The 57,671-nt window shown below is 44.5% G+C and carries 47 protein-coding genes (2 of these 47 running past the window's edge); 34 read left to right on the top strand and 13 right to left on the bottom strand.

The features are described 5' to 3' along the window. On the bottom strand, positions 1–135 hold the 5' end (the start) of the coding sequence (locus OCV36_RS23200; protein ID WP_017073660.1) for a glycogen/starch/alpha-glucan phosphorylase. 2,319 nt of this gene lie to the left of the window's left edge; 135 of the gene's 2,454 nt are visible here — the first part of the coding sequence; it begins with the start codon at positions 133–135; its stop codon lies beyond the left edge, outside the window. 568 nt (positions 136–703) lie between these two features. Here OCV36_RS23200 and malT point away from each other — a divergent pair. The 7 genes from malT (at position 704) to sstT (ending at position 9,889) form a co-directional block, all read left to right on the top strand. Then, on the top strand, positions 704–3,412 hold the full coding sequence (gene malT, locus OCV36_RS23205) for an HTH-type transcriptional regulator MalT (RefSeq protein ID WP_029224864.1): 2,709 nt from the start codon (positions 704–706) through the stop codon (positions 3,410–3,412). A gap of 568 nt (positions 3,413–3,980) precedes the next feature. Then, entirely contained in the window at positions 3,981–4,901 is a 921-nt protein-coding gene (locus OCV36_RS23210) for a DUF368 domain-containing protein (RefSeq protein ID WP_032497677.1), read from the top strand. 204 nt (positions 4,902–5,105) lie between these two features. Beyond that, on the top strand, positions 5,106–5,546 hold the full coding sequence (locus OCV36_RS23215) for a hypothetical protein (RefSeq protein WP_135454381.1): 441 nt from the start codon (positions 5,106–5,108) through the stop codon (positions 5,544–5,546). Further along, positions 5,543–6,139, top strand: coding sequence for an SCO family protein (locus OCV36_RS23220; protein WP_054545862.1), 597 nt, complete (start codon positions 5,543–5,545; stop codon positions 6,137–6,139). The genes OCV36_RS23215 and OCV36_RS23220 overlap by 4 nt, the downstream gene beginning before the upstream one ends. Before the next feature lie 115 nt (positions 6,140–6,254). Continuing rightward, positions 6,255–6,713, top strand: a complete 459-nt coding sequence (locus tag OCV36_RS23225; protein WP_017073655.1) for a copper chaperone PCu(A)C — start codon at positions 6,255–6,257, stop codon at positions 6,711–6,713. A 504-nt stretch (positions 6,714–7,217) separates the two neighbouring features. Further along, positions 7,218–8,282 carry a ribosome small subunit-dependent GTPase A gene (gene rsgA / locus OCV36_RS23230; protein ID WP_135454379.1) on the top strand — a complete coding sequence of 355 codons (1,065 nt, stop codon included), beginning with the start codon at positions 7,218–7,220 and terminating at the stop codon, positions 8,280–8,282. Between the two features lie 392 nt (positions 8,283–8,674). Continuing rightward, entirely contained in the window at positions 8,675–9,889 is a 1,215-nt protein-coding gene (gene sstT, locus OCV36_RS23235) for a serine/threonine transporter SstT (protein ID WP_102554221.1), read from the top strand. A gap of 206 nt (positions 9,890–10,095) precedes the next feature. Here the strand turns inward: sstT and OCV36_RS23240 are convergent, their stop codons facing one another. The 3 genes from OCV36_RS23240 to OCV36_RS23250 form a co-directional block, all read right to left on the bottom strand. Continuing rightward, entirely contained in the window at positions 10,096–11,370 is a 1,275-nt protein-coding gene (locus tag OCV36_RS23240) for a tetratricopeptide repeat protein (RefSeq protein ID WP_135454469.1), read from the bottom strand. 321 nt (positions 11,371–11,691) lie between these two features. Further along, positions 11,692–12,294 carry a response regulator transcription factor gene (locus tag OCV36_RS23245; protein WP_135454378.1) on the bottom strand — a complete coding sequence of 201 codons (603 nt, stop codon included), beginning with the start codon at positions 12,292–12,294 and terminating at the stop codon, positions 11,692–11,694. An 11-nt stretch (positions 12,295–12,305) separates the two neighbouring features. Continuing rightward, the gene (locus tag OCV36_RS23250; RefSeq protein WP_135454376.1) at positions 12,306–14,189 is read right to left on the bottom strand and encodes a sensor histidine kinase; all 1,884 of its coding nucleotides are present in this window, start codon (positions 14,187–14,189) and stop codon (positions 12,306–12,308) included. Positions 14,190–14,443: 254 nt separating this feature from the next. Between OCV36_RS23250 and dsrO the strand changes: the two genes are divergently transcribed. From dsrO to OCV36_RS23275, 5 genes are all read left to right on the top strand, one after another. Then, a complete protein-coding gene (gene dsrO / locus OCV36_RS23255) occupies positions 14,444–15,280 on the top strand; it encodes a sulfate reduction electron transfer complex DsrMKJOP subunit DsrO (RefSeq protein WP_135454374.1) in 837 nt (278 codons plus the stop codon). Beyond that, positions 15,277–16,434 carry an NrfD/PsrC family molybdoenzyme membrane anchor subunit gene (gene nrfD / locus OCV36_RS23260; protein ID WP_135454372.1) on the top strand — a complete coding sequence of 386 codons (1,158 nt, stop codon included), beginning with the start codon at positions 15,277–15,279 and terminating at the stop codon, positions 16,432–16,434. The genes dsrO and nrfD overlap by 4 nt, the downstream gene beginning before the upstream one ends. Positions 16,435–16,448: 14 nt before the next feature. Next, positions 16,449–19,541 (top strand): tetrathionate reductase subunit A, encoded by a 3,093-nt coding sequence (locus OCV36_RS23265; RefSeq protein WP_135454370.1) that lies wholly within the window; start codon positions 16,449–16,451, stop codon positions 19,539–19,541. A 526-nt stretch (positions 19,542–20,067) separates the two neighbouring features. Then, positions 20,068–20,709, top strand: coding sequence for a c-type cytochrome (locus tag OCV36_RS23270; RefSeq protein WP_135454368.1), 642 nt, complete (start codon positions 20,068–20,070; stop codon positions 20,707–20,709). Between the two features lie 9 nt (positions 20,710–20,718). Continuing rightward, complete coding sequence (locus OCV36_RS23275) at positions 20,719–21,780, top strand: c-type cytochrome (RefSeq protein WP_135454367.1); 1,062 nt, start codon at positions 20,719–20,721, stop codon at positions 21,778–21,780. A 184-nt stretch (positions 21,781–21,964) separates the two neighbouring features. On the opposite strand, the gene OCV36_RS23280 is transcribed toward OCV36_RS23275, so the two are convergent. After that, positions 21,965–22,894, bottom strand: a complete 930-nt coding sequence (locus OCV36_RS23280) for a LysR family transcriptional regulator (protein ID WP_135454365.1) — start codon at positions 22,892–22,894, stop codon at positions 21,965–21,967. Between the two features lie 26 nt (positions 22,895–22,920). Beyond that, positions 22,921–23,361 (bottom strand): Lrp/AsnC family transcriptional regulator, encoded by a 441-nt coding sequence (locus tag OCV36_RS23285; protein ID WP_010431662.1) that lies wholly within the window; start codon positions 23,359–23,361, stop codon positions 22,921–22,923. 141 nt (positions 23,362–23,502) lie between these two features. Here OCV36_RS23285 and OCV36_RS23290 point away from each other — a divergent pair, with 141 nt between their 5' ends. Beyond that, positions 23,503–24,087: a LysE family translocator gene (locus OCV36_RS23290; protein ID WP_135454363.1), complete on the top strand. Its 585-nt coding sequence runs from the start codon at positions 23,503–23,505 to the stop codon at positions 24,085–24,087. A gap of 57 nt (positions 24,088–24,144) precedes the next feature. On the opposite strand, the gene OCV36_RS23295 is transcribed toward OCV36_RS23290, so the two are convergent. After that, on the bottom strand, positions 24,145–24,534 hold the full coding sequence (locus OCV36_RS23295) for a DUF1294 domain-containing protein (RefSeq protein ID WP_017073643.1): 390 nt from the start codon (positions 24,532–24,534) through the stop codon (positions 24,145–24,147). Between the two features lie 180 nt (positions 24,535–24,714). On the opposite strand from OCV36_RS23295, the gene OCV36_RS23300 reads away from it, so the two are divergent. Both OCV36_RS23300 and pulA read left to right on the top strand, forming a co-directional pair. Continuing rightward, positions 24,715–26,484 carry an alpha-amylase family protein gene (locus OCV36_RS23300; RefSeq protein WP_135454362.1) on the top strand — a complete coding sequence of 590 codons (1,770 nt, stop codon included), beginning with the start codon at positions 24,715–24,717 and terminating at the stop codon, positions 26,482–26,484. Positions 26,485–26,888: 404 nt separating this feature from the next. Then, positions 26,889–30,536 (top strand): pullulanase-type alpha-1,6-glucosidase, encoded by a 3,648-nt coding sequence (gene pulA, locus OCV36_RS23305; RefSeq protein ID WP_245300895.1) that lies wholly within the window; start codon positions 26,889–26,891, stop codon positions 30,534–30,536. A 578-nt stretch (positions 30,537–31,114) separates the two neighbouring features. On the opposite strand, the gene OCV36_RS23310 is transcribed toward pulA, so the two are convergent. Both OCV36_RS23310 and lamB read right to left on the bottom strand, forming a co-directional pair. After that, positions 31,115–31,945, bottom strand: a complete 831-nt coding sequence (locus OCV36_RS23310; protein ID WP_135454358.1) for a MalM family protein — start codon at positions 31,943–31,945, stop codon at positions 31,115–31,117. A gap of 162 nt (positions 31,946–32,107) precedes the next feature. Next, positions 32,108–33,331: a maltoporin LamB gene (gene lamB / locus OCV36_RS23315; RefSeq protein ID WP_017072575.1), complete on the bottom strand. Its 1,224-nt coding sequence runs from the start codon at positions 33,329–33,331 to the stop codon at positions 32,108–32,110. 434 nt (positions 33,332–33,765) lie between these two features. Here lamB and glgX point away from each other — a divergent pair, with 434 nt between their 5' ends. The 3 genes from glgX (at position 33,766) to OCV36_RS23330 (ending at position 38,577) form a co-directional block, all read left to right on the top strand. After that, the gene (gene glgX, locus OCV36_RS23320; RefSeq protein ID WP_135454355.1) at positions 33,766–35,739 is read left to right on the top strand and encodes a glycogen debranching protein GlgX; all 1,974 of its coding nucleotides are present in this window, start codon (positions 33,766–33,768) and stop codon (positions 35,737–35,739) included. A gap of 230 nt (positions 35,740–35,969) precedes the next feature. Then, positions 35,970–37,712, top strand: a complete 1,743-nt coding sequence (locus OCV36_RS23325) for a sensor domain-containing diguanylate cyclase (protein WP_135454353.1) — start codon at positions 35,970–35,972, stop codon at positions 37,710–37,712. Positions 37,713–37,854: 142 nt separating this feature from the next. Next, entirely contained in the window at positions 37,855–38,577 is a 723-nt protein-coding gene (locus tag OCV36_RS23330; RefSeq protein ID WP_135454351.1) for a tRNA (adenine(22)-N(1))-methyltransferase, read from the top strand. A 153-nt stretch (positions 38,578–38,730) separates the two neighbouring features. On the opposite strand, the gene OCV36_RS23335 is transcribed toward OCV36_RS23330, so the two are convergent. Beyond that, positions 38,731–39,675 (bottom strand): acyltransferase, encoded by a 945-nt coding sequence (locus OCV36_RS23335; protein WP_135454349.1) that lies wholly within the window; start codon positions 39,673–39,675, stop codon positions 38,731–38,733. 355 nt (positions 39,676–40,030) lie between these two features. Here OCV36_RS23335 and OCV36_RS23340 point away from each other — a divergent pair, with 355 nt between their 5' ends. The 3 genes from OCV36_RS23340 (at position 40,031) to OCV36_RS23350 (ending at position 42,469) form a co-directional block, all read left to right on the top strand. After that, positions 40,031–40,840 (top strand): ferredoxin--NADP reductase, encoded by an 810-nt coding sequence (locus OCV36_RS23340; protein ID WP_135454347.1) that lies wholly within the window; start codon positions 40,031–40,033, stop codon positions 40,838–40,840. A gap of 79 nt (positions 40,841–40,919) precedes the next feature. After that, entirely contained in the window at positions 40,920–41,252 is a 333-nt protein-coding gene (locus tag OCV36_RS23345; RefSeq protein WP_135454345.1) for a DUF1971 domain-containing protein, read from the top strand. Between the two features lie 221 nt (positions 41,253–41,473). After that, positions 41,474–42,469, top strand: a complete 996-nt coding sequence (locus tag OCV36_RS23350) for a 2-hydroxyacid dehydrogenase (protein ID WP_135454343.1) — start codon at positions 41,474–41,476, stop codon at positions 42,467–42,469. Between the two features lie 122 nt (positions 42,470–42,591). Here OCV36_RS23350 and OCV36_RS23355 read toward each other — a convergent pair whose 3' ends face one another. The 3 genes from OCV36_RS23355 to OCV36_RS23365 all read right to left on the bottom strand — a co-directional run bounded on the left by OCV36_RS23355 (position 42,592) and on the right by OCV36_RS23365 (position 46,648). Beyond that, entirely contained in the window at positions 42,592–43,464 is an 873-nt protein-coding gene (locus OCV36_RS23355) for a patatin-like phospholipase family protein (RefSeq protein WP_135454341.1), read from the bottom strand. Between the two features lie 242 nt (positions 43,465–43,706). Beyond that, a complete protein-coding gene (locus tag OCV36_RS23360; RefSeq protein ID WP_102339972.1) occupies positions 43,707–45,158 on the bottom strand; it encodes a catalase in 1,452 nt (483 codons plus the stop codon). Positions 45,159–45,445: 287 nt separating this feature from the next. Further along, on the bottom strand, positions 45,446–46,648 hold the full coding sequence (locus OCV36_RS23365) for a glycerate kinase (RefSeq protein ID WP_135454340.1): 1,203 nt from the start codon (positions 46,646–46,648) through the stop codon (positions 45,446–45,448). 421 nt (positions 46,649–47,069) lie between these two features. On the opposite strand from OCV36_RS23365, the gene yiaK reads away from it, so the two are divergent. From yiaK to OCV36_RS23430, 13 genes are all read left to right on the top strand, one after another. Next, positions 47,070–48,071, top strand: a complete 1,002-nt coding sequence (gene yiaK, locus OCV36_RS23370) for a 3-dehydro-L-gulonate 2-dehydrogenase (protein ID WP_017072586.1) — start codon at positions 47,070–47,072, stop codon at positions 48,069–48,071. Positions 48,072–48,095: 24 nt separating this feature from the next. Further along, a complete protein-coding gene (locus OCV36_RS23375; protein ID WP_135454338.1) occupies positions 48,096–48,584 on the top strand; it encodes a TRAP transporter small permease in 489 nt (162 codons plus the stop codon). Continuing rightward, positions 48,584–49,864 carry a TRAP transporter large permease subunit gene (locus tag OCV36_RS23380; RefSeq protein ID WP_017072587.1) on the top strand — a complete coding sequence of 427 codons (1,281 nt, stop codon included), beginning with the start codon at positions 48,584–48,586 and terminating at the stop codon, positions 49,862–49,864. Before OCV36_RS23375 ends, OCV36_RS23380 begins: the two co-directional genes overlap by 1 nt. 21 nt (positions 49,865–49,885) lie before the next feature. Continuing rightward, positions 49,886–50,860, top strand: a complete 975-nt coding sequence (locus OCV36_RS23385; protein ID WP_017072588.1) for a DctP family TRAP transporter solute-binding subunit — start codon at positions 49,886–49,888, stop codon at positions 50,858–50,860. Between the two features lie 96 nt (positions 50,861–50,956). Continuing rightward, positions 50,957–51,667, top strand: a complete 711-nt coding sequence (locus OCV36_RS23390; RefSeq protein WP_135454336.1) for an L-ribulose-5-phosphate 4-epimerase — start codon at positions 50,957–50,959, stop codon at positions 51,665–51,667. Between the two features lie 10 nt (positions 51,668–51,677). Continuing rightward, positions 51,678–52,511, top strand: coding sequence for a Cof-type HAD-IIB family hydrolase (locus tag OCV36_RS23395; RefSeq protein ID WP_135454334.1), 834 nt, complete (start codon positions 51,678–51,680; stop codon positions 52,509–52,511). A gap of 48 nt (positions 52,512–52,559) precedes the next feature. Further along, entirely contained in the window at positions 52,560–53,048 is a 489-nt protein-coding gene (locus OCV36_RS23400; protein WP_017072591.1) for a YhcH/YjgK/YiaL family protein, read from the top strand. Further along, positions 53,048–54,541 carry an FGGY-family carbohydrate kinase gene (locus OCV36_RS23405; protein WP_135454333.1) on the top strand — a complete coding sequence of 498 codons (1,494 nt, stop codon included), beginning with the start codon at positions 53,048–53,050 and terminating at the stop codon, positions 54,539–54,541. The genes OCV36_RS23400 and OCV36_RS23405 overlap by 1 nt, the downstream gene beginning before the upstream one ends. 76 nt (positions 54,542–54,617) lie before the next feature. Next, on the top strand, positions 54,618–55,241 hold the full coding sequence (locus tag OCV36_RS23410) for a 3-keto-L-gulonate-6-phosphate decarboxylase UlaD (protein ID WP_102551129.1): 624 nt from the start codon (positions 54,618–54,620) through the stop codon (positions 55,239–55,241). Between the two features lie 7 nt (positions 55,242–55,248). Continuing rightward, entirely contained in the window at positions 55,249–56,007 is a 759-nt protein-coding gene (locus OCV36_RS23415; RefSeq protein WP_017072594.1) for an IclR family transcriptional regulator, read from the top strand. A 9-nt stretch (positions 56,008–56,016) separates the two neighbouring features. Next, positions 56,017–56,886, top strand: a complete 870-nt coding sequence (locus OCV36_RS23420) for an L-ribulose-5-phosphate 3-epimerase (protein WP_017072595.1) — start codon at positions 56,017–56,019, stop codon at positions 56,884–56,886. A gap of 10 nt (positions 56,887–56,896) precedes the next feature. After that, entirely contained in the window at positions 56,897–57,220 is a 324-nt protein-coding gene (locus OCV36_RS23425) for a hypothetical protein (RefSeq protein ID WP_017072596.1), read from the top strand. Between the two features lie 89 nt (positions 57,221–57,309). Next, positions 57,310–57,671: the beginning of an MFS transporter gene (locus tag OCV36_RS23430; protein WP_135454331.1), read on the top strand. Its footprint extends 838 nt past the window's final position; 362 of the gene's 1,200 nt are visible here — the first part of the coding sequence; the start codon lies at positions 57,310–57,312; its stop codon lies off the right edge, out of view.

Raw genomic sequence — 57,671 nt, forward strand, 5'->3', positions numbered from 1 at the left:
CGCACGGCCCATTGCTAGGTACCATGTACGGCTATCTGCATTTTCAATTTTTGTTGCGTATGTTGCAGATAAATGTTTCTTAACGCTCTCTTGGAACGACACTTTATCGAAAGTTTTTTGCTGAGTTGGTTTCATTTCAGAAATCTCGCTTTTAATAGTTCTAATTCATCTGTGACATATCGTGCATGGTCACCATTAACTAAACATCCTCCCGGCCGTACGACTAACTAGGAGTAGATGGGAGGGCGTAGGGGGCGTACCAACAATTGGTTAGTGATCTGACTCTCATGTTCTGACTTAGAACAAAAACTTGGAGTGACTGAGATCACAAGCTCCCGTTCGATAACTTAACCCCAATTGATGTGACTTTTATTTAACCCATTTGAAGTTATTGCCAAATCTGATATTCAGATCACGAAAATATTTTTTGTATCTCACCTTTTGCATAAAATCTTGTGTATCAAAGGACAAAGTCACAGACACAAACCACCCCGCTAAGTGAGCAAAGTCACAAATAAAGGGCGTAGAACACTAAAAACATGCAGGAGTGCAAGGTTTCTGAGGAGGATCATAGTCGGTATCGTTTTGCTTCACGTAGTATGAGCGAAGACTTAAGTAATTAGGCTAATGTCATTGGACCGTACTCAACGATAGATTGAGATAATCCAGAGCATAAGCCACGGAATAGGTGAAAAACTTCGACATGTGGATCCCTTCGAAACTGACTCGTCCCGGCCGCTTACATAATGCAATCCTGCGACCGAGAGTGCTCGATCTGCTCCAGAACGCAGATTGCTATAAGCTAGTATTGTTCCGTTCTCCAGCGGGATATGGCAAGACCACCATGGCTGCACAATGGCTGGTAGATAAACCCAATGTAGGTTGGTACAGCATCGATGATAGTGACAACGATGCATTCCGTTTCATCAACTACCTACTGCAAGCACTTAACAAAGCAACTCAAAATGCGTGTCCTAATGCCCAAAAGTTGGCAGAAAAACGACAATTTTCATCACTGCATTCTTTATTAAGTGAAGTGTTTGCTGAAATGTCCGAATTCCATCACGAATGTTTTCTTGTGTTGGATGACTACCATTTGGTCAACAATGATGACATTCATGAAGCGATGCGCTTTTTCCTCAAACACATGCCCGACAATCTAACTCTCGTCGTGACAAGCCGTGGTACACCACCTCTTGGTACCGCTAACCTTCGCGTGCGCGACTTAATGATAGAGATAGGTAACGACTCTCTGGCTTTCGATACAGAAGAGACCACTCGCTTTTTTAATCAACGCGTCGCCGATGGCGTTGATGACACCACTGCAGGTAGTATCTGTACTTATGTAGAAGGCTGGCCTTCTGCACTTCAACTTATTGCGCTTCAAGCGCAGCATCAAAAACGCACACTTGCTCAGTCCGCCGAATCGTTCTCGCACTTTAACCATGCTCATCTATGGGACTATTTGGTTGAAGAAGTGTTTGATCTGTTAGATAAAGAGACACGACAGTTCCTGATGCAATGTTCCGTACTTGATCACTTCAATGACGAATTGGTCTGCGCGCTGACACAACGTGAAGACGCACTGGGAATGATCGAATCACTCAACCGATTCGGTTTGTTCATCTACCCTCTTGAGGGCGAAAAAAACTGGTACCGCTTCCATAACCTGTTTGGTGAGTTTCTAGCGCACGAACGCCAAGCACGAATTCCTCAGCAAGAAGCAGAGTTGCATCGAAGTGCAGCCAAAGCATGGATCAAACAGAAAACGCCTCATCAAGCACTGCGACATGCACAGCGAGCTGAAGATCCTGAGCTGATCATCCAAATACTGACAGAGCACGGCTGGCCAATGTTCAACCAAGGTGAGTTGTCTTCGCTAGAGATGGCGATCAAACAATTGACCACAGATCAGCTTTACAGTGAGCCAAAACTATCCATGTTACGTGCGTGGCTTGCACAAAGTCAGCACCGCTATGATCAAGTAGGCACATTACTTGAAGAAGCCGAGACTCAGTATCAAGCGCGAAACATCGAACTGGATACTCAGCAGCAAGGGCAATACAACGCCCTGCGCGCGCAAGTCGCCATCAATAGTAATGAACCCGAAAGAGCACTGGAATTGGCAGAGCTTTCACTAAGCCAGTTAAACACCACGGTTTATCGTAGCCGCATTGTGGCAACGTCTGTTGTCGGCGAAGTAAACCACGTAATGGGTAACCTCAGTCGTGCGCTGCCTATGATGCAACAGACCGAGAAACTCGCACGTCAATATCAGGTTTACCACCAAGCGCTGTGGGCCATTCTGCAACAGAGCGAAATATTGATTGCTCAAGGTTATGTTCAAGCTGCATTCGAGCTCCAAGACAGTGCGTTCAAATTGATTGAAGAGCATCAGTTGCAATACGTGCCACTGCACGAGTTCTTGCTTCGTGTACGTGCGCAGATATTCTGGTGTTGGAACCGATTAGATGAAGCAGAAGAGTGTTGTTACAAAGGCTTAGATATCCTTGGTCATCACTCACCGAGCAAACACTTGCACAGTTACTCAATGCTGGCTCGTATCTCGCTGAGTCGTGGTGAAATTGATAAAGCATCAAAGTTTATCGACCAAATTCAGCACTTATTACGTCAATCCACTTACCATGTAGATTGGACGGCGAACGCCTCTCTTTCTTTGATCCTATTCTGGCAAGTAAAAGGCGATAAAGAATCTATCCGTGACTGGCTAAATGTGGCAGTTCGACCTGAATCAGCAAGTAACCACTTCTGTCAGCTTCAGTGGAGAAACATTGTTCGTGCTCACATCATTCTTGAGCAATACGAAGACGCAGAAGAAGCATTAGCGTTCTTGAAAAGTGAAGCACAACGCTCTCACCTTGTGACTGATACCAATCGAAACTTGATTGTTGAAGCGGTGCTGCGCACCCAAATTAACGACGAAGATAGTGCACGCCTGCTTCTTGAAGAAGCCCTACATATGACCAATCAAACGGGTATGGTCGGTAACTTCTTGGTAGATGGTGGCACTATTGGTCATATCCTAGATAAGTTGAGCAATAAGCCTGGTTTAGGGGATTTAGAACGTCATCGTGCTCAACAGATCATGAAAGATATCTCAACCACCCAACGTAGCCGCTCGGTTCACTTTGACGAAGACTTTGTCGAGAACTTGGTGAACCACCCGAATATTCCTGAGCTTGTGCGTACTAGCCCACTCACCCAACGTGAATGGCAAGTGCTTGGCTTAATCTATTCTGGCTTTAGTAATGAGCAGATAGCCCAAGAGTTGGATGTTGCGGGTACCACAATCAAGACTCACATTCGAAACCTTTATCAAAAGCTCAATATTGCAAACCGTAAAGAAGCGATAAGTACTGCTGAGAACTTATTGCAGTTAATGGGGTATTAAAGCAGATTCGATATTCGATATTCGATATTCGATATTCGATAAAGTATGAGCTAGTCGCCGATGGTGGCTAGCTTTTTTTTTGTTTTGAACTTAGAAAAGAAGAAAAACGAAGATAGACAAATGACAGACAAAAAAATAGCCAACCGCAATAATCGCGATTGGCTCTATATATTTGTGAACAAATCAATAGGTTCACTAACAACGTCAGTTGGCTAGGTGACCCTCGGCTTAAGAAGGGTCAATTAATATAATGCAGTTAGCGTGCCAACTTTTATTCGACGTTTTATAAGCCCTGCATCGCATAAAAACCGACAATTTAACATGCGAATTGCAAAGTGCATTTGCATAATGCAACCAAGATGCAATATTGATAAGAGACCTGTTTCATCATTGGGCATTACTGATAGATTACTAAGTGGTTGTATTGTAAATATTAGGCAAACGTTCACTTCAACTTATTCCCTAACAATTTCAAAGGGAATAAAAGCACTTGATCAAGGGCATATTCATACTTTTTTTACACTAAAGTTTGTATACTGCACAAAATCACACTCAACTCTATGAAGCAATGAACTACTTAAGTACTTTTTTCAAAGGCATGGCAATGGGCGCAGCCGACGTTGTCCCTGGCGTGTCAGGCGGGACCATCGCATTCATTACTGGTATCTACGATACGCTGCTAGAAAGCATTCGAAGAATTAACCCTAGCGTACTTGGCTTATGGAAACGTGAAGGCTTCAAGGCCGCGTTTAGCCACATCAATGGTTTTTTCTTAATCTCATTGTTCGCGGGCGTTTTCACCAGCATCGCGACATTTGCGAAACTCATCTCTTGGCTATTGGTCACGCACCCTGTTCCTTTATGGTCGTTCTTCTTTGGCCTTATCTTGGTGTCGGTTTTCCATATTCTTAAGCAAGTAGAAAAGCGCGATATGATTCGATTCGTGTTTTTGCTGCTTGGTGTTGCCTTCGCATACAGCATCACCGTGCTTAAACCTCTGCAAATGGAACCAACCAGCATCAACATCCTAATCGCGGGTGCAATTGCGATTTGTGCGATGATTTTGCCAGGCATCTCAGGCAGCTTTATTCTGCTATTGATTGGCATGTATGGACCGGTTCTTGGCGCAGTTAAAGAGTTTCAAATCGATGTACTTGCACTATTCCTTGGTGGTTGTGTCATCGGTTTATTGACCTTCTCACATGTGCTCTCTTGGTTATTACGCTCATTCCGAGATTTCACGTTAGTGTTCTTAACCGGTTTGATGATTGGCACGCTACCAAAGATTTGGCCTTGGAAAGAAACCATCAGCTGGCGTATCAACTCGAAAGGCGAAGAAGTTCCTCTGCTCCAAGAGAACTTATCACCTTTCAACTTTGAAGCGGTGACTGCTCAACCGTCTCAACTTACATTGTCTATTGTGATGATGTTAGTGGCAATTGCGTTGGTTCTTGGACTTGAAAAGTTCGGAGAGCGTAACGCGAATTAACCAATCAGCGTCCCTTTGAGCAAACTTAAGAATCGATGAGTCTAATAAACATTAAGCTCAACACCCTTCTTATATAGATAAAAGCGAAGCCTATGGCTTCGCTTTTTTAGTTCTACAATACGCACAAAATTGCTTTTTGATACAAGCACGTATTGAGGGGTGTGATAACATCGCCGCTCTTATAAAATTAGATGAGAACACGACATGCACCCAGCATTAAAGGTGGTGGCTCTTGGCATTGCTCTCGTGGCAGGTTTTTATGGGCCGCAAGTATTTCAAAAATTTAAGTCGGTCATTGAGCACTCAACTGCCGAAGTCAACTTGGATGACTACTGCATGCTTTCAACCATATCGTGTGAGCAAGAATCCATTTCAATGTCGCTTGATCGCGAAACCGCGCAACCTCTTCTACCCACAAAGATAAAGGTCGTTTGGGAAGGTGCTGCATCTGAGACACTGATGTTATCGCTCACTGGTTTAGAAATGGAAATGGGATCAGCGCGTTTTCAATTGAAGAGCATTAGCAATAATACCTATGAAGGTGAAGTGATTTTACCTGTATGTACTTTAGATAAAATGACATGGGTCGGTGAACTCACTGATGGTGTCGATACTGTAAACCCTGCAATAAGGATGGCAAGATGAGTAGAAATTGGTCGTTAGCATTGGTTGTCGCTTTTGTACTTGGCTTTGGTGTCAAAAGCTATCTTGATGGGCAAAACGAAGTTCAAGAACAACACGCTGCAAAACAAGAGTTTTCCGCAACGACTCTTTTCGGCAAAGACAACCAGCCAACGGAAATCTTTGACCAAACCGATGACAGAATTCGTATCGTTTATTTCGGTTTCACACGTTGCCCGGATGTGTGCCCGACTTCTCTGGCTATGTTAGCCGGAGCACTTAACCAAGTCTCTGATGAAGCAAAAGCAAAGATTCGCCCGATGTTTGTTTCTCTTGACCCTGAACGTGATGCCGCTGAAGCCTCGTATGAATACGCGCAATACTTCCACCCGATGATGGAAGGATTGAGTGGTCCATTGGATGTGACAACAACGCTTGCGCATAACTACGGTGTTATTTTCAGAAAGACCAAGCTTGAAGGTTCAGAGTTGGAATACACCCTAGACCACAGCTCATATTTCTATTTTTTAAAGCCCGACGGTACTTTGATTACCAAAGTACCGCACACGTTGACACCAGCGCCAATTGTTGAGGCCATCAACACGTTAACACGCTAACGTACCCAGTCATCAACGACCAGGAACAACGTATAAAAAATAAAGAACTTAACTAATAAAGTTCGAACAAAAAGTCAGGTCCCAGACCAAAAACATAAAAATTAAGGACAACAACATGAAGTTAAAAGCACTTGCTCTAGCAGGCTTATTGCTCACCCCTTTTACTCAGGCTAGTAGTGACATAATGGTTCATGACGCGTACGCTCGTGCAACCCCGCCTTCAGCAGTGAACAGCGCGGTGTTCACGACTCTGATGAACCACAGCGATAAAGATCGCGCTATTGTTTCTGCAACAACACCTGCAGCAGGTAAAGTAGAACTTCATGATGTAATCATGGATGGCGATGTTATGAAAATGCGCCAAGTTCAAGAGATCACCATCCCTGCGAACGGTGAAGCGGTACTCAAACCAGGTAGCCTACACATCATGTTGTTCGACCTAGCAAGCAGCCTAAAAGAAGGTGAGCAAATCGAGATGACACTGACCTTCGCCAATGGTGAAACGCAGACCTTCGATGCACCAGTGAAGAAAGTGATGAGCGGCATGAAAAAGATGAATCACGATCATCATTAATCGTGTTCACAATTGATAAAATAATTTAAGCCACGATGACTTCTCGCCATCGTGGCTTTTTGTTAAACTGAGTTCGCTTTTTATTCAAAGCCTGAACACATTAATAATCCAAGGAGAATAGAAGATGATTGTAATCAAAACACTAAAACTGGCAGTAAAAGTAACGCGTTAATTTGTTTGGTTAATCAAACTTAAATACCGATCGACCAACATCTCGTCACCCGTGACTACCGCACACTTTTACCCGGTTTATTGTTGATCATAAGTGATCAATACCTGCATGCCCAATAGCGCATGACTAAATCCGGGGTCCTATCTATTTGAATTCGACCCAAGCTCAAAACATTTTTGACGTCTCGACGCTTTTTAATCTCAGCAACACTTTTTGATCTCATCAATGCTATTGATCTCATTAACAACCTGAGATCTCACAAGAAGTTAATGTTCTCATAAGACTTTAATACTCTGATAAGAAAGAAAGCTCGCACGTCTGGGTAAATAAACATGAATTCACAAACTGCATTTTCTCATCCAATGTCACTTCAACAGCTTGGATGGCAACCTGTATTTCAACAACAACTGACACTCGAAGACTATGACCACTCTGTCATTGCTCGTATTACCGCGCACCATCGCAGCGGATATACTCTTGCGTCAGAACAAGGCGAAATCGTTCTACCCGTTCATCAAAACCAACCCGCCATGACGGTTGGCGACTGGGTGATATTAAACGCTGATCGACAATTTGACCGCTTGTTAGAACGTCAATCGCTATTCAGCCGAAAAGCTGCCGGTAGTCGTGTAGCTGAACAGTATATTTCAGCCAATATCGACACCGTGTTTATTGTGGTCTCGCTAAACAATGACTTTAATCTGAGCCGCATCGAACGCTATCTAGCACTCGCCAACGAGGCACAGGTTGAAGCGGTTATCGTACTTACCAAGAAAGACTTGTGTGACGACTACCAAGACAAAGTACAACAAGTTCAAAGCTTAGATGCCATGCTCATGATCGAAGCGGTGAACAGCCTCGACCAAGACTCTACGCAGGTATTGTCGCCGTGGTGTAAAACAGGCAAGACCGTCGCTTTAATGGGGTCATCCGGCGTTGGTAAATCGACACTCGTGAACTCGTTACTTGGCGAAACTCAACAAGAAACGAGCGGCATACGTGAAGACGACAACAAAGGTCGACACACCACGACATCACGTTCACTGCACTTGCTAACGTCGGGCGGTTTATTGCTCGATACGCCTGGCATGCGAGAGTTACAACTCGCCGATTGTGCTGAAGGGGTGAGTGAAACCTTTTCTGATGTCGAAGAATTGGCGATGCACTGCCGTTTCTCTGATTGCAGCCACGAATCCGAGCCTGGGTACAAAATACGTAAAGCGATTGAAAATGGTGAGCTGTCTGAAAGAAGATTTACCAACTATCAAAAGCTATTGAGGGAGCAAGCCAGAAACGGGGCATCATTGACTGAACAACGTGCGAACGGTAAACAACTTTCTAAGATGTACAAAACCGTGCAATCAGAGAGCCGCAATCTTAAGAAAGCTTCCGACTAAACCTTTAAAGTTAAAGACTATAAGCTTTATTTGAAACGACTTAGCCCTATCCTGTTAATCAGGTGGGGCTTTTTTATTTCAATTTGGTATCTGTATGACTATTTCTGAACACAATGATTTTACCAATAGCCGTTTACATACCCAAACACCCAGAACATTGCTCCTTAAAAATATCAACGAGTAGATTTATAGCTCAACATGAATACATTTATTTAACATTTAGCTCTAAAAACACCACGCGGCGCAAACAATCACCCTAAAAGTAAACTATTCCTAGACACACTCTTAGATCCCGCTAATATGACCGCCCATTCCACTAGTGTATAGTTGGAATTGGTACAACTTTATAAAAAAATATATCACTATAATAATTTAACAATTGCAGGTATTTTATGCAAAACAACAACATGCTCGCCCGCATCGCTCGTGGGAACCTTGTCCTACAGATCCTTGCCGGTATTGTTTTCGGTGTCGTTCTCGCCATGGTTTCTCCTTCAGCAGCTCAAGACGCAGGTCTACTAGGTAGTCTGTTTGTTGGTGCTCTGAAAGCTGTTGCCCCAATTTTAGTATTCATTCTTGTTGCAGCTTCTATCGCAAACCAAAAGAAAGGTCAGCATACTCACATGCGTCCAATCATTGTGCTTTACCTGATTGGTACGTTCTCTGCTGCACTAACTGCGGTAGTTCTGAGCTTCATGTTCCCAACCACTTTGACACTGGTTGCTGGCGCTGAAGGTGCTAACCCTCCTCAAGGTATTGCTGAAGTTCTTCATACTCTTCTATTCAAGCTTGTAGACAACCCAGTAAGTGCGCTAATGAACGCGAACTACATCGGTATTCTTGCTTGGGCTATCGGTCTTGGTCTTGCACTGCATCACGCATCTGCAACAACTAAAGCCGTTTTCGAAGATCTAAGCCAAAGTGTTTCGCACATTGTTCGCTTCATTATTCGTCTTGCGCCATTCGGTATCTTCGGCCTTGTTTCGACTACGTTCGCAACAACCGGTTTTGATGCTCTGGCAAGCTACGGTCAACTGTTAGCGGTTCTACTTAGCTCAATGCTGATCATCGCACTTGTGGTTAACCCACTGCTTGTATTTATCAAGACAAAGCAGAACCCATACCCGCTTGTACTTCAATGTATCCGTGAATCAGGTGTAACGGCATTCTTCACTCGTTCAAGCGCTGCAAACATCCCAGTGAACATGAACCTTTGTAAGAAACTAAACCTAGATGAAGATACTTACTCGGTATCGATTCCTCTAGGCGCAACGATCAACATGGCGGGTGCCGCAATCACCATCACTGTGTTAACGCTTGCTGCTGTTCACACAATGGGTATTGAGATTGATATCTTCACAGCAATCCTACTAAGCCTAGTCGCTGCAATTTCAGCATGTGGCGCTTCAGGTGTTGCAGGTGGTTCACTACTATTGATTCCACTAGCATGTGGCCTATTCGGTATCTCGAACGACGTAGCGATGCAGGTTGTTGCGGTTGGTTTCATTATCGGTGTGATTCAAGATTCAGCTGAAACAGCGCTTAACAGCTCAACAGACGTAGTGTTCACTGCTGCTGTATGTAAAGCTGAGCAAAACAAAGCTTAATTGGCTATTAGTAGTCATTAGCCTTTGGCTCTAAGCTCTAAGCTCTAAAAGCAAATCGCATATAAACAAAAAGGGAAGCTTCTGCTTCCCTTTTTTGTTGTTCTTGTCTTCTAGATTACCGCTAGAGCTTCAGTGAATTAATAACTATTGTCACTCTACGGATAGCCTACTTTTGTCGATGAGCTACGTAACCAAAGTTCTAGATCTTAGTGATTATTCTTCCAGCTAGGTTCAACTGCAGACTGACTAAAATCCAAAGAACCGTTGTTAGTATTTGTTAGCTTATCTGGCGATGTTTGGTTATTCGCTGAAGGTTGAGCTGAGTTCTGACTCTGGTTTACTGTACCGTTATCTTGATTAGCAGTCACCTTCGCTTGTTGGCTGAAATCTACATTAGAACCTTGCTCACTCTGAGCTTGTGTTTTCGAGTTACTGCTCTCCGTTCCTAGCTCATCTATATCTTCATCTGATGCCTCCTTCACTTTCTTAGGAATAGGCACATTACGCTTATAGAGTTTGTTGAGCGCTTTAACAATTGAGTGCTTGGTGATCGCTTCTTGCGTTAGCTTGGTCATTATCGGCTTAGTCAGAGCCTGCAAACCCACTACTGCATCCACACCAAGGTCGCCCCCAACTTTGTCTCGTAATTGCTTGGCTTCTGAATAGCCAAAGTGAGCTGATAAAAATAGCCAGATATAAGCAATAGCACTGCCATGTTCACCATGGTCAATCCAAGCTTCACCAGCTCTAAACATGGCTTCTGAATTGTTCTTCTCAGCTGCAGTTTCAAACCAGTACACTGCCTCTCCGTGATTAGATTCCACGCCGACGCCGTTCAAGTAACATGTACCAAGCTTGATCTTGCCGTCTAAACTGTTTTTTTCTGCTGCCTTGCGATACCACTCAACTGCGCTTTCTGCTGAATAGTCTGAGTTTTCTTTGTCTAAACACCAGTCGCCGATAAACAGCATTGCTTCGGTATTTCCCGCCGCCGCCGACTCTTCAATGTAGGTGTAACCCTTAGGGATATTCTTATCCGTACCACGACCAAACACGAGCGCTTTGCCCATCTCGAATTTCGCAACCAAATCGTTATCGAGTGCGGATATCGCAAGTTGCCAAAAGTTGGCTTTTTCTCTTAAAATCAGGTCTTCTTTGCGCTTCATACTAAGACGAACAACGCCATACATACCGTTGATATTATCTAAATGAGCTGCTTTGTCGTACCAATACAAGGCTTCCTTAATATTGCCACGCTCAGCCTCTTTCGCTAAATACAGAATCGATGGCGTATGCCCTGTTTCAGCCTTAAAGTGGCGCTCTTTTTGTTCTTGTATTCGAGCTTTTTCAATCGCCTTTCGGTAAGCAACTGCTCGCGCTTTTCGCTCTTGTTCCAGTCGCTGCTTTCTTAGCGATAAAGAAATCAGCCAAACGGCCACAAGTATTAACGAAAGAGCCGTCGCACCAATTGCGATTCCCATTGTACTCATAAAATATATTAACCTAACTCGGCTGATACAAATCTCGATATCGAGGTGTCATCAACCATAGTGAATGTTTCGAATTACAGGGAAAAGTGTCGTTATTGACACGTTCCGCCCCAAAATGAACTTAGTTCAGTATCTCAGGAATACATAGCGATAAAAAGCCTGCAGAGACCTATCGTTATGCGCTCCCCAAATGGTGTGATCTTGCTTCAATACAGGGTAATTTTGAAGACCGGTTGCGTCAGAAAAAGTCTGAAAAACGATCGTAAGCTTGGTGCATTTCTTTTCGCAGCTTCACATACTGTCGTTATATCGTTAGTTCAACTGTCCATAGACGTAAGCAAGCTCGGCAACTGTCTTCGCAGAGAATTTCTTCATCAAACTCGCTCGGTGTACTTCCACCGTTCTCACTGCAATACAAAGTGCATCGGCAATTTTCTGGTTGCGCTTGCCATCAATGATCTGCTCAAGAATGTCTATTTCGCGCTCGGTTAAGGAAGCATAGGCTTGGCGATACACATTCATATGTAAATGCTTCTGAGAAGCGTCTAATCCTTTCTTGATCGCCTCAGCCAGTTCTCCGCCTTTAACCGGTTTTTGAAAGAAGTTCACCGCACCAGCTTGCAACGCTTCAACCGCCATTGGCACATCACCGTGACCCGTTAGATAGATAACCGACAGTGGGCTCTGCGCTTTCACCATCAACTCATGAACTTGCTGCCCTCTCATTTCAGGCATTCTGCTGTCTAACACCACACATCCAGCAACACTCAAGTCGACTGAATCCAGAAAGCTCGGGCCATCTTCATAAGCTGTCACCGTAAAATCATGCTCTTCCAATAAGAACACTAATGAGTCACGCATTGACTCATCGTCATCAACCACATAGACCGGCAACGTTTGATGAAGTTCAGACATAACAAGATTCCTTATGAATCATTTGAAAGAGAAAAAGGTAACGTCACTGCAACGTGACAGCCATGAGGAGTCAATGATTTGATGGCCATTTGGCCGCTGTGGTCTTCAATCACGTCTTGGCAAATCGCAAGCCCTAAACCCAAGCCATTTTCTTTGCTACTCACGAAGGCTTGAGTGACTTGTTGCTCGGTGAAATCTAAGCCCGTGCCGTTATCGATAACCGACAGCATCATTTTATCCGGTTGATACTCGGTAATCACTTTAATTGTCGATGGTTCGTTGTTTTTGTTATCAATATCAGACGTAGCGCTTTGTTCGCGATGCTGTTGAGCATTACACGCATCAGTCGCATTGTTTATCAGGTTTACAATCACTTGCTGCAATCCCACCGGGTCAACATGCAGCTGGATAGGCTTACCTACAGCGTAGCGCTCAATGGTTATCTTGTGTTTCTCTAATCGAAATTGCAGTAGCTCGATGGTATCTGTAAGAAGCACTTCTATATCAGTTTGAGATTTATCTGATGAGCGTTTTTTGATCATGTTTCTTAAGCGCTGGATGATCGCATCAGCACGGTCCACTTGAGACTGGATCTTCTCAAATACAGGCTCTATGTCAGTCAGCGGTTTGTTCTTCGAAATCCGCAGTAAACCGCCTTCGCTGTAGTTGCGAATAGCCGCCAAAGGTTGATTGATTTCGTGTGCCAAACTGCTCCCCAACTCACCGACTACCGCGATACGTTGAGAATGTTCGAGCTGCTCACTCTTACTTTTTAATTTGTGCAGTGTGGCTTCCAACTGTTTTTTGCTACGGCTGAATTTATACTCCAACCAAAAGTGATAGGCATTCAGAAACACAACTAACAAAAAGAACGCCCAAGCCCACTGTTGATTGTACTTAAGCCAGATTAGCGCTTCTTTCCACCAAGGTTGTTGCAGCGGGTGCATGTCGAGTTGCTGATAAAGCTTGTCGATTGAAAGCAGGCTTGTCGGTGACGTCCAGCCCGATGCATTCGCTGCAATGGCTGGCGCACTGCTTTTTGGCATCGCAAATAACACCTGACTCATTTGTTTCGCCAGTGCCGAAGAAGCCCGCTCTGTTTTGGCAAACGACCAGTTAGGGTACAACGGCGTAGACACCTGACATCGAAAACCTTCAGGCGCTTGGTTTTCAATCACTCGATATTGTCCCGCCACCAGCAAACCCTCACTGATCATGCTCTCAACCAAACAAGCAGGCACCACAGCCGCTTCAATGTACCCTTCTCGCAGTTGGTACAAGCTGGCATCAATAGGGAAACCTAAAAATTGGGTATTAGAGAAAAAGCGGTTGGGATTAAGCCCTTGTTGCATCACTTGATAACGCATGGTGAGATAACCACCGAATGCATTTTCCGATACCGCCGCAATCGGCTTACCGCTCAGTTGTTCAAAAGAGATATAAGGCGACATTCTTCTCACAACCAGGGCGGAACCAATGCTGCGTGTATTACTGGCGCCTTGAGCTTCAACGTTATGACTGGTCATGGTCGCCATCCAAGAAAGCGCATACTGGCGTCCTAATCGAACCGCCTGACCTGGATTAGTAATAACAAAATCGACAGTGACCCCTTTCACCGCTTCAGCCATCTCTTCCAAATTGAAAGGCTTGAGGACAAAGTGCTTACCCGCAATACGCTCAGACAACCAATCCATTGTCGGCTGCCAACGCTGTTGAGCGGAAAGCTTACCTCGAGTCGCCAACACGCCAACCTCGATAACCTGATCGGGTTCATCTGTGTTTTGGCTTGAGCTTGGGGCTACTATCGCTTGTTCAGATTGAGCTGCTAAACACGCACCCGCGGTTAGGCTCAACCAACAAAGGACAACGATTGTCATTAGGTTTCGGACTGTCACTAAAATCTCTTTCTCCAAACGGACTGTTTATTCATTTCACTTCGTCTTTACGCTGACGACATGTTTAACGCCTAACTCATGCTTTAGATCGCCTTAAACAAGTCTTTAAAACAAAGCATAACAGCTAGATTGGTAAAACCACATTTGTTCTAGATCAACTTTGATCTGGGTATGTGGAAATCCACAATACCCCGTGTACGGTCAAAAACTGACAATGAGCTCAACAGAAAAAATACCCATTTATAGGTACCACTATGGACTCATTGAAAAGACGGTTTCTCAGCCAATTCGGTAAAGTTTCCGCCGGTGCTGCGCTCATTCCCATTGCCGGAATCAACACCGCAGTCGCGAGCACAATCATTCGAAATAACAACCAACCTGACCGCAAAGGCGAAATAGGTAAACGCTACGCGATGGCGATTGATTTACGTAAATGCGTTGGCTGTCAGGCATGTACTGTTGGCTGTAGCGTTGAAAACCAAGCGCCGATTGGCCAGTTCAGAACCACTGTAAAACAGTATGAAGTCTCCCTTGATGATGGTTCGACAGCTCAACAAGACGTGAAATCTTTCATGTTGCCTCGCCTTTGTAATCACTGTGACAACGCACCATGCATAAAGGTTTGCCCTGTTCAAGCGACCTTCCAACGTGAAGATGGCATCGTGATGGTCGACAACGAACGTTGCGTTGCGTGCGCTTATTGTGTTCAAGCTTGCCCTTACGATGCACGTTTCATTAACAACGACACGCTTACCGCTGACAAATGCACTTTTTGTGCACACCGCCTTGAAGACGGCTTACTGCCCGCTTGTGTCGAAACCTGTGTTGGAGGTGCGCGTGTCATTGGTGACCTGAAAGATCCAAACAGCGAGATAAACCGCCTGCTCAGTGAAAACCAAGACGACATCAAGGTGCTTAAACCAGAGCAGAATACTAACCCACATGTTTTCTATATCGGCATGAACGAACGATTCGTTAGCCACATTGAAGGCCAACCTGCGATTTATGATCCAGCCGCCATTAATAACTCATCCTCTAGCGAACAAGAATTGGCAATCGCGACACAAGGCAAACAAGGAGAGACAGCATGAATATCACTGAAGTGTTAGTTCCCGCTCAAGAGATCGCTTGGCTACCGTGGGCGGTTCAATATTTCTTCTACATTGGTTCGGCTTACGCGGCCGCTATTCTGTTTTTGATTGCACTGATATTCAAGAACTCAACCAGCCACCAATTTCGTTCTGCTCTTGTACTTGTGATGGCCATCGGCGCAATTGTTGGGCCACTAGCACTAACAGGTGACTTACACCAACCCGGACGTGCGTGGCACTTCTACGCTCACATCACACCTTGGTCATGGATGTCATTAGGCTCTCTGTTTTTACCTCTATTCTCTGGGCTAGCTGTCGCAACCGCATGGGTTTACCTACGCGATGACATCGCACAGCTTAAAGAGAGTGAAAATCCGCTTCTAAAACGCTTGTCTTGGCTAACACTAGGCCAATGGCAAGTATCGACAAAGCTGATGATTGCACTCGCTGCTGCTACCGCTATTTCTGGCTTAAGTATCGCGCTTTACACCGGTGCCGAGATTGCAATTTTGGCGAGCCGACCACTTTGGCATCAACCGGCTTCTCCACTGCTTTGGTTCACGACCGCATTCTTTGCTGCAACGGGCTTAACGTTGTTGATTTGGGCTCTACTGCCTTCAAGCAAGCCAAGTTTAAAACCAACAGACCTCGCTCTAGTACAAAGAACCATTACGTTAACGGGCGGCCTTGCCATTATTCTTACGTCGATTTGGGCATCTAACCATGGTCACTTCAATTTGTATGAGAACGACGCTTGGGGCATTAATTTAGGCATCATGACTACTAGTATTTTACTTTGCATGACCTTGGTTCTTCCGCTGCAGCGTCTATCGCAAAGCAAACTAGGAATTATCTGTGTTGCGCTTGCTACCATCGTTTCAGCATGGGCGGTGCGTTGGGTGACCATGATGGAGGTTCAAACCATTCCACGTTTTGATGTAGGTCCATTCCCCTATGAACTGCCAATGGGTAGCGCTGGTTTACTTGGCATTGTTGGTATGTGTGGCCTTTGGTTAGCACTTGCGTTGTTCGCTTCTGAAATCGTGTCTACTCGAACTATTGGATCTACACGAACAACTGACTCTGCGCCAAAGGCAACATCAAAGCCAAACCAAAATACATCGTCACCACTTAACCGCTCACATAGCTTGTAGTCTGAGGAATCATCATGGATAACAAACGTCGTCAATTTTTGAAAACAGGCCTTGCTGCCGGTGGTGTTGGAGCTTTTGCTGCAGGTTATGCGACAACCACAAAACACATGGTTCACGGTGCTATCGATGGTACCGCTGGTAAGAAAACCAACCACATCCACCACGGTAATTCGCTAGAGACGGAATACAGTGTCGATGAGCAAGGTAAGATTTCGCCGAATCCAAACCAACGCGTTGCACCGTCAATGTGTTTCGGTTGCTGGACACTGTGTGGCCTGCGTGTGCGTATCGATAATCGCAATGACGAGATCTTGCGTATCTCGGGTAACCCGTATCACCCGCTATCAAGTGACCAGCAGATCCCGTTCAAAACGCCCGTAAAAGACGCCTACATTGGCTTGTCTGGTGAATCAGGTATCAATAACCGCTCGACAGCCTGCGCCCGCGGTAACGGCATGTTAGAAATTCAAAACAGCCCGTACCGAATCACTCAACCGCTCAAACGTGTTGGTAAGCGTGGTGAAGGTAAATGGGAGCCGATCAGTTACGAACAACTCATCTCTGAGATCACCGAAGGTGGTAACTTATTCGGAGAGGGCGAAGTCGAGGGCTTAAGATCGATTCGTGATATCGAAACACCGCTCGATCCGAACAACCCTGAATACGGTCCTAAAGCCAACCAGTTACTAGTGACTAATGCGGGTAATGAAGGTCGTGATGACATCTTGAAGCGTTTTGCGTTTAACAGCTACGGAACACGCAACTTTGGTCACCACGGCTCTTACTGTGGTTACGCATTCCGTGCAGGTTCTGGCGCGATCATGAATGATTTAGACAAGTTCTCGCACTTAAAACCAGACTTCAACAACGCAGAGTTCATTCTTTTCATCGGTATGTCTCCGGCTCAAGCGGGTAACCCGTTCAAGCGTCAAGCAAGACAACTGGCTGAAGCTCGTACTAATGGAAAACTGAGCTACACCATTGTGACTCCAAGCCTTCCAGCAGGATCATCGAGCCTTGCGGCGGGCGATCGTAACAACTGGCTACCGATCAAACCGGGCACTGATTCAGCATTAGTCCTGGGCATGATCCAATGGATCATCGAAAACCAGCGCTACAATCACGATTTCTTGTCTCGCCCAAGCGCACAAGCGATGCAAAAAGCAGGCACCACGCATTGGTGTAATGCTTCACACCTTGTGATCAGTGACGAAACACACCCACAAAATGGACGTATGCTCCGTGCATCGGATATTGGATTGCTAGAAACAGGCGAACCGATGTCTGACGATGATGGATTCATCGCACTAGATGTGACAACGTCACTGTTATCATCGCATATTCAGGTGAATGAAGCGGCTCTGTTCGTTGATCAAGACGTAGAAATCGATGGTCAGAGCGTTCGTGTTAAGTCTTCTCTACAAAGATTAAAAGAAGAAGCCTTCAAGTATGACCTTACTTACTACAGTGAGCAGTGTGAAATTCCACAAGACCAGATTATTGCGCTGGCGAAACGCTTCACCAGCTACGGAACGAAAGCCGTCGTCGATACCCACGGTGGCAACATGCACACCAACGGCTTCTACAACTCGTTCTCTATCTTAATGCTGAACGCGCTGATCGGTAACATCAACGCGAAAGGCGGTGCGATGGCGAAAGCAGGCGGCTACCCAACTTCTGTTGCAGGTCCACGTTACGACTTTACCAAATTCAAAGGCAAGACTAAGCCTCAAGGCGTGTTCTTATCTCGCAGCAAATTCCCGTATCACAAGACCAGCGAATACAAGCGTCGCGTTGCTGCAGGTGAATCACCCTACCCAACGCGTGCTCCGTGGTACCCAATCTCTGCGCCGCTTTTAACCGAGCATTTATCAGCTGCGATTGATGGCTACCCTTACCGTGCAAAAGCGTGGATCAACCACATGGCAAACCCACTTTATGGCGTTCCGGGTTTAGACAACTTACTAGGGGAGAAGCTTAAGGATCCAAAACAACTTGGCTTGATCGTCTCTATCGATGCCTTCATCAATGAGACAACAGCATTATCGGATTACCTCGTGCCTGACACGGTTACTTACGAAAGCTGGGGCATGGCAACTCCCTGGCATGGTGTCGCGACCAAAGCGATAACCGCTCGTTGGCCGATTGTTGAGCCTAAAACTTCCCGCACTCAAGACGGACGTGCCATCAACCTAGAGAACTTCTTTATTGATGTGGCAAAAACACTGGGCTTAGGTGGCTTCGGCGATAACGTAATTAAAGACAGCCAAGGTAACTGGCACGGTATTCATAGCGCTGAAGATTTCTATCTACGCTCTGCAGCTAACTTGGCATTCGTAAAAGGCGGCGTACCAAATGTAGACGCTGAAGATATCGTTTGGTCTGGTCTAGAGCGCCTAGTCCCTGTGATGAACAAAACGCTTAAACCAGAAGAGATGCTCAAAGTGGCGTATATCTTTGCGCGTGGCGGTCGTTTTGAAGACGCAACCAATGCCTACACCAATGAAACCATGAAGTACAAATGGACCAAACCATTGGCTATTTGGAATGAAAAACTCGGTACGTCTCGTAATACCATCAGTGGCGAGCAATACATGGGTTGTCCTACATGGTATCCACAAAAGTTAGCAGACGGTACGCCTTTGGTAGAGCAGTTCCCAGTAACAGAGTGGCCATTCACACTAACCAACTTTAAGTCCAACATTCACAGTGCGGTGTCTAACTTATCACCACGCTTGGAATCCATTAAAGGCGTGAACCCGGTTTACATTCACCCACAAGACGCCTCTTCTGCTGGCATCAAAACAGGCGATGTATTTGCCATTGAAACACCGAGTTCAACCACACATGCGTTGGCGATGGTGATTGATGGTATAAAACAGGGAACATTAGGCTTTGAACACGGCTTTGGACACAAAGAACTCGGTGAGCGTGCACACTGGATTGGTGACACACAACAACCAGTGAAAATGAAGTCAAACGATGGCGTTAACATCAATGATATTGGCTTGATTGATCCGACGAGAGAAGGCAAAGGCGTGATGCTTGATTGGGTTGTGGGCGCAGCGGCAAGACAAGCGCTTCCGGCTAAGATCTACAAGGTCTAGCTTAAACTCAGTAAGCTCTAACTTAAGCACTTAATCAAAACACTTCTTTATCTGATTTGCAGATGAGAACACAACAGGGCAACTTCGTCATTCGAGGTTGCTCTGCTTTTTCATCCCCTTAATCTAGAAAAGCACCCTATTTGGATAAAACGCCCAATCTACATACAGCATCGGGACTAGATAAAGCATCCGGTCTAGATAAAGTAATCAACCCAAAGCCATTAGTAATCTTCATTTCACCACAACTTTTTTAGCCCGCATCCATAAAGCAGCTATGCTTATACAATCGGTGCCATAAAAGAGCCTTAACAAGCAGTTACACCGAGGCGAACATGGCAGTTCCCTTGCATTTCGTTAACGGCAGTTGGATCAGCCTATCGAAGTTCACATCAATACCATTATGGTGACTGAGGTTATTAATGTGAGACTCACCTCAAGTCCCAAGTGAATTAATGTGGAAATCCACAATAGCGCGAACAACCAATTATGTCGAAAATGCGTGCATTACAACCAATAGCGACGCCTCATGACTAAGCTGACAATTAAAACTCAAACTTTAACGCTTTGCATCGCTGCTCTAGGAAGCCTTTCTTTATCCGCTTTTGCACAAGCAGCGCCTAACCCAATGCCAGAAGCTGCAGAAACCTGTAGCGGCTGCCACCAAGCCGACGGTAAAGGCATGCCCAACATCGCCCCTATGCTTACAGGGCTCAATGCTGATTACCTCGAACACCAACTAATCCTGTTCTCAAGTGGTGAGCGTCAAAGCGCAATCATGAAGGGAATGGCTGACGGTGTGTCTGACCCTGCCGTTCGTCGTGAAGTCGCAGAATACTTTGCATCACTGCCTTCATACGAATTCACCGATTTAGAACAGCGCGGCTCACAAGCTGATATCGATAACCCTTATCGTAAACTTGTATTCCAAGGCGATTGGGACCGAAACATCCCAGCTTGTGCAACCTGCCACGGACCAAGTGGGATGGGCGTAGACAAATTCCCACGCCTAGCCAGTCAACACGCCGACTACATTCAAACTCAGCTCAACGCTTGGAAAAACGGCACTCGGAAGGGTGATGATTTGAACATGATGGGCAACATCGCGGGCAAGCTAACCGACGATGAAATCAAAAACCTGTCGTACTACTTCGCATCTTTCCGATACTAAAGGGCTCGCATGAAAACACTACTTCTAATTACCGCAACCCTTGCCTCTGGAATCGCTTATGCCGAAGCTGAGTTGCCTGATCGCCAAACCGAATTACCAGCCGTTGAGAAGCCTCAAGATAACAAATATCTAGTGCCACGAAACTTGGTAGATATTCCTGCAGGGGAGTTTGGCGACAAAGTAAAACTGGGTTATTCGCTGTTTGTCGATTCACAACAGATGCGTGGTACGTTCGTAGGCAATGAACAAAACTGTGTCAACTGCCACATGCAAGCGGGCATGAAACCAAATGCCGCACCTCTTTGGGGAGCGTATATGGCTTACCCTGCGTATCGCTCTAAAAATGACAAAGTAAACAGCTACGCAGAACGTATCCAAGGCTGTTTCACTTACTCAATGAATGGTTTACCACCAGCAGTGGGCTCAAAAGAGATGGTCGCGCTAACCGCTTACTCGTACTGGTTGGCAATGGGCGGTATCTTGGATAAGAACGGCATGCAAGACACACCCGTTCCTGAGGTTAGCGATGCAGATTTACAAGTCGGAGGAAAAGCGGAGAGCTTCCCTCTTCCTGAAGAGCTGTTAAGCAAATACCCAATCGATGACCGCAGCAAGCTTGCAGGTCGCGGCTACCCTAAGATTGCTAACCCTGAACAAGAGCCGTCGATAGCCCGTGGCGAAAAGGTTTATCAAACCAGCTGCCAAACGTGTCATGGACAGAATGGTGAAGGTATCAAAGGGGACGACGGCCGCTCATACCTACCACCACTTTGGGGCAAAAACTCATTCAACTGGGGCGCAGGTATGCACCGCGTAAACACCGCCGCGTACTTCATCTACGAAAACATGCCGCTTGGAAAAAGCCAACAGCTTTCAATTCAGGATGCGTGGGATGTGGCCGCGTTTGTGAACAGTCATGAACGCCCACAAGACCCTCGATACAAAGGCGATGTTGCCGGCAATGCTAAGCGTTATCACAGCCACCAAGGTTACTATGGCAAAGAAGTCGACGGTCATGTACTGGGTTCAAAAGCCTACCCAAGTGGTAAAGAAGTGATTAATGATCACTAATTCGTTTTAAAGATCAGTAACCGGTTTTCGTGAGTAGTCATGCCTTTCAGTGAGACCGGATAGTTGCTCACGCCAGCTATAGCTAAGCTTTACATTGTAAATCAGCTATAGCCAGAGGAATAAAAAGGAGCTAGATCGTATGACGATTTAGCTCCTTTTTTAGTTTGTACTATTAGAAAAACAACTAACCTTGCTGCATCTTCTCCCAAATGGTCGGAGAGCCAATATAGTCTTGAACCGTAGTGATGAATTCTTTAACCAGCTTAGTTTGCTTACGGTGCGGATAAACGGCATAAATAGCCGTATCAGCAGTAGAGATTGGGTAGTCTGGAAGTAAAGTGACCAAGCCAAGTTCTTTCATTGAGGCATACAAGTTTGATTGATCGAGGAAACCATATCCTAAGCCATCTTTTACGCAAGACACCATGGTGCGAACATCACTCACCTTATAGTTGCCACGAATCGTTAGGCTCTGGAAGGTATTACCGTGCGGCTCTTCGCTGATACGTAAATGATCAACCGTCATATCGCCATTGGTATAAATTACAGCAGGTAACGCGAGCAAATCTTGTGGCGTCTTCGGTTCACCATACTGCTTCACAAAGTCGTTCGAGGCGACTAACATGAAGTTACTGTCGGCAATCTTCTTCGCAATCAAATTCGATTCAACAAGTTTGCTGAAGCGAAATGCGATATCAAACTGCCCTGCGATAATGTTGGCGATCTTGTCGTCCAATGACAGCACGATCTGAACATCCGGGTACTTTCTCATGAACTGAGTGATGATAGGTTGCAGGTATTGCTGACCAAAATAGATGGGAGAAGTAATTCGTAGCACGCCTTTAGGTTCAGACTGATAAGAATCAGCAATGCCTTGGATCTGATTGATGGTGTCTTTCAACACGTAGGTTTGCGCGAGAATATCTTCCCCTGCTGACGTCAGCGAGAACGAACGCGTAGAACGGTTGAGAAGCTGAACACCTAGGTCTTGCTCAAGCTTTTTTATTTGTTTAGAGAGTGATGAGTTGTCCATATCATGCAAGGTTGCCGCTTTGGTAAACGACCCTTGTTGAACCACATCTAAGAACAATAACAACTGATTAGTATTGGGCACTGCGCCTCTCCTGAAATAAAACTCGACTAGCGTTCATCTTTAGGGGTATCCATCACAACCATGGTCGTAATGGATTGAACCTGAGCGCATTCCCCAAGCACATCGGCATGAAACTTCTTATAGCCCGGCAAATCTTTGGTTTCTACTCTCAGCAAATATTCATTAGCGCCGGTAATGTTGTGGCATTCCACCACCTCTTTTTCCATGCTGACATGCTGTTCAAATTCTAGCTGAGCCGATTTGCTGTGGCTCGATAAACCAATCGAAACATAAGCAATAAAGCCGACACCCATCAGGCCATTATCCAGAACTGCGCGGTAACCTTGAATGATCCCTTTACGCTCGAGATCCTGTACTCGCCTTAGAGTCGCTGAAGCCGACAAACCAATTCGTTCTGAAAGCTCAATGTTGGAGATTCTGCCGTCCAATTTAAGCTCTTGCAATATCCTTTCGTCAAATCTATCCATAAGTACTTATTATTGTGCATTTAGTGATAATAAGTGAAATAAAAGCACATAATTGCCTCACTTTCCACCTACTATGTTTCTCAACACGTGAAAGTCATGACCGGTCAGTCACTTCGTTCATTTTATTGTAGGAGAACCATTATGCCTTTAGAACAACTTAGCGCACTTGCCTTGTTTGCGTTTGTCTCGACCTTCACGCCGGGTCCAAATAACATCATGCTCATGACATCAGGTGCCAATGTTGGCTTTGCCCGTACTATTCCACACATGCTTGGGATAGCTCTAGGGTTTGCCGCCATGTTGTTGTTGGTTGGCTTCGGCTTAATGGGGATTTTCAACGCTTACCCTGTCTCTCACCAGATATTGAAATATCTAAGCCTGACTTACCTTGTGTACCTAGCAATTAAGATAGCATTGAGCGGCAAAGCCAAAAGCACCGCGGCTTATAAACCAATGACCTTCATTGGCGCGGCAAGTTTTCAGTGGGTAAACCCCAAAGGTTGGTCAATGGCACTGACTGCGATTTCAGTGTACAGCAGCGGCAGTTCATGGTGGGAGCTTGCGATCATCGCGGCGATATTCACGCTAGCCAACTTACCATCCGTGACCTTCTGGACGGCAGCAGGCAAACAGCTACAGCACTGGCTAACAACGCCAGTACGCATCAAAAGCTTTAATTACGGCATGGCGGGCTTACTGTTAGCATCAACGATTCCAATGCTCTAATCGAATAAGTTTCTTATCTTGTGATGGTTAGTACACAAGTGCTAGCCATCATTCTGGTTAAAGATATCCAATAATCTCACTTAACCAACGACCAAATAACGCCTGCCCGCTTGGTGTTAACGTCCACACAAACACCGCTACATTAATTGCCACTGTCAGCCAATAGATAGATCTGAACGGCTGCTTCTGCGTTTTATGGCGCAGCTTATCTTGAGCAATCAAAGCCCCTAACCAACCACCAGCAACAGACAAAATATGGAGAGTTTTCTCAGGCACACGCCAATTGCCATTGATCGCCGCCCTCTTGTCCTTTGCGTACACGAAAAACGTCACCAATCCGATAACCAAATACCACACCAACAGCGCTTTCGAACTTTCTACAAACAACGCGGATACCGCCACGAGAACCAGATAAGTGATAGCGATTTGAATAGATGAAGACAACATCAACTCCTTTTGGGTAACAGCTCACATACTGTAGCAATTACGCCCTGTAGATTTTGATAAGGATGAGCCGTTATTTACCACGATTGGTATAAATAAAACAGCAATTAGGTCAGCCTCCCAATTAAGAGAAACGCCCTTTCATCCCTACATAACATGATGGAAGTTAAAGGAATTATAAATATGTACAACCAAAAGTACGCCATCTACCAAGTTTTTACGCGTTTATTTGGCAATAAAAACACCCAGCATGTGCCATGGGGCAAAATCGAGCAAAATAGCGTCGGCAAGTTCAATGACTTTACCGACAAAGCGCTATCGGAAATCCGCAAACTCGGCATTACGCATATTTGGTATACCGGAGTGCCACATCACGCCGTCATCAATGATTACAAACACATCGGTATCTCAGACGATCACCCGAGCGTAGTAAAGGGACGCGCAGGCTCTCCTTATGCAGTCAAAGACTATTACTCAGTGAACCCAGACCTCGCTGAGAACCCTGAGCGCCGTGTAGAAGAATTTGAGGCCTTGATAAAAAGAAGCCACGACAATGGCTTAAAAGTGATCATCGATATCGTACCGAATCACGTTGCACGTCATTATCAAGGCTTAAATAACCCAGAGGGAGTCAGTGACTTTGGCGCTCACGATGACACAACACTCGAATATCACCGAGATAACAACTTCTATTACATTCCCAACAGCGCCTTTGAACTGCCAGATATAGCTCCTGCCTTTACCCCGCTTGGTAGTGAACAGCACCCTAACCTACGCTCTCCGTTTATCGAAACGCCCGCCAAATGGACGGGTAACGGCTCTCGCTTAGCCAAGCCCAATTTCGATGATTGGTATGAAACGGTGAAAATCAATTACGGCGTGCGCCCTGACGGCTCAAAAGATTTCCCTGAACTGCCAAGTGACTATGCTCAAAGAAATTACATGGATCATTTCCGCTTTTGGGAATCTGTTGATGTGCCTAGCTCTTGGGTTAAATTCCGAGACATAGCCTTGTTTTGGTTAGAAAAAGGCGTTGATGGATTTCGCTACGACATGGCAGAGATGGTACCCGTCGAATTCTGGAGTTACCTCAACTCATCGATAAAGATGGAAAACCAAGATGCCTTTTTAATGGCAGAGGTTTATCAGCCGGACTTGTACCGCGACTATATTCACCTAGGAAAAATGGACTACCTGTACGATAAAGTTGACCTTTATGACGGTCTAAAAGACATAATGCAAGGCAAGGCTTCAACGGCAATCATCCCCGATATCCAACATCAGATGATGGATATTGAACATCACATGCTGCATTTCTTGGATAACCATGATGAGCAACGCATCGCTTCCCCAGAGTTTGTTGGCAATCCACATATCGTAAAGCCTGCAATGCTCGTCAGCGCATTATTAAGCAGTTCACCGACCATGATCTATTTTGGACAAGAAGTTGGCGAACCGGGGGCGGAAAATGCAGGCTTTGGACAACCCTCACGTACCTCTATATTCGATTACATCGGAGTCCCACAGCACCAAAAATGGATGAACCATGGTGCGTTCGATGGCGGATTATTAAACAACAACGAAAAACAGTTGCGATGCTTCTATCAGAAGGTCATGAACTTTTCGCTTAAGCACTCTTCAATGACTGGTGAATATCGAGACTTACATCAAAGCAATAATCTGAGTGATTCGGTCTACGCATTCCTGCGCTATGACAACCAAGAGCTCACCATTGTTGCCGCAAATTTCAGCCAGGACGCCACTGAGAGTATTCACTTAAAGATTCCAGGCGATGTTGTCCAAAAGCTCAAAATAGCGGATGGCAATTACTTGCTAGATGAACATATTGAAGGCGTTCAACGGCAAACATTAGATATAGTGGGTGGTGTGGGTCATTTTCTCATTGAATTAAAACCACTAAGCTCTTTGACGTGGGTACTATTTTTAAACTAACGATATATCATTCAATACTAGATATTAATTGATAATAAACACAGTGGACAGGATACTTAATTTACCAATAAAAATAACATCGACTCAATTTGATATCTTCCTCACATAAATAAGGATGAGTTCTCATCCTTATTATCTACTCCTACTCTCTACGCCTTATGTTTTTGATAATAATTAAATGAGTTATTGGTCCAACTAATTTAACATTAATGGAATACAAAACGTGACATTGGCACTAGGTTTCTTATATTTACGTATTAAAAATAACTTTACATATAATCATCACAAATAGTTGACCTACGTTAAGGCTAGGATATTCATCTTCATAAAAAATGAAATATGGATATCAAAACGTGAACGTAATAAATCTCAATAATAAAACAACTCGACAAAGTACCCTTAATATTGCAAATAAGAGAAACTTCAAACGTTCTACTTTAGCCAAAGCTATTTTACCTCTGATCACAGCAACATTAATTGTAGGCTGCGGTAGTGACAATAACAGCGACTCAGATTCAAACGGTAGTGACAGTGGTTTATATAAAGCAGGCGAAAACGAAGTCGTTGTTTACTACAAACGCGATGTTGCGGCTGCAAGCACTTCTGGTTCGACTTACGATGGCTGGGGGCTACACCTTTGGAACGGCGAAGGCTGTACCAGCACCGACTTAATCGCGATGGGTCTTAGCGAAAGTGGTACCAGCTGGGATGCACCTTACGAATTTAATGGTATCAGTGATACCTATGGCGCTTATTACGTTTTAAAAGTCGACCCTGATGCCTCTGACCCTTACAAGTGTATGAACTTCATCCTGCACAATGACGATGAAAAAGCATTCGGTAGTGCGAATTCGAAAGTCGAACTGACTAAGCTTGGCGACTCACAAGGTGTATTCGGTTTCCATGGCAGCAGCGAGTTGTACTACGACCCAATCTCAGAAAGACCAGTCAATATTGATGGCCAAAAAGCACATTGGTTAGATGCAACCACCATCGGCTGGGAAGCGGCTAGTAATGCCGATTCTGTAAAACTCTTCTATGCATTAGATAACAGCATCACCATGAACGAAGACAAAGAAATTGTCGGCGGAACTGCAATTGAACTAAGTAAAGACGGGGAGCTATCTTCTGAATTGAAAGAACGTTTCCGTCATCTATCAAGCCTACCAGCTTTATCAATCGATGTTGACGGCAGCACACTTCGCACTATTTTAAAATCTCAGATAATTCTTGTTGCCTACAATGCCAATGGCGATGTTATCTCTTCAACTGAGGTTCAAAAACCTGGTGTGCTTGATGCGGTATTTGCTAGTGAAGATGCTGGTAATGCGATGAGTGAAGAACTAGGTGCGATTGTTGAAGGCAGTGCGGCTACCTTTAAGCTTTGGGCACCAACAGCGCAAGATGTTGAACTCGTCCTATACAGCGAAGATCTTCAAAGCTCGCAAGTCATTCCAATGACGGAAAGCACTGAAACCGGTATTTGGGCAACTGGCGCTGTGTCTAATGCAGTCAACAGTTACTATCGTTACCAAGTGAAGGTTTACCACCCAACCACAGGCAATATCGAAACCCGTCTTGTGACAGACCCTTATTCTCTGAGCTTGTCGAAAAACTCTGTATACTCTCAAGTCATCGATCTTGATGATTCAGCATTAATGCCTGAAGGATGGGTTGGATATAAACGACCAACGATAAAGAAAGACGAAGACCACGTACTCTACGAATCACACCTTCGTGACTTTAGCTTCAGCGATAAGCTAGGCACAAAGAGCCTAAACGGCAAGTACCTAGCTCTCACAGAAACAGATCGTGAGTCGGTAAAACACCTGCAAGCTTTAAAAGATGCGGGCTTAACTACGCTGCATATCTTACCTGCATTTGACATCGCGACCGTTGATGAAGATGAAGCGAGCCGTGTCGATATTACCGACACCGTTGGCAAACTGTGTGATGTAAAACCAGCCGCCGCTTTGTGTGGAAACGAAGATGAAAACAAAACCATTGAAGCTGTATTAGACGGTTATGACCCTTCAACGGGTGACGCCCAAGCATTAATGAATGACTTACGTATGCTTGATAGCTTCAACTGGGGCTACGACCCATTCCACTATACGGTTCCAGAGGGAAGTTACGCGACAGACCCTAATGGATCGAAGCGTATTCTAGAGTTCCGTCAAATGGTGAAAGCGACACACGACATGGATCTTAAGCTGATCATGGACGTGGTATACAACCATACCAATGCGTCTGGTGTGAACGATAAGTCGGTTCTAGATAAGATTGTCCCTGGGTATTATCACCGCCTCAACGTGAACACGGGTAGCGTCGAAAACTCGACCTGTTGTGACAACACTGCGACTGAAAACCTAATGATGGGTAAATTAATGGTCGATTCACTTAAGGTATGGGCTGACGACTATAAAGTGGATGGTTTCCGTTTTGACTTAATGGGCCACCAGCCGAAAGACGTAATGGTAGAAGCTCTTGCGGAAGTACGTAAAATCGACGAAAACACACTGTTCTACGGTGAGGGTTGGGACTTTGGCGAAGTAGCAAACAACGCACGCTTCGACCAAGCTAACCAAATCAATATGGCAGGCACAGAAATCGGTACCTTCTCAGACCGTTTACGTGATGCAGTACGCGGCGGTAGCCCATTTGATGGCGGCGTCGATTCAGAAGGCAACCACTCACTTCGATTCAATCAAGGCTTTGGTAACGCCGCGATTGCCAATGAAGAAACCAAAGATGATCAAGACTCAGTAAACGGCCGTTTGCACAACCAAGATCTTGTCCGCTTAGGCATGGCAGGTAACCTAGCAGAATACGTATTGTTGGATTACAACGGTGATACCAAACTGGGTAAAAACGTTGACTACAACGGTGCGCCCGCTGGCTACACCAAGATGCCTTCAGAGAACATCTCTTACGTTTCCAAACACGATAACCAAACGCTTTGGGATAACAACGCTTATAAGATCGCCACTGGGACTAGCTCTGCAGAGCGCGCTCGTATGCAGTCTGTATCGCTATCTACCGTGATGTTAGGCCAAGGTATACCATTCATCCATATGGGTTCTGAACTATTGCGTTCTAAGTCTATGCAGCGCGACTCTTACGACTCTGGCGACTGGTACAACCGCGTAATGTTCGATGGTACGGGCAACAACTGGAATGTTGGCCTACCACGTGAAGACAAAGATGGTGCCAACTGGGATCTGATCAAAACTATCATTGCTGACAGTACGGCTAAACCAGACGCAGACGATATTGAGCTGACTAAACAGCAATTCCTCGAGTTATTAAAAATCCGTAGCTCAAGTGAACTGTTCCGCTTAGACACTGCAGAAGAAGTCATGAAGCGTGTCGACTTCCGTAATGTTGGCGAAGATCAAGTCGAAGGACTGATCGTGATGTCTATCGATGATGGTGTTTCAGCCGGTGCTAACCTAGATCCTGCCAACGATGCGATTGTTGCTGTTGTAAACTCAACCAATAAATCTCAATCGTTCAAAATCACAGGAGCAACCGGCTTTGCACTCCACACCGTTCAACAAAATTCTGAAGATGACATTGTAAAAGGCGCAACCTTCGCCGCTGAAACCTTCACAGTACCGGCATTAACCACCGCTGTATTTGTACAAGCTCAAGACGGTGCGCAAGGTGCAGGTTTGCCAGTTGATAACTCAGACAAGGATGTATCTAGCATCCCACCATACGGCCAAACGACTGTGTATGTTCGAGGCGAAATGAATGGCTGGACACCTGTTGATGATTGGGCAATGAGCTTTATTAGCAACGGTGTTTACTCTGTTACAAAGACTTTGGAAGTAAAAGAGTATGGCTTCAAGTTTAGCGGCGCGACTTGGGAACAGCTTGACCTTGGTTGTAATTCAGTTGAACTTGCCGATGGCTCTATCAATCTTGGTACTGATGGTAACTGCCAATTGAGCGTAACTGAAGCTGGCAGCTATACATTCACTCTGAATGCGATTCATGAGTTGGATGACAATGTGGAGAAAGCCGTAGTTTCAGTAACCAAGAATTAAGCCTTAAACCTTAAACCTTAAACCTTAAACCTTATGATTCTAATAAACAGATAATAAAACCAGCGAAAGCTAGCCTTTGGGAGACGTCAGTCTCCCTTTTTTTGTGCTCAATAAACTCCAACCCAAATGCACCACACCATTACCTTTGCCTCCCATCGATTAATGCTCTTCACTAAAACGATGTACAAACTGTATTAGTTCTTAGTTCTTAGTTCTTAGTTCTTAGTAGAAAGGATAACGACTTCGTGTGAACTGTTAGTTTAATCGAGGGGAAATGCCATAAATCTAATTTAAGGTCAGTAAATGGAGTGGCTACTAGTCCATAGAATTCGCATGCAGTATTAAGTTTTTCGAGAAGAGTAAAAGAGGTGAGAGTGTTTTTATTAAATCAAAGCTATAAATAGCCGATATCTTCCACTTACATTGGATATTTATAATTATGCGTAAGTCAGTGGTTATTTCATAATTAGGTATTGAGTGAATATAAACACTTCACTTCCATTTATCACAAGCAATAAAAAAGGCCCCCAACTGGGAGCCCTTCTTTTCATATCATTCAGTTTTTACAAACCGTTTGATTACTTTTTATTGACGGCTTTTACAAAAACTTCTTGCGCGCCTTCAATACCTAATGCTTTTGCTTCATCTAATAAGCTAAGAGCTTTAGGAATATTGTCTTCACTTACTGCTGTTTGAATTGCATTATGGTAGTAGGTTTGCGTCTCTGGTTGAATCGTATCGATCTTAGCAGCAGCGGCTGGTTTAGCGTTAGACTCACTGCTTGATGAACCAAACGAGAAGAAGCTCGCTCTATCGATAGTCACTTCTATTTTGCCGACATTACCGTTTGGTACAGGAATATCTTTCGCTTCAGGCATGTAATTACCACGCCCTTCTGCATCCAAACGTGCTGGATGGATGACGTCAGTAAAACCACCAAGATCAGCCTGATCGGTATATACGATCAAATAAACAGATTCTGCCGTTGTTGGCGGATAGAAATCATGCTCAGTTACCAGTCTATTTCCCAAATGCAATCTAGGTTTCTGGTATTCAAAGTCTTCTTTTCCGTAAGACTCGAGTTCTTTGCCGTTTTTGTCATAGATTACAGCTCGAGGAACAAAAGCAGTATCACCGATCATGCTTGTGATTTTTATTGAATACTCACCACGGTCCGCAGGTAACTCAATAGCTGCAACGCGACTGTTGATATCTTGATAATTAAATACTTGGCTATCAGTCGTAATGTCAAAAATAGCAGAACTAGGTAGCTTCATTTTTGCAAATTGAAGTCCAGAGACAGAGTTGACTTGTTCTGCTTGAGCAACCTGTACTTGCTCCATCACTTCAGCTGATTGACAGCCAGCAAGAGCAACACAACCACTTAACATCAGAGCGCGAAAATACATAGTTCTTCCTTATTTTTATTTTTTTAAGAAATTTACTTAGTTAATTACCATAAAGAAAATAATTAACCTAGGAAACCTTTTTACTAATCGTACATTCCTTAAAAAAATAGCCGACGCAAGCCGGCTATGAATTAGGACAGTTTGGAATTTTTAGCTAGTGGCTTACCACCAAGCTTCAGCTTGGATACCGAACACGTATTCAGTATCGTCACCATTAAATGCATCTTTGTTTTCAGTATCTAGGATGTAAGAACCGTAAACACGGATTTCAGGACGAGCCCAGAAGCTGTCACCCATAGCCCAAGCTTGAGCTACTGTGAATTTAGCGTTACCGAAGTCTTCTGTAGCTAAACCACCGTCAGAAATCTTCTCACCAGCGTTGTAACCAGCTTCAAAGATTGTACGCATAGTGTCGTTCCATTTGTACATTGGACGAACTACAGCTGAGTACTGGTCGATATCAAAAGTTTTGTTTGTGTAGTTACCATCTTTGTCAGCACCACCGATATCGCTACCCGCTAGGTAAGCTAGTTGGTGACCCATTTCCCAAGATTCGCCAAGGTTCATTACACCCCAGTTAATTAGACGGAAACCAGATGCTTCGTTGAATGCTTCAGTACCACGAGCGTAGTACGAACCTGAACCCCAGAAGTTTGCAGCTTGTACGCCGTAACCATTAGTACCGTACTGAAGTACAGTTTGGTGGAAGCCGTTGCTCGTTCCTTGGTGTAAAATTGCAGAAGCTAGTAGACCATCGTCAGCAGATTCGCTTGCGTCATTTGAATCAGTTGCGAAGTTATACGCTAGTGCAAATTCTAGAGACGCATCTTGCCAAAGGCCAATGTTCGCTAGACGAGCATCAAAGATGTAACCTGTTGAATCATCAGTGTCACCATCTTGAATCAATGCAACAGAAAGCTTTTGGTCACCAATAGAGATGTTTTCAACACCACCACCAGTACCTGATGTATTTAGGTAGTAGAAGTCAGTGATGTGGATGTCTTTACGTTGGTAGTATGTTTTACCAGCCCAAAGAGTCGCTTCTTGGTCAAAAGATAAAACGCCTTTCGCTTTAACAGCAAACTGAGCAACGTTAAAGTCAGAATCTTCCCAACCATTTGCGCCTGGAGCACCAGAAGCAATCATCGACTCAACGCGCCAAGTTTGCTCACCAGTTTTCAGTTCTTCAGCCAAACCAAACTCAGAGTAGTTGTCGTTCTCGTTACCTAAACGGCCAATACCGTTTTTGTTAACTGATACATCACCATTACCGTTACCACTGATACCAGTACCAGCACGCATGTAGCCATTAAAGTCAACAGCGAACGCAGAGCCAGCAGCTAGCGTTGTCGCCACTGCAGCAGCAATCAAACTTACTTTTTTCATTCTTAACTCCATTAAGGACGATTTATTTTAGGTTTTTATATTTTTGCTCTCTTGCGGCAACCAAAGGCAGTAATGGTAGTCGTAAGATAGAGAGGTTTAGGGTTTCCCCTGATTCGTTTCAACGGGGTCAATATTAAGAGGGGATGACAAGTTTGACTTCCTCCACCCTAAACTTAATTAAGGGGGACGAGAGGGGAGTAGAAAATAAACAGAACGGTGTTTTAAAGAGGTAGATCACTTAATCTAGGAGGAGTAGACAGCACTCAGATCTAATTATTCACCATAAGTGCGATCTAGTTCAAATATATAATTTGAACTTCATCGGTAAATTATTTTTTTAACAATAATTATTCTGTGAAGTTGCTTGACCTTATTGTGACAAAGCTTTTTACTAATAGTTCACTGATGTCGATAAACGAACAAGAAATCAAGCAATGACTAGAACGCTCGCTCGCCCTTATCCGCTAGGCGCAACGCTAGGTAACACTGGCTGTAACTTCTCTATTTATTCTCCTGACTGTAAATCCTTATCTCTCGCTCTTTTTGATGAGAACGATGAATTCACCACCTATACGTTAGAAGATGAATACGCAGATATCAGATATGTGTTCATAGAAGGTATTAAAGCGGGGCAAAAATACGGTTTCATCACGGAAACGGATGATGGCTCTATTCTACTTTCAGATCCATATGCCAAAGCAATCAGCGAACCGCTTGATTACGTCACGCCTTATACCAATGAAAAAAGCTTTGCGATGGCGAAATGTGTTGTTGTGGATGACACCTTCGATTGGCAAGATGTAGAAAAGCCACGCATTGGCCGTGAAGATACTGTTCTTTTTGAAACCCATGTAAAAGGCCTATCTCAACTTCATCCAGAAATAGCGACCAACACTAAAGGTCGTTATTTGGGATTAGTTAGCCCTGAAATGCTTACTTTCTACAAACAGCAAAACATCAACTCTCTTCAACTTTTGCCCATTGCTGCGTGTATGCATGAACCACACCTACTAGACATGGGTAAAGTGAACTACTGGGGGTACAACCCATACTTGTTCATGGTGCCTGATCCACGCTATGCAGAAAAAGATGCCGTTACCGAGCTCAAAACTGCGATTCGTGAACTGCACCGCAATGGCATAGAGGTCATTCTAGACGTCGTTTATAACCACACAGCAGAAGGCGGTGAAGGCGGTACAACCTTCAACCTAAAAGCACTCGATAGCCGTTACTATATTAAACATGGTTGTCATTACGCCAACTTCACAGGTTGTGGCAACACTGTCGACTTAACACACCAATCAGCCTTGAACTTAGTCATGGATACGCTCCGTTACTGGGTAAGTGAATTCCAAGTCGACGGCTTTCGTTTTGATTTGGCTGCAACATTGGGGCGCGAAGGTGACAATTACAACCCTGAGGCTTCATTCTTCAAAGCCGTTGCTCAAGATCCAGTGCTCAAAGAGACCAAGTTAATTGCAGAACCGTGGGATATAGGCCCTAACGGTTACCAGGTGGGCAACTTCCCACTGGGTTGGAATGAATGTAACGACAAACTACGCGATATCACACGTAGCTTCTGGCGCGGTGATCAAGGCTATCTAAAAGAGTTTGCGACTCGTTTGATGGGCTCTCGCGATATCTACAGTGCAGCTCACTGGCCATACAAACTTACCGTGAACTACATTACTTACCATGATGGCTTCACCATGCAAGATCTTGTGTCTTACAAGAATAAGCACAATGAAGAGAATGGCGAAAACAACCGAGATGGGCACGGTGATAACCGCTCAGATAACTACGGTGTTGAGGGAGAAACCGAAAACCTGTTAGTCGTTGCTACTCGTGAAAAGCAGAAGCGTAACTTTATGGCAAGCCTGCTGTTTGCATTTGGTATCCCACATATTCTGACAGCCGATGTTTTGTCTCATACTCAAAAGGGTAACAACAACGCCTACTGTCAAGACGGTGTAACCAGCTGGATTAACTGGGAAGATTCAGAACGTAAGACTTATTTCAAGACTTGGTTGTCTGAAATGATCTCCGCACGTCAGCAATACATGGTGCCTTTTATTAAGGCGTTCAGTGGAGAAAAGCGCAACTCTAATCGCATCTTCTGGAGCCGTGTCGATGGCACACTCATGGAACATGATGATTGGAACCGTTTAAGCTCTGTTGCGCTGCACTTAGGTATTGGTAAAGATGGTGATGAATTGATTTATCTGATAAACCAAACCAACGCACCCGCTCGCTTCTCATTACCGACTGATCGTGACCAAAACTGGGTAACTATCTGTGATACCAACCTGCGAAATGTAAAACCAGGTCATGCTGAAGGGGAGATGTTGTTATCACCGACTTCAATGGCAATTTTGCATTATGCGCCAGAAAAGGCTAAGTCAGCCTAATAAAACACCAAAATCAATAAGAGCCAGTTATGTTTATAGCTGGCTTTTTTGTTAGCTGAATATCACAGAAATCATTCTTTTATATGGATTCATTTGCATTGATGTGATGGATGAAACTGTTTAGTATTGCCATACTATAAAAATGAATCTATAACGTCTTGGATATCATGGCTTTACCTAAAATACTTATTCGGCTTTTCAAACCATACATACTCTTATTAACCGGAGGAATGCTCTATCTAGCAGTAGCCCAATTAGAGAAAGTAGAAACAACAGCAACCCACCAATCATCGTCAAATATTCGAATTGCTAGCTCAACAATTCGTTCAAACATCGAAGCCGTGTTCGGCAAGCTTTACTTCCTAGAGACCAGCTTGGGCTCATCTAAGAATTCCAGTTTTGATGACAAAAAATTTCGTGAACTCAGCGATAACATCCTAAAAAGAACACCAAAATTCTCTGATATCATCCGATATCAGCCTCAATCTCATAACTATATTTCCACCCGAGGCCTTCCCCTTTCGAACGAACAAATCGCCTCAATACAGTGGCACTCAATAGACAACGTCGTTGAGGATTTCTACATATCTTCCGTTTATCAAAAACCTGATGGGCGTTGGGTGTTTGCGGTTAAACACACAGCAGAAAGATTGAATGAAGAAATATGGATTGAGTTTGACCTATTGCATACCACGCAAGGCCTAAGAGATCTTAAAACACTCAACAATGGTTACGTTTTTGTTGTCGATCGAGCAACTGAAAGGTTGGTCTTCCACCCTGACCCGAAACGTATTGGCTCCAAATCCATTAGTTATCATGCAGGCATCAGCAAGCAACTCTCCGAAGGTGAAACTGGCGGCCTGCACGAATACTATTATCAAGATAACTTTAAGATATCGGTTTTCGACGCTGACAACAGTTTAAACTGGGTTTTCATCGCTGGGACTGATCGCCACGATATATTAACCAGTTCACATCAATTCACGTTAACGGGCGTGGTGCTGGGCTCATTGCTTCTATTGTGGATTGGGGCAAACTATCTGGCTTACCGCTTAAACGTGTTGTTATCACGACTCAATAAAGTCGATGACCTCGCCAGCTTTAAGCGAGAATTAAAATCAATATTGGATAGCTTTACGTATCATAAAGGCATTCAGTTTTGCCTCTATCAACCAGAAAGCCATTCGTTTAGTACCATTGATTATCACGGGAACAAATCAACGGTACATTGCGATAAAGCCCTTGCGGAGCGCTTTCCACCGGACACCATGGTTTATCGAAACGGGAAATACGCCGATCCGTTGGCATGCAAACTAAAAATCCATCAACGTCATTACTGCATACCATTGCACTCTCGCAAACAGTTAATTGCGGTTCTCTATGTGAATGCAAGTTTGCCGATCAGCCAGAGCATTCTGCGCATGATCAGAGATTACACCGAAGTCTCTTTATCTAACTTGCTGCTTCATCGCCAATTGAGCAGCAAAGACCTGATGACGCAGCTAGATAACAAAAGTTGTTTCAATATCGCTCTGGAAAACTACGCAAGTGAGCCAGAGACCTATGTTGCTTTGCTTGATATCGATAACTTTGACCACGTAAACCGCGCCTACGGTGAAGCGATTGGCGATAAGATGATAAAACTCACCGCAGAAACCATACGTTCCTACTTCCCTAAACCGAAAGGTCTGTGCCTTGCTCGAATTGGTGGGAAAGAGTTCGCAATCTTATTCAAAGCGAATGATGCTAAGGATGCCAAATTCCAGTTGGATCAATGTCGAGTGAGGATTGCAGAGAAGACGATTACTACGCCAAACATCACGCTATCGTTAAGTGTCAGTGTCGGGTTCTCACAATTAGAAGGCGAAAGAGATTCAGCGTTAGCTCTGGCGGAACAGGCCAAACTTATCGCCCAACAGCTCGGAAGGAATAGAGTGGAAGGTCATATAAGAGCAGTCGCGAAAGCATCTTAAATAGCCTTTGAGTCACGCCTTTTCTTAAGCAACGAATTCTCAAGCACCTAGGGGTTAATTTCTAGGTGCTTTTGTTTTTATAGAAAGTCATTACAATGCGCCTTCACCACAAAAACATCCCATTTATAACGACACCAACTTTATGAAGCTAAGTAACCGACTGCAAACACTCCATTCTCTTGTCAGCAATGATTACCAACACATTTGGGATTGTTGCTGTGATCATGGCTTCTTGGGTATTCAACTGTTGTCGGATCACAAAGCACCTCAGATTCACTTTGTCGATATTGTCCCTTCGTTGATGAACGAACTTGAAGGCAAGCTAAGGCGTTACTTTCCTCAAGATAACAACGTTGAGCAACATGAGCAGAGTCAGTGGAAAGTCTATTGCTTAGATGTCGCAGCCATCCCACTGGATAAGCACGCGGGCCGACATCTCGTTATTATTGCGGGTGTAGGAGGCGACCTAACTCAAAAGTTAGTCGATGATATTCATCGTCAACATCCAGACAAAGCGATCGATTTCTTACTGTGCCCAGTACATCAACAGTTCGAACTGAGAAGCCATTTAAAATCACTCAAATTTGGCCTTATCAATGAAGTGTTGATTGAAGAGAACCGTCGTTACTACGAGATTCTATTGGTTAGAAACAATCGACATGAAAACGAAACAAGCTCGTTGCTGACTGAGGTTTCAAATGTTGGCGATAAGATCTGGACTCCGAGCTGTGAACAACAGAAACAAGTATCACTGCAATACAAAGCTAAAACATTGCAGCACTACTTGCGCATTCATCAAGGACAAGAGAAGCAAGGTAAGGCTAGCGAAGTAAAGCACATCATTGATGCTTACCAAGCAATTTAGCACTCACTGATGCTTCATCTAACTTTGCCTGTAAAGCGACCAGATTATAGTGAGCACTAACTTCACGATTTAGAATCACAAAGAATATTCAATAAAAAAGCCGCTAGTTCATTGAACTAACGGCTTTTTTGATGCTATCGATTTGGTTTGATGTTACCGCTCTTGTGTTTTATGAACCGCATCAGGCTTATCAATCGTTTCAACCTCATAGAGCGTATCAACCCCATATACCGTATCAAGATAGTCGTCTTTCTCTTTCCAGGTGTTATTCAACCAACTGTGGAAACGACGCTTAAACGCTTTGTCTTCAAAGTAGTTACCGTTGACGTTTTCGTCCATCGGATGCAATTTAATACGCACGACCACCTTCTTCATTTTACCTTTCAGCATGTCTTCAAACGGAGAGCTTTTGTTTTCAGGGTAAGCCAAAGTGACATCCACGATACCATCCAAGATTGGGCCCATTGCCGATAAGGCAAACGCCACACCGCCAGTTTTCGGCTTCAGTAGGTGTCGATATGGTGTTTTCGCTGTCGCCAGTTTGTCGAGGTTTGCACGCGTTCCTTCGACAAAATTCACCAGTGTTGTCGGTGCTAGTTTGAATTTAGTACACGCTTTGTTGATTGCATCAAAGTCATCATTGCGACGCTCAGGGTTACGAATCAAAAACTCACGTGAGTGACGTCTCATGAAAGGCATATCCAAGCCCCAACATGCCAGGCCGACAAAAGGAACGTACAGCAATTCATGCTTTAGGAAAAACTTGGTCATTGGCATCTTGTCTTTCAAGACTGACGATAAAATCACAATATCCGCCCAGCTCAGGTGATTAGACATCATCAAGTACCACTGCTTGGTCGAGATGTCCTCCCCTCCTTCGACTTGCCATTCGATATCATTATTAACATTCAGCATCCAAAGATTGAGCGAAGCCCAACACCAAAATGTGAAGTTAGCGAGACGAGTACATGACTTCTGCACAACAGAGATTGGAAGAATCAGTTTGATGAGGCCAAAGAAGCTTACGGTAAACGCAGTCATTGCAGTATTAATGGTCACGAACAACACATTCAAGACCATACGAAGATTATCAAGCATAAAACACGGCTATATTGAGATCGAAAGCCGCCATTATACTCATCTGTAAATTATTCTCTTCAGTTATTAGTTGCATCGTTCAAGGGTCAAACCACTCATTGAGATTGATCAAGCTCAATTCAAAATTAGCCATAGCAAAGCCACCAAGACCCAACTTTTAAATAAGAACCCAAAAGACTACAAATAGTCATTAAGACTCAACTATAAGTGTGTATTTTTGACTCTATTAAAAGTAATTCCTCTCAATAATTCAGTATTGATAAGCATTCTCATTATTGGCATGGTACATGCACTCCAAAAAGTAAGATAGTTGAGTATCCTTAATGAGATAACTTCTCTACATAAAGGTGATGATATGACAGATATTCCTCATGGTTTGGTAACAGGAAAAGTAACACACAAGACAGAGTGGACCGATCAATTGTTCTCGCTTCAAGTCAGTGCACCAGTCTCACCCTACCAAGCGGGTCAATTCACAAAGTTGGGTTTACTCAACAGTGAAGATGAGTTTGTTCGACGCGTTTATTCAATGGTGAATGCGCCAGAACACACAAAAGGTCATCAGCATTTAGAGTTTTTGATTGTTAAGGATCAAAACGGCCAGCTCTCTCCTCAACTTCATGAGTTGAAGGTCGGCGATGACATATTTGTCGGCAAAGACCCTAGTGGATTTATGACATTAGATGAGATCCCTGAGATCGCAGACGATCTATGGATGCTATCGACAGGAACCGCGGTTGGTCCGTTTATATCTATGCTCGAAAGTATGCAAATACAACAGCAGAAAGACACAGATGCGGGGTCAGAAAAAGCAACTCAGTTCAACAATCTTGTGCTGGTTCACGCAGTAAGAACAGAACAAGACCTGACTTATCGAGATCGTATCACTCAGCTTGTCCATCAATTCCAAGGGAAACTAAAGTATGTGCCAATTATTTCTAGAGAATCAATCACCGGAACATTGCGCGGACGAATCCCAAGCTTGTTACTTGGAGGCGACCTCGAGCGAGCCTCGTCTATCACTATCAACCAAAGACATAGTTTCTTCTATCTTTGCGGTAATCCCCAAATGGTTCGAGACACGAGCGAAGCACTAACATCGTTGGGATTACAAAAACACTTACGCAAGAAGCCAGGTCAATTTAGTAGCGAAAACTACTGGTAATAAAGTTAACAAGTATTGAGGGGCAATAGTGCACTTGATACGTCCATTACATAAAATATGAAAGTCTGAGAGGTTTTATATGAGTCATTTACGCATTCCTTCACATTGGAAGATTCAACGTTCAACACCATTCTTCACTAAAGACAACGTGCCTGCCGCGTTAATCAGTCACCACAACACCGCTGAGGGTGTATTCGGTCAATTATGTGTTATGGAAGGTACAGTTACCTACCACGGTTTTGCAGACGCAGATGCGACAGAACCAGAAGTCACCGTTGTCATCAATGCCGGGCAATTTGCGACAAGCCCTCCGCAATATTGGCACCGTATTGAACTTAGTGACGATGCTCAATTCAATATTAACTTCTGGTCAGAAAAAGAGGCCAAGAAAATGTTTAATACTCGAAAGTAAGATCGATTCAATATGAATGAACTTATGAGCTAGCTACTTCGTAATGCGATTTTCAATGTTTAAAAAACGAAGAACAAGCCCAATTAACCATAATAATTACAATGGCTAATGGTGATAGACAAGACAAAAAAACTCTAGCACACTGAACAGAGTTATTAGTTTGAACCCGGTTTTAGATAATAAAATTTTGGGTCTTCACATTTTAGGTAAGAGAGGAAGCTATGCTCAACATTGCTTTTTTTAGCTCAAAGTCATACGACGAAAAATCATTCGAACTTGCAAAAGGCGAACTCAACGCTGAGTTTCATTTTCACGATTTTCGACTCACTACAACAACAGCAAAAATGGCGCACGACAACGAAGTCGTTTGTGCGTTTGTAAACGATGACCTATCGCGAGATGTGTTAGAGATTCTAGCAAAAGGCGGCACTAAACTGATTGCGATGCGTTGTGCAGGTTTTGATAAAGTCGACCTAGACGCAGCCAAAGAGTTTGGTCTGCAAGTCGTCCGTGTCCCTGCTTATTCTCCAGAATCAGTAGCTGAGCACACAGTCGGTATGATGATGTGCTTGAACCGTAAACTACACAAAGCGTACCAACGTACTCGTGACGCAAACTTCTCTCTTGAGGGCTTGGTGGGCTTTAACTTCCACGGTAAAACTGTCGGTGTAATTGGTTCAGGAAAAATTGGCTTAGCGACCATGCGTATTCTGAAAGGTTTAGGCATGAACATCTTGTGCTACGACCCGTACCCGAACCCATTGGCAAAAGAACTGGGCGCTACATACGTAGAACTCGACGAGCTTTACCAAGAGTCAGACGTGATTTCTCTGCACTGCCCAATGAGCAAAGAGAACTATCACCTGTTGGATGCAACGGCATTTGGCAAAATGAAAGATGGCGTAATGATCGTCAACACCAGCCGTGGTGAACTGCTTGATTCAACTGCAGCCATTGAAGCGCTGAAGCAAAGCAAGATTGGCGCGCTTGGCCTTGATGTTTACGACAACGAGAAAGAACTGTTCTTCCAAGACAAATCTAACGATGTGATTGTGGACGATGTATTCCGTCGCCTATCCGCTTGTCACAACGTGTTGTTCACAGGTCACCAAGCCTTCTTAACTAAAGATGCTCTGTTCAACATTGCTAATACAACGCTAACCAGCGTCGATGCCTTCTTTACAGGCAACACCAGCGGCAATGAACTCGTCGAATAACAAGCTAGATTAATTACAGTTTGGGATTACTTTAATCGCAGACTGCTTTCTAAAATATAAAGCCACGCAAGTTCTTGATGAACAGCGTGGCTTTTTGGGTTATGCCAATATCGAAAGCAGAGCTAGATGCAGAAATGGCAATCCTCGATGTCTAATCCATAGGTACCTTTTCTAATAGCCAGATGTTCTGCACCTGCCTTCACGCCCATATAATAGCCTGCGGCCAGAACAGTTTGATCCATGGTTAATCGCTTAACCGCGAACGCTTCAGGTGGCGCAATCACCTTGATGGTCGCATCTTTTGGTGGATTACGAATGAACTCCAAAGATTGGTTGTAGTTTTCAGCGCGCACTGCCATTGATTCTGCAATGTGAGGGAATTTCTTTAATAGTTTTTTCAACATCCATTGGTGCTTTTGAGGCTTCATTCGGTAACTCAAAGGATGAGAAAGAATCACCGTAATGTCTCGTGCGCCGCGACGATAGGCTTCACGAACCGGAATTGAATCGGCTACACCACCATCGGTATAACAACCACCAGAGAAGCACGGCGTTTCGCGGTAAGCAATAGGTAAAGCGGTGGTCGCTTCCACCACGTTAGAAAGGTTTTCTGGCTTGATATGATAGTAGTCTGCACTGCCCGTATCGACATTTGTTACAGCAGCAATGAGTGGGATACTTGAAAACAGTTCACCACAATCTAGGGGATAACGTTGATTTGATTCATCCCACAACCACTTAACGTCCACCAAGTTACCCCCTTTGGCAAAGCGAGCAGGGTTAAAAAACGTCTTGTCAGTCGCCATCGTGGTAATCACATGATAGCTGCGTTTAGGCGCTTGAGATAAGTAACCAACAAGGTTCGACACGCCCGCAGAAACGCCAATAGCAAAATCATAAGGACGGAAATCGTCTTGCATAAAGGCGTCCAACACTCCGGCTGCGAAGATGCCTCTCATTGCCCCACCTTCAACAATTAATGCGCTTTTACTCATCTCAAACTCTATTACTTTATAAACTGATAGCCGTAGGATAATCCCGTCCATCTTATAAAGATAATGGGATATGTTTATCAATTCGATAGGTAAAAACTATCAGTAGAAATGGTGCTGAACTTCAGGGAATTCGCACTACTCACATGGATCGCGAATAGAGGCCAACTAATACTCGCATGATCAAAAAAGCCCGCTGAGTGATTCACTCAACGGCCTTTCAACTATTTAAACGAGTTTATTGATTACGACTTAAATTCGCTCACGTCGATTTCAAGCAGTTTACCAATGCCTTCACCGTATGCAGGGTCGGCTTTGTAACAGTGTCTTAGGTGACGCAGTTGAATCTCTTTTGGTACGCCGCCTAGGTTACGAGCAGTGTTATCAAACAGAATCGCTTGCTTCTCTGGTGTCATTAAACGGAACAAGTCACCCGGTTGTGAGAAGTAATCTTCATCTTCGCGGTGATCCCAGTGTGCCGCAGCACCATCGAGGTTCAATGCTGGTTCTGCGAAATCTGGTTGCTCTGCCCATTGACCTTCGTTGTTTGGCTCATAACCTAATGTGCTACCAAAGTTACCATCAACACGCATCGCACCATCACGGTGGTAGCTGTGTACTGGGCAACGAGGTGCGTTCACTGGGATATGCTGATGATTAACACCCAAACGGTAACGCTGCGCATCACCATAAGCAAACAAACGACCTTGCAGCATCTTGTCTGGTGAGAAGCTGATACCCGGAACCACGTTGGCAGGATTGAATGCCGACTGCTCAACTTCAGCGAAGAAGTTTTGTGGGTTACGGTTCAATTCAAACTCACCCACTTCAATTAATGGGTAATCCGCATGAGGCCAGATCTTAGTCAGATCGAACGGGTTATAAGACACTTTCGCTGCATCCGCTTCTGGCATCACTTGCACTTTCAACGTCCATTTAGGGAAGTCTTGGTTGTCGATACTGTCTAACAAGTCGCGTTGGTGGCTTTCGCGATCATTACCGATTAATTGTCCGGCTTCTGCATCAGACAGGTTTTTAATACCTTGCTGAGATTTGAAGTGGAATTTCACCCAGAAACGCTCGTTGTCTGCGTTAATAAAACTGAACGTGTGGCTACCAAAACCATGCATGTGACGGTAAGTCGCAGGGATACCACGGTCACTCATCACGATAGTGATTTGGTGTAGAGCTTCCGGCAAAGAAGTCCAGAAATCCCAGTTGTTCTTCGCGCTGCGCATATTGGTGCGAGGGTCACGCTTAACCGCGTGGTTTAAGTCTGGGAACTTAAGAGGATCACGAAGGAAGAATACTGGCGTGTTGTTACCCACCATATCCCAGTTGCCTTCTTCAGTATAAAACTTCAATGCAAAGCCGCGGATATCACGCTCAGCATCAGCGGCACCACGCTCACCCGCAACTGTCGTAAAACGTGCAAACAGGTCTGTTTTTTTACCTATTTCAGAAAACAGTTTTGCCTTGGTGTATTTGGTGATGTCATGCGTAACAGTAAACGTACCGTAAGCGCCTGAACCTTTCGCGTGCATACGACGCTCTGGAATGACTTCGCGGTCAAAGTGCGCCATCTTTTCTAAAAACCAAACATCTTGAAGAAGTTGAGGACCACGTTTACCCGCAGTTTGAACATTCTGGTTATGAGCAACAGGACAACCCGCAGCTGTAGTTAGTTTTTTACTCATCATCAATTCCTTATTACCATTTAGGTACAGCATCTTTGCTGCACCTTCACTTCTGTATGGTGGTTATTCATCACACAAAACCACGCAGCAATTAAGGATATAGAATAAGCCTGACTCAAAGTAAAATATAATCGTTTGTAATTATCGTTATCATGGATAAAACCTATCAAGTTAATGATCTAAATCATAATCATTTAATATTGATAAGAATATTTACAATATAATAATCATAAACTTACAACACGCAGCAAACCAAAACTAGGCGCAGCCTACCTCGTAGAAGCCCACTATTTTTGAGATATTTTGTGACCTAACCGTAAAGTCGCTGCGATATTTCTTGCCGTTCTTGTTAAGTTAAGCTCCGCCTCTTGTAATACTTTTTCTAAAGTTTGTGGCGATCTTACAGTCCCAAACAAGCTGCTCATTTCGCCGTAAAGCGCTTCTACTTCGGTGCCTAAAGATCCGGCAATTCCTATGGTTGGAATGCCCTGTAAGCTCGCACGTTTGGCAATGCCATAAGGTGTTTTTCCTTGCAGAGTTTGATTGTCCATCTGCCCTTCACCGGTAATCACAAGGTCGGCACCTTTCAACACATCATCGGCTTGCAAAACGTCCAGTACCATCTCGATACCGGGTTTAATTTGCATGTTGAATAGCAAACCAAGTCCCATCGGCGAGCCACCAGCCGCACCATAACCCATACGCTTTTGAACGGATTCACCGCCGTCTACACAACCTTGCGTTTCTGCGACTTGAGCAAAATTCGCAAGCGCCTTATCAAGCATTAAGACTTGTTCAGGTGTCGCTCCTTTTTGCGGACCAAATATATGGCTAGCACCGTTTTCACCACACAAAGGATTATCAACATCGCATGCCACAATCAACTCGACATCTGCGTAGCGCGAATCCAAACCTGTAAGATCTATTGATGCTAATTCTGCAAGTGCAGCACCACCTCGGCCAAGCTCTTGTCCAGTACTATCTTGCCCTTTGCCATCTTGCCCTTTACTAACTAACAAGCCTCCACCTAACGCTTGAACAATACCTGCACCACCATCGTTGGTCGCACTGCCACCCAATCCTAAAATAATGCTCTCAGCACCTTGTTCAATGGCTTCTAAGATCAATTGCCCTGTACCAAATGAAGAAGCTATTAACGGGTTACGCTGTTCTGATTTAAGTAAATCCAAACCAGAGGCAGCGGCGATCTCAATTAAAGCCGTTTTCTTAGGATTCTGATCCGACGGTTCTAGCATTGCCCATTCTGCATTGACTGGTTGCCCTAACGGCCCTTCGACTTGGCTATGTCGCTTTTCACCAACAAGCCCTTGGAGCAATACATCCACAGTCCCTTCACCGCCATCGGCCAAAGGCAATGTTACGTATTCAGCGTCTGGGGAAATTTCACGAAAGCCCTTTTCGATACACGCTGCCACCGATAAGGCAGATAAAGACTCTTTGAAGGAGTCTGGTGCAATAACAATTTTCATAGTGTCGTTCCGTTGAGAGTTGTAGATGAACTTAAAACAGAGAAATCCCATCAAATAGTATAAAACGCCCTCTACCAGAACAGCCCAAAACAACCATTTGTTGTGACGCTTCTTTAGTTTCGACGACGGTAAAAGTGTGATCAGTAAAGTTACTGTTCACTAATCCCTCCGATTTTTGCAAAGTTGGGTCGAAACAATGTCCAATTTGCCACGCATATTTAATTGAAACCCAATATAGGTCACATCAATTGTTCCACATTGCGGAATCTTTGAATCTTTTTGTTTCACTTTTTAACCAGTTAACAGTTATTAGAGAAAAACTTAATAAGGAATTATTTCATAACTTTGCTCACAGTATTTTTTCGGAATAATCACAATAATTGATTCCGTATTATGGAATTCAATTTATCGGAGAACACAGATGCCTTTAGTATCAACAGAAAAACTACAACAAGAATACGAGCGAATTCTTTTAGCTCGCGACATGAAACCAGAGATGGCAACCAAGCTTGCGGCTGGATTCGTAGAGATGGCAAATGAAGGCACTTACTCACACGGCATCAACCGATTCCCTGTATTTATTGACCAAGTAGACAAAGGTCAAATCAAACTAAATGCAGAGCCAGAATGCGTAAACAGCATGGGTGCTTTAGAGCAATGGGATTGCAACTACGGCCCCGGTGTTCTTAACGGACTTATCTGTGCAGAACGAGCAATGGAACTAGCACGCGATTACGGCATTGGCATGGTCGGCATGCGTAACTCTAACCACTGGATGCGTGGTGGTGCTTATGTACTAAAAATGGCGCGCGAAGGTTTCGCAGGTATCGCTTCAACCAACTCAATTGCGGTAATGCCAGCATGGGGTGGTAAAGATCACCGTATTGGTTCAAACCCTCTCATCATGGCGGTTGCGGGCGATCCGCCAGTCGTTGTGGACTGCTCAATGAGCCAGTTTTCTTACGGCCAGCTACAAAACTTCGTGCTTGCTGACAAAGAACTGCCCGTTGTCGGAGGTTTTGACAACGAAGGTGAACTCACCAAAGACCCGCATGTACTTTGGGAAAATAAACGCCTACTTCCAATGGGTTTTTGGAAAGGTTCATCAATGGCAATCGTACTCGACATGATGCTAACGGCGATTACTGGTGGCCACTCAGTACCAGCACTAACAGAAGATATGGGTGGCGAGTTTGGTGTCTCTCAATTCCTTATCGCTATCGACTTAAGCAAGACCATGGATCAAAGCACTTACGCACAAGAGATGAAGCGCATCCGCGATTACGTACTTGAGTCAGAGCCTGCAGAAACGGGTTCAGTGATGATTGCCGGTTCTGAAATTGAAAACTTCATCAAGAAACACGAAGCAGCTGGCGGCATTGAAATTAACGATGGAATTTGGGAACAAATTACGTCTCTGTAATTAGCCAAAGGTAGGGAAAGCTTTATGCAAAGTGTATTAAGGAGTATTTGGAAAAGTATCGATGTCATCATGGCGGTCATTCTGACCTGCATGGTTGCGCTCGTATTTACTAACGTAGTTTTACGTTATGGCTTTTCTTCTGGTCTTCGTCCCTCTGTAGAACTATCTCGCCTTGGTCTTGTATGGGTTGTCATGCTCGGTGCTGCCGTTGTGCTGCGCCGAGGTGAACACCTCGCGGTTGCGGAATTTTCTGAACGACTTTTCCCAAAAGCAGTACCCGTATTAAGACGCATCTGCTGGGTAATAGTACTGATTTCTGTAGGCATGCTTTACGTCGGGTCATACCGTCAAATGATGTCTAACTGGTCAGATATTTCTCAGCTTACAGGGCTTCCTTCAGCATTGTTTTACTTAGCCGGTGTGGTGTCAGGTTTGTTAATGGGCGTGATTGCCTTTATGCGAATCTTCAAGCCCGACTGGCAGCTAGATAGCTTAGATGAGGAGAAAGAATAATGACGTTAGCCATTTTCTTATCGGTATTGATTGTCTCAATCTTACTTGGTCTTCCTGTTGCATTTGCACTGTTACTGTCTTCAATGGCGCTGATGCTTCACATGGACTTCTTTAGTGCAGACATTCTTGCGCAGTCTTTAATTAATGGTGTCGACAGCTTCACTCTGCTTGCCATTCCATTCTTCCTCATTGCGGGTGAAGTCATGGCATCGGGTGGTTTGTCACAGCGTATTGTTCGCCTAGCAACCACTTACGTAGGACACCGTCAAGGTGGCTTGGGTTACGTTGCTATCATGACTTCGGTACTGCTTGCTGGTCTTTCTGGTTCAGCTGTAGCAGATGCAGCAGCCTTGGTCAGTATTCTTTACCCAATGATGAAAGCAGCGAAATACCCAGAAGCACCCTCAATGGGCTTACTTGCTTCAGGCGGTATCATCGCACCCGTCATTCCACCTTCAATCCCTCTGATCCTTGTCGGTGTTGCTGGCGGTATCTCGATCAAAAACCTATTCCTAGGCGGCATCGTTCCGGGGCTGTTAATGGGTATGACATTGATGTTTGTATGGCGCTGGACAGTTCGCAAAGAGAACCTAGCAACATCAGAAAAAGCGACAAAAGCAGAAAAACGCGCAGCACTTAGAGAAGGTGTATGGGCCTTGATGCTGCCAGTCATCATCATTGTGGGTATTCGCTTCGGCATCTTTACACCAACAGAAGCCGCAGTAGTCGCCGCCACTTACGCAATCTTCATCTCTACGTTTGTGTACAAAGAGCTCTCGATTAAAAAGTTCTACCACATCGTACTGAACGCAGGTCGCTCGACCGCAATGGTTATGTTCTTGGTGGGTTGTGCAATGGTTGCAGCGTGGCTAATTACTGTTGCTCAGCTTCCTCAACAACTCGCAGAAATGTTAGGTCCACTGGTGGATAGCCCACGCCTATTAATGGCAGTAATTATGTTGCTCGTACTTTGTGTCGGCATGGTTATGGACTTGAGCCCAACGATTCTAATCCTTGTACCCCTTTTAATGCCTGTCATCAAGATGGCTGGAATTGACCCAACGTACTTCGGCCTACTGTTCGTTATTAACTGTTCAATTGGCTTGATTACGCCTCCTGTAGGCACCGTACTAAACGTAGTGTGTGGTGTAGCGAGAGTACCAATGTCGACCGCAGTGAAAGGTGTATTGCCCTTCATCGCAGCTTACATGGCTCTGCTCACACTGTTTGTCATCTTCCCAGGCATCATCACTGTGCCAATGTCGTTTGTCATTGGTTAATCCTCGACGGAGAAAATAATAATGAAAACCCTACTAAAACTCACTCTAATCGCATCCACAATCGCTATGAGCGCTAACGCTTTTGCCGCTACGACTCTAAAACTGGCGCACGCTGCACCAGAGTCAGACTTGCAACAAGACCTATCTTTGTTCTTTAAGAAGGAAGTTGAAGCTCGTTCAAACGGCGAAATCAAAGTAAACATCTACCCACAAGGTCAATTGGGCAGTGATAAGCAAATGATCGATGGTTCACGCGCTGGCATCGTTGATTTAGCGATGGTTGGCTTGAACAACTACAACGGCCTAATGCCTGAATCAGCAGCCTTCACTCTGCCGTTCATGTTCCCAGATCGTCAAACAGCATACAAAGTACTGGATGGCGAGCCGGGTAAAGAAGTGTTAGCGAACTTTGAAAAATTCGGTCTTAAAGGTCTTGGTTTCCCTGAAAATGGTTACCGCAACATGACCAACAACGAAAAACCTATTCGTGTTCCTTCAGATGTTGAAGGCCTACAAATGCGTGTGAATGGCTCGAAAGCGCTAAACGACATGTTCAATGAGCTCGGTGCTAACCCGCAGCAACTTCCAGTATCTGAACTTTATACTGCACTTGAAACAGGCGTTGTTGACTCTCAAGACCACCCAATTTCTGTAACGCTGTCTTTCAAGTTTGATGAAGTACAAAAATACCTAAGCCTTACACAACACGCTTACTCGCCACTGGTTCTTACTATGAACCTACGTAAGTTCGACAAGCTAACGGATGAAGAGCAAAAGATTATCGAAGAAGTCTCTGCTGAAGCAGTTGCAATGCAACGTGAGCTAAGCATCCAGAAAGAAGACAAGATGATTGCTCAACTAGAAGCGAACGGTATGCAAGTTAACCGTGACGTTGATGGCGCTGCTTTCCAACAAGCTATCCAACCGGTTTGGAGCGCTTACATCGAGAAAAATGGCGACGTGATGATCAACAAGATCAAGCTAGCAGCCAAGTAACGCAATTGAGTGCGATTGCCTAGTCCTCTTTTTTAGCGAGGGAATTTAGCTAGGCAATCCGCTCGTCATTAACTCAATACAACATGGGCAAACACAATGTCTCAAGAACAACAAACATACCAAGAATTAAAAGAACGCGTGTTCGCAGCAAACTTGCAACTTCCTAAATATGGCTTAGTGACTTTCACTTGGGGCAATGTCTCTGAAATCGATCGCGAACGTGGCGTGATTGCAATCAAACCGTCAGGTGTTGAATACGATGTAATGACGGCAGATGACATCGTTGTTCTCGATTTAGAAGGCAATCGCATTGAAGGCAAGCTGAACCCTTCAAGCGACACGGCTACGCACGTTGAACTTTACAAAGCCTTCCCAACCATTGGCGGCATTGTTCACACACACTCTCGCAACGCCACCATTTGGGCACAAGCCGGCCGAGACATTCCAGCGCTTGGAACTACACACGCCGATTACTTCTACGGTGATGTACCTTGCACTCGCCTACTAACAAAATCTGAGATCGAGTCTGACTACGAGAAAAACACTGGCTTAGTGATCATCGAAGAATTCGAGCAACGCGATATCGACCCACAGGCAATGCCAGGTGTCATCATCGCAGGACACGCACCATTTACATGGGGAAAGGATGGTTCAGACGCTGTACACAATGCTGTCGTAATGGAAGAGATTGCAGCCATGGCAACAGCCACTCGCGCCATCAGTCCAGAAGCAGCCATTCAACCAGAGCTACTCGATAAGCATTACAACCGTAAACACGGTAAGAATTCATACTACGGACAGAAGTAAGGCCTCGCACATGCACAAGTCATCACCGCATAAGCTACTGGCTCTCGATCTCGATGGCACGGTGCTCAACTCGCAGCACACGATTAGCCAAGAGTTAGTCGAGACGATCAAACAAGTCGCTCAACACACTCATGTGGTTATCGTTACGGGTCGCCATCATGTCGCGGCAAAACCTTATTACGATCAGCTTGGTTTATCGACTCCAATAATTTGTTGCAATGGCACTTACATCTTTGATTACCAGAACGATACGGTCATTCAAGAAAACGCCATCGACAAAGAAATTGCGGCTGAGTTTATCACCCTATCTCAAGCTCATGATCTGAAGATGGTGATGTATGTACGTGATGCAATGCTCTACTCGAGAGCACGTCCTATTGAATACATGGAAGCGCTACTGACGTGGTCTCAAACCTTTCCAGAAAGCCAGCGACCAAACATTCAAAAGGTCGACGATTTCCAACATGAAGCACAAATTTCAGAGTATGTGTGGAAGTTTGTCGTTGAAGGTGAAGTAAACACATTCGCAGAGATTCCTTTTGTGAAAGAGAACTTCAATGGCGAGCGATCTTGGATTGATCGTGTCGATTTCGCAGCAACAGGCAATAGCAAAGGTAATGCTTTAACCCGCTACATTGAGCCGCTCGGTATCAGCCTAGAGCAGTGTGTCGCGATTGGTGATAACCACAATGACATTTCGATGCTTAAAGCAGCAGGGCTTGGCATCGCAATGCAAAACGCAGATGACACCGTAAAAAGCTCAGCCAACCTGATCACGCCTAAAAACAATGATGATAAGACAGGGTTAGCGACGCTTTTACAAGACCTATTTTGTGCCCATTAATTTAAAGCATCGGCTTTATTAAGCTGTTTATATTTAAAGAGAATTTTTATGTTAGTCGGAAATACTCAACCTACGCAGATCAGCAAGTCGTACCCTGTCGTTATTCAAAACGTGCTTGAGTACTTGAACAGCCTCGACCAAGAAAAACTCGCATTAGGTCGCCATGAGCTTCCTGGCTTTGATTCAAAACAAGCATGGTTTGTTGTATTGGAATACGACAAAGAACCTTTAGGAAACTTCCAACCTGAAGTCCATAAATACCATTCTGATCTACAGATCATTCTGGAAGGTTCTGAAGTAATGGCATGGGCTATGGACACTGGTGAACACAGCAACGCACACCCTTATAACCAAGAACGTGACCTTCAGTTTTACGAATATCCAGGAATTGAACTCAGCTTCATTCATGCCAAACGCAATCAATTTTATTTGTTCACGCCAAATATCGTGCATATCACCAATATTGAAAATGATGACAGCCAGCCCGTTAGAAAACTGGTGGTGAAGATTCACAACGATTTACTGGAAGCCAAATAATGAATTACTACATTGGAATTGATTCTGGCGGCACTTTTATGAAAGCCGCATTGTTTGACGCAAAAGGCGAGCAACAAGGTCTTGCCCGTGTATCTGCAAGTGTCATTAATGAAAAGCAAGGCTGGGTAGAACGCGATCTCGACGCTCTGTGGGGAAACGCGGTTGACGTTATTACACAACTTTTAGAGGCCACAAAAGTAGAACCAACCTCTATCAAAGGCTTGAGTATTTCAGCCCAAGGCAAAGGCGTTTACCTTCTTGATAAAAAAGGACAAAACCTTGGCCACGGCATTATGTCGTCAGACTCTCGCTCACTGCCTATCGTTAAAGAGTGGCTAGAGCAAGGCAAAGCACAAGAGATCTATCCAACCACACTGCAAACGCTTTGGACAGGTCACCCTGTATCGATTATTCGCTGGATCAAAGAAAACGATGCCGAACGATACAACAACATTGGCGCAGTGATGATGTCTCACGACTACCTTCGCTATCGCTTAACGGGCGAAGTGGCTGCAGAGCTCACCAATATTTCAGAGAGTAACTTTTTCAACTCCATTACGGGTGAGTATGACAGAGCACTTCTGGAAACCTTTGGTATCGAAGAAATTTGGGACGCGCTACCACCCGTTGTAAAACCTCAACAGCAAGCAGGGAAAATCACTGCGGCCGTTGCTAATGAAACCGGTCTAGCAATAGGTACACCTGTGTTCGGCGGTTTGTTTGATGTGGTGTCTACCGCGATATGTTCTGGAATCAACTCTTCAGAAGATACCCTGAATTACGTAATGGGAACATGGGCGGTAACATCTGGCATATCAAAGGAAGTCACGCAAGAGAGCCACAACTTTGTTTACGGCCATTACGCCGTCGATAACGAGTACATTATTCATGAGGCGAGCCCGACTTCAGCGGGTAACTATGAATGGTTTGCTGACTACCTTGGTGAAAGTGGCCAGCTTAACCACCAGCAAAATCAAGCCTTAGTGGAAGCATTAGACCCAGCATCAAGCAGTGTCTACTTCGTACCATTCCTTTACGGCTCTAACCAAGGACTCGGCCTAAAATCAGGCTTCTATGGTCTGCAATCACACCATACCAAAGGCCACCTAATTCAAGCGATTTGGGAAGGCATTTTATTCTGTCACAACATTCACCTTGAACGTATGCGTCAACGCTTTCCAAAAGCCAACATACTGAAAGTGACAGGCGGACCAGCATCTAGCCCTGTATGGATGCAAATGCTGGCGGACCTTACCGGAATGACCGTTGAAATATCAGACGTTGATGAAACGGGCTCATTAGGTGCTGCAATGATGGCAATGGTCGGCGCAGGTGAGTTCGCTTCATTAGAAGAATGTACTCAAACCATCACTAATTCTGCGTCACATGTCGAACCGAATCCTGAACACTACGACACTTACCAAAAGAAATATAAGCACTATCAAAGACTGGTGCAGTTGTTTAAACAATTTGAGGATGAAATGGATGCCTAGCACCGTATTAAAACCATCTAAATCTTTATTAGAATCATCTAAGCCCCTGTTCAAATCACCGAAGCCGTTGCTACAAATGGCACTTGATGCGACAGACATCGACACAGCATTAGCCTCAATTGAGCATGTTGCCGATAAGTTAGACGTAATTGAAATTGGAACTATTTTAGCCTTCGCTCATGGCGTAGACAGCGTAAGAATCCTACGAGAAAAATACCCAAATCACATCATTGTGTGTGACATGAAAATCACCGATGCCAGCGCTATTTTAACGCGTCTGGCGATGGATGCTGGTGCTAACTGGGTCACCGTCAGTGCGGCAGCACACATCGAAACTATCCGTTCAGCGAAAAAAGTAACCGATGAATTAGGCGGTGAAGTGCAAATTGAGCTGTACGGACACTGGACAATGGAAGATGCGCAAGCTTGGTTCGACATGGGCATTAAACAAGCAATTTATCACCGTTCTCGTGATGCGGAACTTGCTGGTGTGAGCTGGACCGAAGAAGATTTACATAAAATGCAGAATTTATCGGATATTGGAATTGAACTATCCATCACTGGTGGTATTGTTCCTGACGATCTGCATTTGTTTAAGAATCTGTCTGCAAAGTCATTTATTGCTGGCCGAGCGTTAGCCGGTAGCAATGGACGTGACATCGCAGAAAACTTCCATACTGAAATAGGTAAACACTGGTAGCACATATATGAGTGAGCAAATTAAATCGTTGTCTAAAGCACTGACCGTATTGGAATTCCTTGGGAATTATCCTAATGGCGTTTCGCTACAAAAAGTGTCTGAAGGGACTGGCTTCAACAAGTCATCTGTCCACCGTATTTTAGCAACGTTTGAAGCCTCTGGTTATGTTGCTCAAATGTGTTCAGGTAAAGAATATCGCTTAACAATGAAGTTGGTTCAGCTTGGACACGCTGCTATCAACTCTGATGTCACTGGCACCGTTAAGCCATACCTATCTGAGCTACTCGACGATGTGAATGAAACGGTTAACTTCCTCTCTTTTGATGCTGACAACATCATTTTTAAAGACAAGTTTGAACCCGTTAATTCTTCCTTTAGAACTCGAACCTACGTAGGGCTGCATTCTCCAATGTACTGCTCAGCGGCAGGAAAATGTTACTTAGCATTTAGCTCTGAGAGCGTTCGAGAAACCTATTGGAAACGCAATGTCAGCACGATGAAGCCGTTAACTGAAAACACGATTCTCGACAAGTCTCAGTTTTTTGGTGTTCTCGATAAAATTAAGAGTCGTGGTTATGCGCTCGATGATGAAGAGAACGAAGCGGGTATTTCTTGTGTTGCTGTCCCTATTTTTGACAAGAACAATTCTCCTGTATACGCGGTTAGTGTCTCTTCACTTACGCCAAAAATGAAAGCTCTCGGCTACGAAGAGATCGCTAGCAGAATTCAAGACATAACAACGCGTATAGAACAACAACTCTTTTAAGGAAAAAGAATGTTTGATTCTAAAAACAAATTCAGATTAGGTATTTACGAAAAAGCGATGCCAACCACCCTTACATGGGAAGAGCGTTTGATTCACGCCAAAGAAGCTGGCTTCGACTTTGTAGAAATTTCAGTGGATGAAACCGATGAGCGCCGCGCTCGTTTAGATTGGTCAGACGAAGAAATTTATGAGCTTCGCCGTCTATGTGAAAAGCACCAAATGCCTTTCCAATCCATGTGCCTAAGCGCACACCGTAAGTTTCCGTTTGGCTCAATGGATGATGCTATTCGTACTGAATCGCTGATCATCATGGAAAAAGCGATTTCATTAGCTTACAAGCTTGGTATTCGCTGTATTCAAATGGCGGGCTACGATGTGTACTACGAGCCGCAATCGGCTGAAACACACGCTCGCTTCATTGAAGGTATGCAGCAAGCCACCAAAATGGCAGAACGCGCAGGCATCATGTTGGGTGTTGAGATTATGGATACTCCGTACCTGAACTCACTGAGCAAGTTTGAAGTGTTAAAGCGAGAGATCCCATCGCCTTACTTCATGGCTTACCCAGATGTCGGCAATATTTCTGGTTGGAATTACGACGTGTGTACAGAGCTTAAGCTGAGCCGTGATCACCTAGTGCAAGTTCACCTAAAAGACACGCTACGAGTTTCAGAAACCTGCAAAGGTCAGTTCCGAGATCTTGTTATCGGCGAAGGCCAAGTCGACTTCCCTGCAATTTTCAAAACACTGGCTGAAATTGATTACAGCGCACCATTAGTGATTGAAATGTGGGCACAAAACGACAACTGGTTAGACGATATCAAACAAGCAAAAGCAACATTAAAATCTATCGCTAACCAATCTGGCTTTGAACTGTAAGGGAACCACCATGACTATTTTTCGCACTGCTTTTTTCGAAGCTGATTTAACTGAAGAACAAAAACAAGACTTCTACCAATACATGGAAAACGAAGTAGCACCTATTATTCGCACATTCCCGAATAACCAAGGGCTAACACTAAATAAGCCAGAAGCGATTGAAGCTGAAAGCCATAAGAATTTACTGCTGATGATGCAACACAGCTACGAAAACGAATCAGTAATGGCAGCCGCTTTAGATTCTGAACAACGAATCAAAAGTATGCATGCGACCAAAGTGATTATTGAGAAATACAATATTCATGTTCATCACATCAATTTTGTGCGCGATTAACGGCTAAAAAGGCCATACACCGTAAAGTCTTAATCGAAAAGCAGAAGATCATCTTCTGCTTTTTTTATCGCTATCGATAAGGAATCACTATGAGAGTATTCCCCTTAAAAGATGCCCCACTGGTCTTACTGTCGCTGATATTTTTTATCTGGGGTTTAATTACCGTTTCAAGTAACTCGCTAATTCCACATTACAAAGAAGCTTTCTCTCTCGACTATAAAATGGCGATGTTATTTCCCATGGCCTTTTTTATCACCCGAATCACGGTGTCGCTTCCAACGTCATTTGTCATGGCAAAAATTGGCTATAGAACTACGCTGAAGTTCTGCTTGGTATGGTGCCTACTGGGCTGTCTAGCCATGGCATATTTAGTACGAGGAGAAGAGCTTGTTCCAACACTCATTGGGATCTTATTGATGGCCTCAGGTGTGTCAGCAATTCAAGTAGTGAG

Source organism: Vibrio echinoideorum (assembly GCF_024347455.1).
GTDB lineage: Bacteria > Pseudomonadota > Gammaproteobacteria > Enterobacterales > Vibrionaceae > Vibrio > Vibrio echinoideorum.

What these genes read in the sequence shown, in the direction of transcription:
- sstT (WP_102554221.1), top strand. Translation starts at nt 8,675, where the DNA reads ATGCAAAACAACAACATGCTCGCCCGCATCGCTCGTGGGAACCTTGTC.
- malT (WP_029224864.1), top strand. Translation starts at nt 704, where the DNA reads ATGTGGATCCCTTCGAAACTGACTCGTCCCGGCCGCTTACATAATGCA.
- rsgA (WP_135454379.1), top strand. Translation starts at nt 7,218, where the DNA reads ATGAATTCACAAACTGCATTTTCTCATCCAATGTCACTTCAACAGCTT.
- OCV36_RS23300 (WP_135454362.1), top strand. Translation starts at nt 24,715, where the DNA reads ATGTACAACCAAAAGTACGCCATCTACCAAGTTTTTACGCGTTTATTT.
- OCV36_RS23425 (WP_017072596.1), top strand. Translation starts at nt 56,897, where the DNA reads ATGACTATTTTTCGCACTGCTTTTTTCGAAGCTGATTTAACTGAAGAA.
- OCV36_RS23335 (WP_135454349.1), bottom strand. Translation starts at nt 39,675, where the DNA reads ATGCTTGATAATCTTCGTATGGTCTTGAATGTGTTGTTCGTGACCATT.
- lamB (WP_017072575.1), bottom strand. Translation starts at nt 33,331, where the DNA reads ATGAAAAAAGTAAGTTTGATTGCTGCTGCAGTGGCGACAACGCTAGCT.
- OCV36_RS23395 (WP_135454334.1), top strand. Translation starts at nt 51,678, where the DNA reads ATGCACAAGTCATCACCGCATAAGCTACTGGCTCTCGATCTCGATGGC.
- OCV36_RS23210 (WP_032497677.1), top strand. Translation starts at nt 3,981, where the DNA reads ATGAACTACTTAAGTACTTTTTTCAAAGGCATGGCAATGGGCGCAGCC.
- OCV36_RS23310 (WP_135454358.1), bottom strand. Translation starts at nt 31,945, where the DNA reads ATGTATTTTCGCGCTCTGATGTTAAGTGGTTGTGTTGCTCTTGCTGGC.
- OCV36_RS23405 (WP_135454333.1), top strand. Translation starts at nt 53,048, where the DNA reads ATGAATTACTACATTGGAATTGATTCTGGCGGCACTTTTATGAAAGCC.
- OCV36_RS23220 (WP_054545862.1), top strand. Translation starts at nt 5,543, where the DNA reads ATGAGTAGAAATTGGTCGTTAGCATTGGTTGTCGCTTTTGTACTTGGC.
- OCV36_RS23215 (WP_135454381.1), top strand. Translation starts at nt 5,106, where the DNA reads ATGCACCCAGCATTAAAGGTGGTGGCTCTTGGCATTGCTCTCGTGGCA.
- OCV36_RS23265 (WP_135454370.1), top strand. Translation starts at nt 16,449, where the DNA reads ATGGATAACAAACGTCGTCAATTTTTGAAAACAGGCCTTGCTGCCGGT.
- OCV36_RS23275 (WP_135454367.1), top strand. Translation starts at nt 20,719, where the DNA reads ATGAAAACACTACTTCTAATTACCGCAACCCTTGCCTCTGGAATCGCT.
- OCV36_RS23380 (WP_017072587.1), top strand. Translation starts at nt 48,584, where the DNA reads ATGACGTTAGCCATTTTCTTATCGGTATTGATTGTCTCAATCTTACTT.
- OCV36_RS23340 (WP_135454347.1), top strand. Translation starts at nt 40,031, where the DNA reads ATGACAGATATTCCTCATGGTTTGGTAACAGGAAAAGTAACACACAAG.
- OCV36_RS23245 (WP_135454378.1), bottom strand. Translation starts at nt 12,294, where the DNA reads ATGTCTGAACTTCATCAAACGTTGCCGGTCTATGTGGTTGATGACGAT.
- OCV36_RS23365 (WP_135454340.1), bottom strand. Translation starts at nt 46,648, where the DNA reads ATGAAAATTGTTATTGCACCAGACTCCTTCAAAGAGTCTTTATCTGCC.
- nrfD (WP_135454372.1), top strand. Translation starts at nt 15,277, where the DNA reads ATGAATATCACTGAAGTGTTAGTTCCCGCTCAAGAGATCGCTTGGCTA.
- glgX (WP_135454355.1), top strand. Translation starts at nt 33,766, where the DNA reads ATGACTAGAACGCTCGCTCGCCCTTATCCGCTAGGCGCAACGCTAGGT.
- OCV36_RS23420 (WP_017072595.1), top strand. Translation starts at nt 56,017, where the DNA reads ATGTTTGATTCTAAAAACAAATTCAGATTAGGTATTTACGAAAAAGCG.
- OCV36_RS23290 (WP_135454363.1), top strand. Translation starts at nt 23,503, where the DNA reads ATGCCTTTAGAACAACTTAGCGCACTTGCCTTGTTTGCGTTTGTCTCG.
- OCV36_RS23400 (WP_017072591.1), top strand. Translation starts at nt 52,560, where the DNA reads ATGTTAGTCGGAAATACTCAACCTACGCAGATCAGCAAGTCGTACCCT.
- OCV36_RS23285 (WP_010431662.1), bottom strand. Translation starts at nt 23,361, where the DNA reads ATGGATAGATTTGACGAAAGGATATTGCAAGAGCTTAAATTGGACGGC.
- OCV36_RS23410 (WP_102551129.1), top strand. Translation starts at nt 54,618, where the DNA reads ATGGCACTTGATGCGACAGACATCGACACAGCATTAGCCTCAATTGAG.
- OCV36_RS23295 (WP_017073643.1), bottom strand. Translation starts at nt 24,534, where the DNA reads ATGTTGTCTTCATCTATTCAAATCGCTATCACTTATCTGGTTCTCGTG.
- OCV36_RS23375 (WP_135454338.1), top strand. Translation starts at nt 48,096, where the DNA reads ATGCAAAGTGTATTAAGGAGTATTTGGAAAAGTATCGATGTCATCATG.
- dsrO (WP_135454374.1), top strand. Translation starts at nt 14,444, where the DNA reads ATGGACTCATTGAAAAGACGGTTTCTCAGCCAATTCGGTAAAGTTTCC.
- OCV36_RS23360 (WP_102339972.1), bottom strand. Translation starts at nt 45,158, where the DNA reads ATGAGTAAAAAACTAACTACAGCTGCGGGTTGTCCTGTTGCTCATAAC.
- OCV36_RS23225 (WP_017073655.1), top strand. Translation starts at nt 6,255, where the DNA reads ATGAAGTTAAAAGCACTTGCTCTAGCAGGCTTATTGCTCACCCCTTTT.
- OCV36_RS23390 (WP_135454336.1), top strand. Translation starts at nt 50,957, where the DNA reads ATGTCTCAAGAACAACAAACATACCAAGAATTAAAAGAACGCGTGTTC.
- OCV36_RS23350 (WP_135454343.1), top strand. Translation starts at nt 41,474, where the DNA reads ATGCTCAACATTGCTTTTTTTAGCTCAAAGTCATACGACGAAAAATCA.
- yiaK (WP_017072586.1), top strand. Translation starts at nt 47,070, where the DNA reads ATGCCTTTAGTATCAACAGAAAAACTACAACAAGAATACGAGCGAATT.
- OCV36_RS23345 (WP_135454345.1), top strand. Translation starts at nt 40,920, where the DNA reads ATGAGTCATTTACGCATTCCTTCACATTGGAAGATTCAACGTTCAACA.
- OCV36_RS23415 (WP_017072594.1), top strand. Translation starts at nt 55,249, where the DNA reads ATGAGTGAGCAAATTAAATCGTTGTCTAAAGCACTGACCGTATTGGAA.
- OCV36_RS23330 (WP_135454351.1), top strand. Translation starts at nt 37,855, where the DNA reads ATGAAGCTAAGTAACCGACTGCAAACACTCCATTCTCTTGTCAGCAAT.
- OCV36_RS23240 (WP_135454469.1), bottom strand. Translation starts at nt 11,370, where the DNA reads ATGGGAATCGCAATTGGTGCGACGGCTCTTTCGTTAATACTTGTGGCC.
- OCV36_RS23325 (WP_135454353.1), top strand. Translation starts at nt 35,970, where the DNA reads ATGCTCTATCTAGCAGTAGCCCAATTAGAGAAAGTAGAAACAACAGCA.
- OCV36_RS23385 (WP_017072588.1), top strand. Translation starts at nt 49,886, where the DNA reads ATGAAAACCCTACTAAAACTCACTCTAATCGCATCCACAATCGCTATG.
- OCV36_RS23355 (WP_135454341.1), bottom strand. Translation starts at nt 43,464, where the DNA reads ATGAGTAAAAGCGCATTAATTGTTGAAGGTGGGGCAATGAGAGGCATC.
- OCV36_RS23270 (WP_135454368.1), top strand. Translation starts at nt 20,068, where the DNA reads ATGACTAAGCTGACAATTAAAACTCAAACTTTAACGCTTTGCATCGCT.